Raw genomic sequence first — 57,671 nt, 5'->3', positions numbered from 1 at the left:
TCGGCGTCATCTTCAATCTCGGCGTCTATTATCCGCTGCGTCACCGCACCTATCTGCCTGTGATCATCGCCACCATCGGCGCCTCGATCCTGATGGCCAATGGCGTGCTGGCGCTGTACGGCCCGCAGCCGCAGGTGCTGCCGGGCTGGTTCGATACGCCCGGCATCCAGCTCGGTCCGGTCTATCTCGACAGCCAGTATCTGCTGATCATCGTGGTCACCATCGCGCTGGTGATCTTCAATTACTGGTTCTTCGAACACACGATGATCGGCAAGAAGCTGCAGGCGACCTCGCAGGACAAGGAGATGGCGTCGCTGCTCGGTATTTCCGTCTCGACCATGATCATGGTCACTTTCATCTATTCGGCCGTGCTCGGCGGTCTCGCCGGGCTTCTGGTCGCGCCGATCCTGTTCGTGTCGATCCAGATGGGCTCCACCATCGCGCTGAAGGCGTTTGCAGCTACCATCATCGGCGGCTTCGGCGATGTCACCGGCGCCATCATCGGCGGTCTCGCGCTCGGGATCATCGAGACATTTGGCGCCGCCTATATCTCCGTGCCCTACAAGGACGGCTTCGCCTTCCTCGTGCTGGTGCTGTTCCTGGTGTTCCGTCCGCAGGGCATCTTCGGCGAACGTGTCGCGGAGAAAGCATGAGCACCTCCAGCGACAACATCCCGGCAGTGGTCATCACGCGTCCGAAACCGCTGCTGCTGCGTCACGCGCCGTATTTCATCGGCGCGGCTATCGTGGTCTTCCTCGCCGCGTCGATGCAGTTCGACGGCTACATCCTCAACATCCTGATGCAGGCCACCACTTTCGCCATCGCCGTGTTCGGCCTGTCGGTGGTGCTCGGCCTGTGCGGCCAGATCAATCTGGCGCAGGCGGCGTTCTTCGGCTTCGGCGCCTATGCGGTCGGTATCGGCACCACGGACTATCAGCTCAGCTACTGGCTGTGTCTGGTGGCGGGCTGCGTGATGGCGCTGGTCGCCGGCGCGGTGCTCGGCCTGTCGACGCTGCGACTCGGTGGCCACTATCTCGCGATGGTGACGATCTCGTTCCAGCAGATCGTCACGCTGGTGATGATCAATGCGATCTGGCTCACCAAGGGGCCTGACGGCGTGTCGAAGATCGGACGTCCGTCGCTGTTCCTGTCGTCGCAGTCCTATCTCGCTTTCTGCGTCGCGATGCTTGCTCTGGTCGGTTATATCGTCTGGCATCTTCCGGAGACGCGGCTCGGCCGCGCCATGCGCGCGGTGCGCGACAACGAACTCGCAGCCGGCGTCAACGGCATCGATGTGTTCCGCACCAAGGTCTATGCCTTCGCCATATCGGCTGTGCTCGGCGGTCTCGGTGGCGGCCTGTTCGCCGGCGGCTTCGCCTATATCAGTCCGGATCAGTTCTCCTTTGCTGAGTCCATCGTGTTCCTGACCATGTCGCTGCTCGGCGGTGTGGCGTCGCCGATCGGCTCGGCCATCGGCACGGGCCTTCTGATCCTCATTCCGGAATGGCTGCGCTTCCTCAAGAGTGTGCCCGGCCTCTATCTGGCTATCTACGGCCTGTCGGTGATCCTGATCATTCGCTTCATGCCCGACGGCATCTGGGGCTTTGTCACCGCGGCCTATGATCGCATGCGCAGCAGCAAGAAGGTGGCTGTGACCAGCGCGCCGCTGCAGCTCAAGCCGGCGGCGACCGGCGGCGACATGGTGCTCGAAGTCACCGGCCTGTCGAAACATTTCGGCGGGTTGAAAGCCGTCGATCAGGTCGACATATCCGTGCGCCGCGGCGGCGTGCATGCGCTGATCGGCCCCAACGGCTCCGGCAAGACCACGACGCTCAACGTGCTGTCGGGTCTCTACAACGCGACCTCAGGCAAGGTGGTGCTGGACGGCACCGACGTCACCACGATGCCGCCGCATCTGCGCGCAGCAGCGGGGCTCGGCCGCACCTTCCAGAACATCCGCCTGTTCCGCTCGATGACCGCACTGGAAAACGTCATCATCGGCGCCGAGCGTCCGGGCAATACGCTCACCGGCAAGGGCGATGAAGCCGCGCTGACCGAGCGGGCGCTAGCAGCACTGACCTTCGTTGGCCTCGGCCCGCGCGCCATGGAGCTGATCTCCAGCTTCTCCTACGGCCATCAGCGCCTGATCGAGATCGCGCGCGCACTGGCGGCGAACCCGACGCTGCTGTTGCTGGACGAGCCCGCTGCCGGCCTCAATTCGACCGAGAAGCTCGAACTGCATGAACTGCTCAAGCGCATCGCCGCGCAGGGGCTGACCATCCTGATCATCGATCACGACATGACGCTGGTGTCGGAAGCAGCCCAGCATATCACCGTGCTGAATTTCGGACGGCGTATTGCCGATGGCGAGTCGATGGCGGTGCTCCGCCATCCCGACGTCGTCTCGGCCTATCTCGGAACAGACTGATGCCGCTGCTTGAAATCAACGATCTCAATGTCCGTTACGGCGAAATCGTCGCGCTCCGCGGTGTGTCGTTCAATGTCGAGGAAGGGCAGGTGGTGACGCTGCTCGGTGCCAACGGTGCCGGCAAGTCGACCACGCTGCGTGCGATCTCCGGTCTCGCCAAGCCAGCATCCGGCGACATCCTGTTCGACGGCAAGTCCATTGCAGGTTTGGGCCCGGAAGCCATCGTGCGGATGGGCATCTCCCATGTGCCGGAGGGCAGGCGGGTGTTTCCCGGCCTGACGGTGAAAGAGAACATCATGCTCGGGGGCTCCAACCGCAAAGCGAGCAAGTCCGAATTGTCTGGTGAAGCCGACGCGATGTTCGACCTGTTTCCCGACATACGGAAATTCTCTGGTGCGCTCGGCTGGACGCTGTCCGGTGGTCAGTTACAGATGGTCGCCGTCGCGCGCGGGTTGATGGCCAAGCCGCGGTTGCTACTCCTGGACGAGCCGTCGCTCGGCCTCGCGCCGGTCATCGTGCAAGCGGTGTTCCGCATCATCACGGAAATCCGCCTCTCCACCACGGTCTTGCTTGTGGAGCAAAATGCGCGCATGGGACTATCCGTCGCCGATCAGGGCTACGTGCTGGAAACCGGCCGTATCGTGCTCGGCGGCAAGCCGGAGGATCTCTGGGCCAACGAGGCCATCGCGGCCGCCTATCTCGGCGGTCATGGCAAACCTGCAGCGGGTCTTGCGGCCCATTGAGGGCTTGCACCGACGGCCTCGCTGCCCATCAACAAGGACGAATGTCCCGCCATGGTTACAGTTCAAGTCAACAAGCTCATCGATTTCGTCGCCGACGTGTTCACCCATGCCGACTCTTCTCCGGAAGAAGCCCGGCGCATCGCGACCTATCTCACGACAGCGAACCTCACCGGCCATGACAGCCACGGCGTCATCCGCGTGCCGGTCTATATCCGCTGGCGCAATAACGGGATGATCACCCCGAACCAGACCATCGAGATCCCCGTCGATACGCCGTCGCTCGCCGTCGTCGATGGCCGCTTCGGCTATGGCCAGACGGTCGGCCCGCAGGCGGTCAGGCTCGGCATCGAGAAGTGCAAGGCGGCCGGTCTCTCCGCCATCGCCACCAAGAATTCCGGTCACATCGGCCGCATCGGCGACTGGGCCGAGATGGCCGCGGCCGAGGGCCTGGTCTCGATCCATTTTGTCACCGCGGCAGGCTCCGTGCTGGTCGCGCCCTATGGCGGTGTCGAGCGTCGCCTCTCCACCGCTCCCTATTGCGTCGGCATTCCGCGTCCCGGACAGATGCCGGTGGTGCTGGATTTCGCGACCTCGGTTGTTGCCGAAGGCAAGGTGCTGGTCGCCTCGCGCGGCGGCAAGAAGCTGCCGAAGGGCGCGCTGATTGCGCCCGACGGCACGCTGAGCGAAGATCCGGCGCTGCTTTACGGCCCGCATGAGATGCAAGGTCCGCGCGATCACTCCAAGGGCACCGGCGCGATCCGCGCCTTCGGCGATCACAAGGGCTCGGGCCTCGCGCTGATCTGCGAATTGCTCGGGGGAGCGCTCACCGGCAACGGTGCCACCAAGTATGATCGGCCATTCGCCAATGGCATGTTCTCGATCTATATCGATCCGAAGGTGATCGACCCCGCGAACTTCTTCGATGGCGAAGTCGCGCGCTATGTCGACTTCTTCAAGAGCGCCAAGCCGGCCGCTGGCGTCGATGCGGTTCTGATCCCCGGCGACAACGAAGCGAAGACTCGCGCCGAGCGCACCGCCAATGGCGTGCCATTGCCGGATGAGACCTGGGCTGCCATCGTGCAGACCGCCCGCGACGTCGGCGTGAGCGAAGAAGCCGTGAAGAAGGCGACGTCGTAATTTCTCGAACTCAACTCTGCTGCACTCAAGTCATCACTACCAACCAAAAGAAGGACCATCGACGATGGCAAACAAAGTCAAGGAAATCTGGAAGGCGGGCAAGGTCGCCGTCAACGGCTGGCTCGCGATTCCGTCGGGCTTCTCTGCCGAAGTGATGGCGCAGTGCGGTTTCGACAGCGTCACCGTGGATATTCAGCACGGCGTGCAGGACTACATGTCGATGGTGGAGTGCTTCCAGGCGATGGGTGCGCATCCGGTGACGCCGATGGTCCGCGTGCCATGGAACGAGCCCGGCATCATCGGCAAGGTGCTCGATGGCGGCGCCTATGGCGTGATCTGCCCGATGGTCAACACCAAGGAAGAAGCCGAAAACTTCGTGCAGTATTGCAAGTATCCGCCGCGCGGCACCCGCAGCAACGGCCCGATCCGTTCCGGCATGTATGGCGGTGCTGGCGACTACCAGAAGACGGCGAATGCCGACATCATCTGCCTGCCGATGCTGGAAACCAAGACCGCGGTCGACAACATGGAAGCCATTCTCGATGTCGAAGGCATCGATGGTGTCTATGTCGGGCCGTCCGACCTCGGCTTCTCCTATGGCCTCGTGCCGAAGCTCGATCGCGAGGAGCCGGAGATCCTCAAGATCTACGACAAGCTCATCAAGGAATGCGACAAGCGCGGCCTCAATCCCGGCATCCATTGCTCGGGCCCGGTCGGCGCCGCCAAGAACATCGGCATGGGCTTCAAGCTGGTGACACTGCTCAACGACAGCGGCATTCTCGCCACCGGCGCGAAGAGCTGGGTCAATGACACCCGCAAGGGCTCGGGCGGCAAGGCGTAAAGCGGAAGGCTCTCTTCCCTCTCCCCTTGTGGGAGAGGGTGGATCGCCGCGAAGCGGCGAGACGGGTGAGGGGTAGCCACAAGCTCCGAGCCCGGCCGGACCCCTCATCCGTCACGGCCTTCGGCCGTGCCACCTTCTCCCACAAGGGGAGAAGGAAGGATCACTCCACCACCGGCGCCGTGTCTGTTTTGATCTCGCTCTGCCGGCCGTCGATCACATCCGCAAAACGCATCAGCTCCTGCATCAGCAACTGCTGCCCTTCGAGTCCGAGCGGTGCCAACAACTCCCGCTGCACGTCGAACACCCGCGGAATCGCTTCGTTGATGACGGTCTCGCCCGCGGAGGTGAGCTGAACACGCAGCGTGCGGCGGTCATTCGGCTCCGGTAGCCGCGCCAGGTAGTTCTGCGCTTCCAGCTTGTTGAGCCGGCTGGTCAGGCCTGCGCCACTGAGCAGCAGTGATTGGGCGATCTGCTTCGGCGACAGGCTGTAGGGCGCGCCAGCGCGGCGCAGCGCCGTCAGCACGTCATAGGTGCCGCGCGTCAGTTCGAAGGGCGCGAGCGCCTCGTCGATGAGGGCCGTACATTGCATCTGAATCCGGCCGATCAGACCGTAGATGTGCACCGGGCTGGGGTCGATATCCGGCCGCTCCGTCTGCCACTGCGAGAAAATGGCATCGACCTGTTCGCGCATTGCCGCGCGCGCGCGCGTCGGACGACGCGAGGGTGGTTTCGATCCAGATGTCTCGTCAGTCATGGCGTCACGGCGTCCAGTCGATCACACGTCGTTCGATAAACTCGATGCCGTGAAACAGCGCAATACTTAGCACGGTGAGCAGCGCGATGGCGGCGAAAGCGAGCGGCGTCTGCGACTGCGCGGTGGAGGTCAGGATCAGATAGCCGAGCCCGTCCTGCGCGGCGACGAATTCGCTGATCACAGCGCCGATCACGGCGAAGGTCACCGCCACCTTGCAGCCGGTGAAGAAGTGCGGCAGCGCCACGGGAACGCGCAGCCGGCGGAACACCATATGCGGCGAGGCGCCGAGCGAGCGCATCAGGTCGAGCATGGTCTTTGGCGCAGCCTCGAAACCGGCGACCATGTTGACGAGGATCGGGAAGAAGCAGACCAGCACCACGACCAGGATCTTCGGCCATTCCGAGAGGCCGAACCACAGGATGATCAGCGGCGCCACGGCGACCTTCGGCACCGACTGCAGGCCGAGCAGGATCGGATAGATGATCCGGCGCGCCAGTGGATTGAGGCTGATCAGGATCGCCAGCGGCAGCGACAGCGCGATCGCCAGCACGAAGCCGAGCACCGTTTCACGGAGCGTTACTAGCGTATTGGAGGCAAGCTCCGGCGCCCACTTCACGGCTGAATGATAGATCTCCAAAGGCGCCGGCAGGATCCAGGTCGGAATCTTCAGGGCGTCGCAGATGAGTTCCCAGCCGATCAATAGCGCCAGATAGATCAGCGGCGTGGCGGCGCGGTCGATGAAGCGCGAGAAGGACATGATCAGCCACCCGTCCGGTTGAAGATGACGTCGCGGATCTGGTTCTTGATCTCCTGGAAGCGCGGCAGCTTCACGGTGTCGGCATCGCGCGGACGCGGCAGATCGATGGTGATGTCGGCACGGATGGTGCCGGGGCGTTCCGACATGATCAACACCCGGTCACCGAGCAGGATCGCCTCCTCGATATCGTGGGTGATGAGCAGCGCGGCACGGCCCAGTTCCTGCCAGAGGCGCGAGAGTTCGAGCGACAATTCCTCGCGAGTGAGCGCGTCGAGCGCGCCAAAGGGTTCGTCGAGGAGTAGCAGGCGCGGATCGGAGATCATGGCGCGGCAGAAGGCGGCGCGCTGCTTCATGCCGCCGGACAGTGCCTGCGGGCGCTGATGGGCGAAATCCTTCAGGCCGGTGAGTTCGAGCAGCTTCAGCGCACGCTCGCGCGCGGCGGCTTTCGGCAGCGCCAGCACGTCGGCGGGAAGCAATACGTTGTCGAGCACGCTGGTCCATGGAAACAGCACGTGCTCCTGAAACACGATGCCGACTTCATGCGACGGGCCGTCGAGCGGCGTGCCATAGCGCTGCATGGTGCCGGTGTCCGGCATTTCCAGCCCTGCAACGAGGCGCAGCAGCGTGGACTTGCCGCAGCCTGATGGGCCGACCACCGAGACGAAACTGCCGGGATCGATGCGCAGATCAACCGGGCCGAGTGCATGCGTGGCTTTGCCGTCGCGCCCGGGATAGGTCTTGATGACGCCCTTGAGGTCGATCGCAGGAACCACCGCCGCGGCAGTCCGCGACGGCGCATCATTGTGTGCGGGGATCGCCGTCATCAGTCGATGAAGCCCGGCGCGAACAGGTCTTCCGGTTTCACGGGATTCTTCAGCGTGAAGTTGGCCGACATCACATCGACGGTGCTGGCGATGCTCTTCGGCTCGATATGGCCGAGCGATCCCTTCACCTCCGCGAGTTCCTTCACCAGCCTGGTCTCGCCTTCGATCACGGCAGGTGCGAGCTCCTTCTGATACTTCGCCATGATGGAGGCGGCTTCCGCCGGATTGGCGAAGGCGTCCTTCATGCCCTTGATGGTGGCGCGGACGAAGGCCTTCACCTGATCCGGGCTCTTCGCGATCATCTCCTCGGAGGCGATCAGGCCGTTGCCGTAATAATCGAGATTGGAGTCGGCGTAATTGATGCGGGTGACTTCCTTCGGCGCCACGGCTGCTGCAATCAGCGGCTCGCCGACCGAGAACTGGCAGATCGCATCCGCGCGGCCATTGGCGAGCAGCGACGGCAGCGCCGAGCCTTCGGCGACCACCCACTTCACCTTGCTGGCGTCGATGCCGGCGGCCTTGGCGAAAGCCGGGAACAGCAGGCGCACCGAGCTTGATGCGGTGTCGGCGACGGTCTTGCCTTCGAGATCCTTCGGCGAATTGATGCCGCTGCCCTTGATGGCGAAGATCGCCTGCGGCGGCTTCGCATAGACCACGGAGACCAGCTTCACCGGCACGCCGTCATTGCCGCGCGCCAGCACCAGCGAACCGGCATCGGCGAAGCCGAAGGTCGCGACGCCGGCAGCAACCTTCTTGATGGCGTCGGCCGAGCCCTGGCCGCGCACGAAGGTCACGTCGAAGCCCTCGGCCTTGTAGTAGCCCTTCTCGCGGGCGACGTAGAAATAAGCGTGGCGGCCGTTGAAGCCGAAATCGGTGATGAAATTGATCTCGGCAGCCTGCGCGGTGGAGACGCCGGCCGTAGCCAGGGTCGCGAGCAGGGCGGCGGTGAGGCGAGCGCGGAATTTCATGGTCTGACCTTCAGTGGCGGGTGAGGAGGAGGCCGGCTTTCGGTGCGCAAGCGGCGCGTTCAAATTCATTCGCAATCGAATAAATCCTAAGGGCGGCCTTGATGAAGATCAACGGCGGCGCTGCCCAAAAACTCACCGCGAACAACAAAAAATAGCGAAAAATAAACGCATATCGCTCGTTTCTGAGGCGGCTCAGGCCGTCGCTTGACAGTCGCGATCGGCCCGTTCTATGCGAAATCATTCGCTATAGAATGATGTGCTACCCGGACGCTGTGGCGCCGCTGGAACGAGGTGAGAGATGGATCGCGGAACACGGATCGCCGTTCTCGGCGCGGGTCTCGCCGGATTGACGGTGGCGGGGCTGCTGCAGCGCGCCGGCTTCCCGGTCGCGGTCTATGAGCAGTCGCCGAGTTTTTCGCGCATCGGCGCCGGCATCATTCTCGGCGCCAATGTTTCGAAGGTGCTGCGCCGGCTCGACCTCGAAGACGCCTTCGCCGCCACCGGTATTCGCCCCGATGCGTTTCTCAGCCGCGCATGGGACACGGGCGAGCAGCTCTACAGGCTCGATTTCGACGCGGCATGCGAAGCGCGTTTTGGCGGCCCTTTTGTCAACATCCACCGTGCCGATCTGCATCAGTTGCTGCAGCGACCGCTCGCGCCCGGCACCATCCGTTTCGGCCACAAGCTCACCGGCATCGAGGAGCGCGGCGACGCGCTCATTTTGAGTTTCGAGAACGGCACAAGCGCGGAAGCCGATATCGCCATCGGCGCTGATGGCATTCGCTCCATCACCCGCGAACTCATCCTTGGCGCGGAAGAGCCACGCTTCATCGGGCGTTCTGCACCGCGCGCGGTGTTTCCGGCGAGCCGCATCAAGGGTGACCCTATCGACGACTGTACCAAGTGGTGGGCGCCCGACCGGCATACGCTCGCTTACTATATGACGCCCGACCGCAACGAGGTCTATGTCATGGCGGCGCTGCCGATGGCGCGCTGGGACGGCGACGGTTCACCGGTGAAGGGCGACCGCGACGAATTCATTGCCGCCTTCGACAGTGCGCATCCCGATCTCAGGCGCGCGGCGGAAGCGGCGGAAGATGTCACCGTGTGGCCGATCTTCGACCGACCGCGCAACGACACCTGGCACAAGGGCCGCGTGGTGCTGATGGGCGATGCCTGCCATGCGGTGCGTCCATTCATGGCGGCCGGCGGCTCGGCGGCCATCGAGGACGCCGCGATCCTCAGCCGCTGCATCGCCGAGTTCGGCGATTCCGCCACGGCTTTCGCGCATTACACGATGATCCGAATCCCGCGGGTCGCCGACATCCAGCAGATCTCCATCGCCAATTCATGGATGCATGGCCCGACCGAGACCGACTGGTTCTTCGGTTATGATGCCTGCACCGTGCCACTCGACCGAGCCATTCCGGAGGCCCTATGTCCGAATTTGCAGCGATGAAGCCCGGCGACATCCGTCCTGAACCGATGCAGGCGCGCGATCTCGTCGGTTACGGCGCCACGTCACCCGATCCGCGCTGGCCGAACGGCGCGAAGATTGCGGTCAGCATCAGCCTGAATATCGAAGGTGGCGGCGAGGCTACGCTGGCGAATGGCGATGCAGTCTCCGAAGGCATGCTGAATGACATCGGCGTGCCGACGAAAGAGGGCGTTCGCGTTCCGCTGGTGGAGTCCGTGTTCGAATATGGCAGCCGTCGCGGCGCCTGGCGCATTCTCGATATTCTCGATCGCTTCAAGGCACCGGTCAGCATTCTCGGCGTCGCGCGGGCGATGGAGCAAAATCCGGAACTGGCGAGAGCCTGCGTCGCGCGCGGCCACGAGATGGTGAGTCATGGCTATCGCTGGATCGACTATTGCCATGTGGATGAAGCGACCGAGCGTGCGCATATCCGCAAGGCGATCGAGATACTCACCGAGCTGACCGGTAGCCGCCCGCTCGGCTGGATGACCGGACGTCCCGGTCCCAACACGCGGCGGCTGCTCGCGGAGGAGGGCGGCTTTCTCTATGACCGCGACTCGCTCGCGGATGAGCTGCCCTACTGGGTGAAGACCGAGCACGGCCCGTTTCTCGTCGTGCCGTACTCTTATGAATCCAACGACAATCGCTTCAACGAGAATTCAGGTTTTTCGACCGGCGAGCAGTTCTTCACTTACATGCGCGATGCGTTCGATGTTCTCTACGCGGAAGGCGTCGCCGGCGCGCCGAAACTGCTGTCCATCGGTTTGCATGACCGCTTGATCGGCCGTCCTGGCCGTGTTGGCGGGCTCATCAAGATGCTTGAACATATGAGCGCGCATGATGGCGTATGGTTCTGCCGCGGCATCGATGTCGCGCAGCATTGGCGAACGCATTTTCCACCGAAGCCGTGACGCGCCGCCAACTGCCGGGCAATATTCCGGCTGATGGCATGCAGGCCGGAGGCGGCGTTACTGCATGTGTTCTTAGAACATCTGTGCGTGTCACTCTGCTTTGCCTTCGCAGGCGAAGCCGGTCATACTCGATACACTTATCCGCAGAGATAAGATCAAATCGGGAGGATGATCGTGCGAAACAACTTGCGTCTGCTCAATCGACGCCAATTCGTCACCGCGGGCGCAGGCGCTGCTGCATTGTTGAGTGCGCCGTCACTCGTCCGCGCCAATAGCTGGCCGACCAAGCCGATCAAGATTCTCGCGGGCTCCGCGGCCGGCGGCCAGACCGATCAATTCTCGCGCGTTTACGGCGAGTATCTGTCGCGTGAACTCGGGCAGACCGTTGTGGTCGAGAACAAGGCCGGTGCCGGCGGCGCTGTCGCAGCGATGGAGCTGAAACGCTCCGATCCCGACGGCCACACGCTGATGATCTGCAACACCACCGCCTATATGCTCAATCCCGTTCTCATCAAGGACATCAAATACAGTGTCCCGCAGGACTTCGCCTGGGTCGCGGTGATGCCGGGCGGCAGCCTGCCGCTGATGGTGAGCGAGAAGGTCGGCGCAAAGACGCTGAAGGACTTCATCGACTATGCGCGCAAGGCCGAGAAGGTGAATGTCGGCACATATGCGTCCGGCTCCTTCGCGCATATGGTCATCGTCGAGCTCAACAAGCAGTATGGGCTGAAGATGGAGGCGGTGCATTATCGCGGCGAGGCGCCGATGTGGCAGGATCTCGCCGGTGGGTCGATCGATGCCGGCATCGGCAGCTATGCCGCGGCATTGCCGGTGCTGCAAACCGGGAAAGCGCGCGCCGTTGCGGTGTCGCGCCGCCGCATCAAGGATCTTCCCGACGTCGGCACATTCCTCGAACAGGGCGCAACCTCACGCGCGCACAGCTTACTGACCTTTCAGGGCTGCGTTGCTCCGGCGAAGACGCCGCCGGAGGTGGTCGCAAAACTGTCCGCGCTGTTCGTTGGCGCCGGCAAGAGCGATCGCGTTCGCGAGCTGCTCAAGAGCCAGGGTATCGACGAGGGCCCGATGACGCTGGAGGCGAGCCAGGCGCTCTACAAGGAAGAGGCGCCGGTCTGGGCCGAGCTTGCCGCAAGTCTGGGACCGCAGCCGCAGTAGTTGGGTCTGGAGGCACTCTGGCAGTCCGGCCCGCCACACACTCGTCATTCCGGGGCAGGACGGACCGCAAAGCGGGTCGGACTGAGCCCGGAATCTCGAAGTGTTTTGCGCTGTCGGAGACTCTCATGCTGGGATTCCGGGTTCGCGTCCGGCAAGGGCCGGCCACGCCCCGGAATGACGAGTGGGGGCGGTAAGCTCACCCCTAAACATTTATTCCTACATCCCGTTGACAAGATCTCCATCAGGTTTATATTCCCCGTTGTCCTGCCCCACTGAGAGGGGCGATCGCGATCGTCACGTTCGCGGGGTGGGATGCGGTGGACGCCGGAGATGCGGCGTCACGCGGTTCATGGGGAACGTCTGTCTTCGGGCAGGACGGATCTGCGCCAGCACTGCCACTGGCAAGGACACGGCCGACCTTGGGATGGAAAGACCCCTGGACAGTGTGACGGACGACCAAATCGAAACGCGTTCGGCCAAGTGCTTTGCGGCTACCCTGTCCCTCCGCCCTGGGACATTAATTTTGGTGATGGGACCGTTCGCCATGGCAGATGTGCAAGCAACCGAAAAAACACCGCAGGCGGAACGCCGGGCACTCGCTCGGCGCCTCCGAAAGTCCTGATGCACTCTCAATTGCGGAAGACCGCATTCGCATCAGGCCCAAGGGTGCAACGGGCACCCGGCGTTCCGCACGCCCTCTCACAAGGGGGCGGGAATGCAAAAGACGACGGCGCCCCCGCGCCGCAAACAATGGGGGCGATGACGCATGTCTGGAGATCCCACGCACGTCATTCCGGGGCGCAGACGGCTCTTGCCGGATGCGAACCCGGAATCTCGCCATGGAGGCCATCTCTATCCGCCCGCACGAGAGAGGTGATGAACAGGTCGGGATTCCGGGTTCGGTCCCCCCGCCTGCGGCGACGGTCCCGCCCCGGAATGACGACTACCCCTCGCGGCTTCTTGTCGCTAGACTCGTTCCAAACAACAGAACACCACGCGCGAGGAAATCCCGATGGTTCCGTCTCCCGTCATTCGTCTGCATGACAACGACGCCGTATTGATCGCGCGCATCACGCTGCTGCCCGGTATCGAGGTGACGACAGGCGTCGTGACGTCGGAGCGCATCCCCGCGGGCCATAAGGTCGCGATCCGGCCCATCGCCACCGGCGAGGAAATCCGCCGCTACGGGCAGATCATCGGCTTTGCCACGCAGCCGATCGCGCCCGGCCAGCATGTCCATACGCAGAACATGGGCATGGGCGATTTCGACCGCGACTATGCTTACGGTGTCGACGTCAAGCCGACGCCGAATTTCGATCTGCCCGCCACCTTCATGGGTCTCAAGCGCAGCGATGGCCGCGTCGCCACGCGCAACTATATCGGTATCCTCACCTCGGTGAATTGCAGCGCCCATGTCGCCAGCATGGTTGCCGACGTGTTCAAGAAGAATCCCTTCACCGGGCACAATCCGCTCGCCGACTATCCCAATGTCGATGGCGTCGTCGCGCTCACCCACAAGACCGGCTGCGGCATGACGCAGGACGAGCCGCTGACGCTGCTGCGACGGACGCTCGGCGGCTATGCGCGGCACGTGAACTTCTCGCACGTCGTGGTGCTTGGCCTCGGCTGCGAGATCAACCAGATCGGGGGCTTGATGCAGGAGCAGAAGCTCGCCGGGCGTTTGCGCGAAATGCAGATCCAGGAAATCGGCGGCACGCGCAAGACCACGGAAGCCGGCGTTGCCTTCGTCAATGAAGTGCTGGCCGATGCCAACAACGTCACGCGCGAGGAAGTCTCCGCCAGCGAATTGACCGTCGCTCTGCAATGCGGCGGCTCCGATGGCTATTCCGGTATCTCCGCCAATCCGGCGCTCGGCGCGGCGAGCGATCTCCTCGTGCGTCACGGTGGCACCGTCGTGCTGTCGGAAACGCCGGAGACCTATGGCGCCGAACATCTGCTGACGCGCCGCGCGGTGTCGCGCGAGGTCGGCGAGAAACTGGTCGGGCTGATGCGCTGGTGGGACGCCTATTGCGAACGCGAGGGCGCCGAGATGAACGCCAATCCGAGCCCCGGCAACAAGGCCGGTGGCCTCACCACGATTCTGGAAAAGTCGCTCGGCGCGATGGCCAAGGCCGGCTCGACCAATCTCGTCGATGTGCTGAACTATGCCGAGACGATCACCAAGAAGGGTTTTGTGTTCATGGACACGCCCGGCTACGATCCCGTTGCTGCGACGGGGCAGGTCGCCGGCGGCGCCAATCTCGTCTGCTTCACCACTGGCCGCGGCAGCGTGTTCGGCTGCAAGCCGGCGCCGTCCATCAAGCTCGCTACCAACACGCCGATGTTCAAGCGGATGGAAGAGGACATGGACATCAATTGCGGAACCATCCTCGATGGCGACGAGACGGTGCAGGAATGCGGCCAGCGCATCTTCGAGCTGATGCTCAAGACTGCGTCCGGCGCGCCGACCAAGAGCGAAAGCTTCGATTTCGGCGGCGCGGAATTCGCGCCCTGGGTCTTGGGCGCGACGATGTGAGGGGGACCGCTGCTCCGTCCTCATCCTGAGGAGTGGCGCACTTGCGCCGCGTCTCGAAGGATGGCCCAGCACTCCGATTCATGGTTCGAGACGCGCGCCAAGCGGCGCGCTCCTCACCATGAGGGCTGAGTTAGGTGAAGCGCCCCCAATCGAGGCACATCGTGCCCGTTGTTAGAGCTTGATCCCTGGCACCTCCGGTGTTCTGCTTAAAAAAGCTGCTGGAGTTGCGCCACTGTGTCGATCTTCGTCGCACTGAACCACGTCACCCACTACAAATATGATCGGCCGATCACGCTGGGGCCGCAGACCATCCGGCTGCGACCGGCGCCGCATGCCCGCACGCCGATTCTCAGCTATTCGCTGAAGGTCACGCCGACCAACCACTTCGTGAACTGGCAGCAGGATCCGCAGGGCAACTGGCTGGCGCGCTTCGTTTTCCCGGAACCGGCGAATGAGCTGAAGATCGAGGTCGATTTCACCGCCGAGATGACGGTGATCAATCCGTTCGACTTCTTCGTCGAGCCCTATGCCGAGACATTTCCGTTCGCCTATACCGACGACCTGAAGAGCGAACTCGCACCCTATATGGCGACGACGGAGCCAGGGCCGTGCTTCACGGCCTATATGGCAGAGATCGCCAGGGAAGCACCGAACACGGTGAACTTTCTCGTCGATCTCAATGCGCGCCTGCGCGAGAAGGTCAACTACATCATCCGCATGGAGCCCGGCGTGCAGACGCCGGAAGAGACGCTGCTGTCCGGCGCGGGCTCATGCCGCGACTCTGCGTGGCTCCTGATCGAGACACTGCGCCATCTCGGTCTCGCTGCACGTTTCGTCTCCGGCTATCTCATCCAGTTGCGGCCGGACATCGATCCGATCGAAGGGCCGCCCGAAGTCGAGGCTGATTTCACGGACCTGCACGCCTGGGCCGAAGTCTATATCCCCGGCGCCGGCTGGGTCGGCTTCGATGCGACGTCGGGCATGCTGACAGGCGAGGGGCACGTCCCCGTGGCGGCGACGCCGCATTTCCGCTCAGCCGCGCCGATCTCGGGCATGGCGGGCTTTGCCGAAGTCGAGTTCGCGTTCGCGATGGGCGTCAAACGTATTCGCGAGGCGCCGCGGATCACAAAGCCGTTCTCGGATGAATCTTGGGCCAGGCTCGATGCGCTCGGCGAGAAGGTCGATGCCGATCTTAAAGCCCATGACGTGCGTCTCACCATGGGCGGCGAGCCGACATTCGTGTCGGTCGACGATATGGAATCGCCGGAGTGGAATACGGCTGCCGTCGGTCCCACCAAGCGCGGCCTCGGCGACGATCTGATCCGTCGCCTGCGCACACGTTTCGCGCCGGGCGGCCTGATGCATTACGGGCAGGGCAAATGGTATCCCGGCGAAAGCCTGCCGCGCTGGGCGTTCGGCCTGTATTGGCGCAAGGACGGCGTGCCGATCTGGAAGAACGATGCGCTGATCTCCAGGATCGAAGGCCCGCGCAGTGCCGATATCGGCGGCGCCGAGCGCTTCGCCGAAGGCACGGCGCGGCGGCTTGGCCTACCGAAGGACTATGTCATCCCGGCCTTCGAGGATCCCGTCTATTGGGAGCAGAAGGAATCGAACCTGCCGAACAATGTCGTGCCCGGCGACTCCAAATTGCCCGATCCGGAGGAACGCGCGCGCATGGCGCGGGTCTTCGAACATGGACTCGACAGGCCGAAGGGGTTCGTGCTGCCGATCCAGCGCTGGAATGCGGAGACGGCCGCCGACAGACGCTGGCGGTCCGAGCGGTGGAAGCTCCGCCGCGGCAACCTGTTTCTGACACCCGGCGATTCACCGATGGGCCTGCGCCTGCCGTTGTCGTCGCTGCCGCACCTCACCGAAGAGGAATATCCGTTCGTCGTCGAGCAGGATCCGCTGGAGCCGCGCAGCGACATGCCGGTGTTCGACGAAATCGCGTCGGCGGAAAACCAGCCTGCCGCGCAATACGTCCAGGAGCAGCAGATTCGTTCCGGCGGTGTACGCACGGCGATGTCGATTGAAATTCGCGACGGCATTCTCTGTGCCTTCATGCCGCCGGTCGAGAAGTTTGAAGATTATCTCGAACTGGTGACGGCGCTGGAGGCGACGGCCGAAGAACTGCAGATGCAGGTGCATGTCGAAGGCTATCCGCCGCCGTTCGATCCGCGCGTCGAGGTCATCAAGGTGACGCCCGATCCCGGCGTGCTGGAGATCAACATCCATCCCGCCTCGAGCTGGCGCGAGGCCGTCGATACCACGACGTTTCTCTATGAGGAGGCCGCGAAGACGCGGCTCGGCGCCAACAAGTTTCTGCTTGATGGCCGCCACACCGGCACCGGTGGTGGCAATCACGTGGTGGTCGGCGGCAGCTCACCGGCGGACTCGCCGTTCCTGCGTCGGCCGGATCTTCTGAAGAGTCTCGTGCTGTACTGGCAGCGCCACCCGTCGCTGTCCTATCTGTTCTCCGGCATGTTCATCGGTCCGACCAGTCAGGCGCCGCGCATCGATGAAGCGCGGCATGATGGTCTCTATGAATTGGAGATCGCACTGGCGCAGGTGCCGCCACCCGGTGGAAAGGCGCCGTTGTGGCTGGTCGACAGGCTGTTCCGGCATATCCTCGTCGATATCACCGGCAATACCCATCGTGCAGAGATCTGCATCGATAAACTCTATTCGCCCGATGGCACGACAGGTCGTCTCGGCCTCGTCGAATTCCGTGCGCTCGAAATGCCGCCCGATCCGCGCATGTCGCTGGCGCAGCAGCTCCTGATCCGCGCGCTGATCGCCCGGATGTGGCGCGAGCCGCAGGACGGCAAATTCGTCCGCTGGGGCACGGCGCTGCATGATCGCTTCATGCTGCCGCATTTCCTGTGGGAGGATTTCCAGGACGTGCTGAGTGAACTCGGCCGGTCCGGTTACGAATTCTCCAAGGAGTGGTTCGAGGCGCAGCTCGAATTCCGCTTTCCCGTGTTCGGCCACGTGACCTATGGCGGCGTCACGCTGGAAGTCCGCCAGGCGCTGGAGCCCTGGCATGTGCTGGGCGAGGAGGGCTCGGCCGGCGGCACCGTGCGCTATGTTGATTCCTCGGTGGAGCGGCTGCAATTGAAGGCCAACGGCTTTACGCCGGGGCGGCACATCATTACCTGCAACGGCCGGGCGCTGCCGATGACCGAGACCGGCCGGGCCGGCGAGGTGGTCGCCGGCGTCCGTTTCAAGGCCTGGCAGCCGGCATCCGGCCTGCATCCGACGATCCCGGTCCATGCGCCGCTGGTTTTCGACATTTATGACAGCTGGAATCGGCGGTCGCTCGGCGGCTGCGTCTATCATGTGGCGCATCCCGGCGGCCGCAATTACGAGACAAAACCGGTCAATGCCTACGAGGCGGAAGCTCGCCGGCTGGCCCGTTTCGAGGAGATCGGCCACACGCCCGGCGAAATCGCTCCGCCAAGGGCAGAACGCACACTTGAATTCCCATTGACCCTCGACTTGCGAACGCCTCTCCTGCATTGAGAATGCAGGCAGTTTGGGCTGGAGAGTCGGAATGACGGGACAGGCCGGTCAGGGGAAAAAGCCCCGTCCGGGACATCGTAAAGTCGCGCAATGGACCCGCGACTACGAGCGGCTGCCCGGGATTCCCGACGAATTCATCGCCCAGGACGGCACGCCGCGGGAGGTCTGGACGCGGTTCTTCGAGGCCTTCGGCGCCATGGCGCCCGTCGAGATCGAACGCCGCTTCGGTTCCGCCGACCGTCATCTCCGGGAAGCCGGCGTCACCTACCGCGCGCCCGGCGAAATCGCCGACCGGATCTGGCCGCTCAGCCATGTGCCGCTCCTGATCGACGAATCCGAATGGCTGCAGATCTCGGCGGCCATGACCCAGCGCGCCGAGTTGCTGGAGAAGATTCTCGGCGATCTCTATGGCGATGCCAGCCTCGTCGCGTCCGGCGCGATCCCGGCGGCGGCGATTGCCGGCAGCTCCGAATATCTGCGGGCAATGCGCGGCGTGAAGCCGCCGGGCGGCCGCTATCTCAACGTCTATGCGGCCGATCTCGGCCGCGGTCCCGATGGCCGCTGGTGGGTGCTCGGCGATCGCACACAAGCGCCGTCCGGCATGGGCTATGCGCTGGAAAACCGGCTGGTGTTGTCGCGCGCCTTCACCGACCTCTACAAATCGATGAATGTCGAGCGCGTCGCGCCGTTCTTCGAAGCCTTCCGCGACAGTCTGCGCGCGTCGGCCGATCGTGACGAACCGCGGGTCGGCCTGTTGTCACCGGGGCCGTTCAGCGAAACCTATTTCGAACACGCGACATTGGCGCGCTATCTCGGTTTCCTGCTGGTGGAAGGCGATGACCTCGCAGTCTCAGGCGACCGCGTGCACATCCGCACTGTGGCCGGCTTGAAGCGCCTTGATGTGCTTTTGCGCCGGGTGGATGCCAATTCGCTCGACCCGCTGGAGCTCGATGCCTCGTCGCAACTCGGCGTGCCCGGGCTGATCGACGTTGTCAGAAAGAATGGCGTCGTCGTCGCCAACATGCCGGGCTCCGGCGTGATGGAAGCGCGCGCGCTTTTGGGTTTTCTGCCAAGCTTGAGCCGGAAGCTGCTCGGTGAACCACTCAAGATGCCGCATATCGCGACCTGGTGGTGCGGCCAGAAATCGGCGCGCGAGGAAGTGCTGGCGCGGCTCGACGACTTTGCGATCGAAGGCGCCTATGGCGGAGCGGTGCCCGGTTTCCCTGGCTACTCGCCGGTGCTGCCGTCGCAGCTCTCGCCAAGCGAGCGCGAGCGTCTGAAGGCGGCGATTGCCAATCGCGGTGTCGATTATGTCGGGCAGGAGCTGGTGCAGCTTTCGACCACGCCGGTCTGGGACAATGGCCGGCTCGCGCCGCGTCCGTTCGTGCTGCGCGTCTTCGCGGCGGCGACGCCTGAGGGCTGGACCGTCATGCCCGGCGGCTTCTGCCGTATTGCGGATCAACCGGATGCCCGCGCAGTCTCCATGGGTGCCGGCGCGCGCGCAGCCGACGTCTGGGTGGTGGCCGACAAGGCCGTTGCTGCATCGACGCTGCTGCCGGCCGTCGACAATGTGCGTATCCGCCGCATCGCCGGCTGGGTGCCGAGTCGCGCCGCCGACAATCTGTTCTGGCTCGGGCGCTATCTCGAGCGCGCGGAGTCCACGCTGCGTCTGATCCGTGCACTCAGCGTGCCGCAGCGCGATCCCGGCAAGGGCGGCGCCACCGGGCAGCAATCGATCGAGCGCATCCAGCGTATGCTGATGACCTGGGGCGCGACATCGCTGACATCACGTTCGCAGCCGGCGAAGGTCGCCGCGCAAGCCTTGCAGAGCGAGGAGCAGTTTGGCTCAGCGCTATCGCTGGTGCGCTCGGCATTGCGGACCGCAACCTCGCTGCGCGAACGGCTGTCCCCCGACGCCTGGCAGGTCATCACCGAAATGGCCGAGCGGCTTGCGCATGAAGTCGAAGATGACGATGACGTCGTCAGTGCGGCCGAGCTGACCTTGCAGGAACTGGCGAGCTTCGCCGGTCTCGCGCAGGAAAACATGAACCGTGCCGCCGGCTGGCGATTCCTCGAAATGGGCCGCCGTGCCGAACGCGCCATCAACACCACGCGCTTCGCGCGGCAATTCGCATCCGACGAGGCGACGAGCGACGATCTCGACATCCTGCTGACGCTGGTGGATTGCCAGATCACCTATCGCTCGCGCTATCTGGTCGGTCCGCTATTGGCACCGGTGCGTGATCTCGTGGTGCTCGATCCCTATAACCCGCGCTCGGTGGCGTTCCAGGTCTCGGCACTAAATGATCACATCGCCAGCCTGCCGACGCTGAAGGAGAACGGCCTGATGGAACGGCCGCAGCGGCTGGCGGTGGCGCTGCGTTCGTCGCTGGTCACCGGCGAGGCATCCGAAATCCACACCAAGTCACTGTTTGCGCTGGAGCAGGATCTGCTGACGCTCGCGGATTCGATCGGCCTGCATTACTTCCCGCACGGCGCCAGCGCATCGCGTCCTGAAAAGCTGACGGGGCTGGCGTGATCTACGAAATCCGCCATGTCACGACCTATAGTTATGAAAGCCCTGTGAGCTATGCGCGCTGCTCGCTGCGGCTGCAGCCCAATAGCAGCGCCGGGCAGCAACTGGTCTCGCACAGCGTCGATATCAAGCCGCTGCCGGCGGCCCGCGCCATGCGGACGGATTTCTTCGGCACGCCGACGGAAAGCGTGTTGATCGAAACCCCGCATCGGGTGCTGCGGATCGACAGCCGGTCGCGCGTCTATGTCGAACGTTTTGCGCCGGGGCGCGGCGACGATAGCCCTTCCTGGGAGAGCGTCCGCGAGGCGGCGTTTGATTCCAGCGACCTGAGCGGTGCCTCGCCGATTGGTTATGTCTTCGCCAGTCCGCTGGTGCCGATCATCGATGCCGTCACGGACTATGCGGCGGTGAGCTTTACCGAGGGGGGCGGGATTCTCGCCGGCGCCGTCGACCTGATGCACCGCATCCGCACCGAGTTCAAATACGATCCGAAGGCCACGGTGATTTCGACGCCGTTGCAGGAGGTGCTGGATAAGCGCCACGGTGTCTGTCAGGATTTTGCGCATATCATGATTGCGGGCATGCGCGGCCTCGGCCTCCCGGCGGCTTATGTCAGCGGATATCTGCGCACCATTCCACCGCCGGGCAAGGCACGCCTGCAGGGCGCCGACGCAACTCATGCCTGGGTGTCGGTCTGGTGCGGTGAGGAACTCGGCTGGATTGGCTTCGATCCGACCAACGACATTTTGGTCGAGAACGATCATATCGTGCTGGCGATCGGCCGCGACTTCTCCGACGTGTCGCCGGTCGACGGCGTGATCGTCGGCGCCCGCAAGCAGAAGCTTGCCGTTGCTGTCGATGTGCTGCTGCTGGAATGACCATCGTTCGTCGCGCGCACAACACCAGTGACGTCATCGTCCTCGGCGCCGGTGCGGCCGGCCTGATGTGCGCCGGCATTGCGGGGCAACGCGGTCGCTCGGTGATGGTGCTGGAGCAGGCGAGGTCGCCGGGCGAGAAGATCCGCATCTCCGGCGGCGGGCGCTGTAATTTCACCAACCTGCATACGACGCCGGCGAATTTCCTGTCGCAGAATCCACAATTCTGCAAATCCGCACTGAAGGGCTTTACCCAGCAGGACTTCATCGCGCTGGTCGAAAAATATCGCATCGCCTATCACGAGAAGACGCGCGGACAATTGTTCTGCGATGGTTCGTCCCAGCAGATCATCGACATGCTGCTGGACGAAAACCGCCGCGGCGATGTGCAGATGCGGCTCGGCGTGGGCATTCTCAGCGTGACGAAGAACGACAGCGGCTTTGTCGTCGCCACCGATCAGGGCGAGTATCGCAGTCAGTCGCTGGTCGTCGCGACCGGCGGGCCCTCGATCCCGAAAATGGGCGCCAGTGCCTTCGGCTACAAGCTGGCGCAGCAGTTCGGGCTGAAGATGATCGCGCCGCGCGCCGCATTGGTGCCGCTGACCTTCGATGTCGCAGCGCTCGCGCAATTCAAGGATCTCGCAGGCGTTGCCGTTGATGCCGTCGTCAGCGTCGGCAAGACCAAATTCGACGAGGCGCTGCTGTTCACCCATCGCGGTCTCAGCGGGCCGGCGATCTTGCAGATTTCGTCCTATTGGCGCGACGGGCTCGATGTCGTCATCGACATGGCGCCGACGCGCGATATGCTCGCCGCCTTGAAGGAGGCACGCCGCGAACGTCCGCGGCAGGAACTGGCGACCGTGCTTGGCGACCTCCTGCCCAAGCGACTGGCCCAGATGATCGCCGACAAGATCGCCGGCCCACCGCGGCTGGCGGATTTTTCGGACAAGCTGCTGGCCTCCGTGGCCGCGGCAGTGAAGGAATGGCGCGTGCGTCCGAACGGTACCGAGGGCTATCGCACGGCCGAGGTGACGCTTGGCGGTGTGGACACCACAGAACTGTCATCAAAAACGTTCGAAGCGACATCAGTGCCGGGGCTATATTTCATCGGCGAAGTCATCGATGTCACCGGCCATCTCGGCGGCTTCAACTTCCAGTGGGCGTGGTCTTCCGGCGTTGCCGCGGGGCGGCACGTCTAGACAGCCTCCGGCGAATATCCAACAATCCGGCCATGATCTATCGCCACGCCATCGGTGACCATACGCATGTCTTCGCGGATCTGCGCGACCTCATGGCCAAGGCAACGCCGCCGCGATCCGGTGATCGGTTGGCCGGGATTGCAGCCGAGACCGCCGAGCAGATGATCGCGGCGCGGATGGCGCTCGCCGACGTGCCGCTCAGGCAATTCCTGCAGGAAATGATCGTGCCCTACGAGGACGATGAGGTCACGCGTCTGATCGTCGATACGCATGATGCCGCCGCATTCTCCACGATCTCGTCGCTGACCGTCGGCGGCTTTCGTGACTGGTTGCTGTCAGACGCGGCCACGCCGCAAGTCCTTCAGACCGTCGCCCGTGGCATCACCCCGGAAATGGCCGCCGCGGTCTCGAAGCTGATGCGCAATCAGGATCTGATCCTGGTGGCCAGGAAGTGCGAGGTGATCACGCGCTTTCGCAATACGATCGGGTTGCGCGGGTGCATGAGCGTGCGTTTGCAGCCGAACCATCCGTTCGACGATGTCAGGGGCATCACGGCATCCATTCTCGACGGGCTGATGCTGGGCTCGGGCGATGCCTGTATCGGCATCAATCCGGCAAGCGACGATCCTGCAGTGCTGGGCGGGCTGGTGCGGCTGCTCGACGATGTCATCACCAAGCTGGATATTCCGACCCAGAGCTGCGTGCTCACCCATGTCACGACCAGTCTTGATCTCATCAACCAGGGCGCCCCGGTCGATCTGGTGTTTCAGTCGATCGCCGGGACCGAAGCCGCCAATAAGAGCTTCGGCATCGATCTGGCGATCCTGAAGGAAGCTCATGCCGCCGGGCTTTCGCTGAAACGTGGCACGCTTGGCCAGAACGTTATGTATTTTGAGACCGGGCAGGGCTCGGCTCTGTCGGCCAACGCCCATCACGGCGTCGATCAGCAGACTTTGGAAGCGCGGGCCTATGCAGTTGCGCGGGCGTTCGATCCTCTCCTGGTGAACAGCGTCGTCGGCTTCATCGGCCCCGAATATCTCTATGACGGCAAGGAGATCATCCGTGCCGGGCTGGAGGATCATTTCTGTGGCAAGCTGCTTGGCCTGCCGCTGGGTGTCGACGTCTGTTACACCAACCATGCCGAAGCCGATCAGGACGACATGGACAATCTGCTGACGCTGCTGGCCGCGGCCGGTGTGACTTTCGTGATGGGCGTCCCCGGCGCCGACGATGTGATGCTGAACTACCAGTCGACGTCATTTCACGACGCGCTCTATATCCGCGACCTCTTTGGGCTCAAACGCGCACCGGAATTCGACGACTGGCTGCAACGGGTCGGGCTCTCCGGAGCGGACCTTCGCATTCGCGACCGCGAAGGCCTGCTGCCCGATCTGGCCGCACGTCTGATCGCCTGACGTCAATAAACCGTCATAAGGCTTGGCGCTTTGTGCGCACTTGCGCGGAGCTGGTCACGACCTTGTCACCGCCTGCCACAATCTTGAAGAAATTCTGGCCCAGATTCGGACGTCGTGATTAGATCGCTCAAAGTATTCGGCAGGAGTGGAACGGTTTTAGCTCGGCGACGTTATTGAAGGTTCAGCGCTTATGGGGACCGCTGATGCATTCACAGAGGAATTTTGATGAGAGCTGAGGGCAGGCAGACGGTCCGGCGCATCCTGTGCGTCTTTCCGCGATACACGTCTTCATTTGGTACGTTTGAATATTCATATCCTCTGACCGACGGCGTTCAGGCCTTCATGCCTCCCCAGGGCTTGCTGCTGATTGCCGCATATATGCCCGAGAACTGGGAAGTCCGTTTCATCGACGAGAACATCCGCGCCGCCACGCCCAATGATTTCCTGTGGGCCGAAGTTGTGCTGGTGTCAGGCATGCACATCCAGCGCACGCAGATGAACGACATCTGCTATCGCGCGCATTCCTACGATCTTCCGGTGGCGATCGGAGGGCCGTCGGTCTCGTCATGCCCCGATTACTACCCGGCTTTCGACTATCTCCATATAGGCGAACTCGGTGATGCCACCGATCAACTGATCGATATCCTGGAAAAGGATACGTCGCGCCCGGACCAGCAGGTCGTGCTGAAGACCACCGACCGTCTGGACATGACCAGGTTTCCGATTCCGGCCTATGAACTGGCCGATATTCCGCGCTACTTCCTGGGCAGCATCCAGTATTCCTCGGGCTGCCCGTATCAGTGCGAATTCTGCGATATCCCCGGCCTCTATGGTCGCAATCCGCGCCTGAAGTCGCCTGAGCAGATCACCGCCGAACTCGACAAGCTGCTCGAATGCGGCATCATGGGCTCAGTGTATTTCGTCGATGACAACTTCATCGGCAACCGCAAGGCCGCACTCGATCTGCTGCCGCATCTCGTCGAGTGGCAGAAGAGGACCGGTTTTGTCTTGCGCCTGTCCTGCGAAGCGACGCTGAACATCGCCAAGCGGCCGGAAATCCTTTCGCTGATGCGCGAAGCCTGGTTCGGCACGATCTTCTGCGGCATCGAGACGCCCGATCCCGTCGCCCTTAAGGCGATGAAGAAGGATCACAACATGATGGTCCCCATCATGGAGGCGATCGAGACGCTGAACAGTTTTGGCATGGAAGTCGTGTCCGGCATCATCCTCGGCCTCGATACCGACAAGCCCGAGACCGGCCAGCATTTGCTCGAGTTCGTGGAAACGTCACAGATTCCGCTTCTGACCATCAACCTGCTTCAGGCACTGCCGCAGACGCCGCTATGGGACAGGTTGAAGAAGGAAGGCCGCCTGAACGAGGACGAGGGCCGCGATTCCAACGTCGACTTCCTGTTGCCGTATGAGGACGTGGTGAAAAGCTGGCGGCGCGCCATGGGCAGTGCCTATGTGCCGGAGAAGCTGCTCGAGCGCTTCGAGTACCAGATCCGCCATACCTATCCCAACCGGATCAAGCCGCCGATCGGCGCCATGCTCACCTGGAAAAGCATCCGGCTCGGGCTGGTGATGCTGCGCAACATCTTCTGGAAGGTCGGTGTGCTCGGCGATTACAAGCGGGCGTTCTGGAAATTCGCATTCCGGCGACTGGCGCGCGGCGAGATCGAGTATCTCATCAGCGGGATCATGGTGGCGCACCACCTGATCAACTTTGCCCGCGATGCGTCCGGTGGTCAGACCAACGCGTCCTATTATTCGTTGAAGCTGCAGGACGCTGCCGTTCCGGCCGAATGAGCGATAGGCTGGCGTCATGACAGATCGGAATGATGTGACGCCGCCGGTGCCGGAGCGCTCTCTCGCAGAGCTGCGGGCGCTGACCCCGGCGCGTGTCGGGCTCGGCCGGACCGGAGCCAGTCTGACCACGCAGGCCCTGCTTGATTTCACGCTCGATCATGCCCGCGCCCGTGACGCGGTCCATGCGCCCTTCGAGGCTGAAGCCATCGCGGCCGTATTGGCCGGGCAGGGGACGAACGCGTTGGTCGTGATGAGCCAGGTCGCGGATCGGGCCGACTATCTCAAGCGCCCCGATCTCGGCCGCCGACTGTCTCGCGAGTCACAGGAGATGCTTGAAGGTCGCGACAGCGCCGCGTGCGATCTGGTGATCGTGATTGCGGACGGCCTGTCTCCGGCTGCGGTCAATGCGCATGCGCTTGGCCTACTGGGCGCGTTAATGCCCAAATTGGCGGGGGTCGGGATCGGCGCTGTTGTGGTTGCCGGCGGGGCCAGAGTCGCGCTCGGCGACGAGATCGGTGCGTTATTGAGGGCCCGGATGACGATCATGCTGATCGGCGAACGTCCGGGTCTCTCGGCGCCGCAGAGTCTCGGTGCCTACCTGACCTTCGCACCGCAGCCGGGTCTGACGGACGCTGCGCGCAACTGCGTGTCGAACATCCAGGTGGCCGGTCTGTCCTTCGAGGAGGCAGCGAGCAAGATTGCCTGGCTGGCGCGCGAAGGGCTGAATCGCAACATCACCGGTGTGGCTCTGAAAGACGAAAGCGGTCTGCAACTGGTAGCACCGCTCGTTGCACCAGCATGAAACAACAGCCTCTGCGCTCCATTTTGTGACCTGAAACGCAACCTCGGCGCGCGCGCCGCCTTGCGATATGTCATACAGACCTGCTACATCTGCCCGCGGCAAATTTACCGCATGTTTTCAAGGGCTAGCGCTGTTCGGTCTCGCCGATTCCAGCCTTACTACTGCCCGCGACGCTTGCTAGGCAGACGCCGCTGACGACAGGACTGGATAGGGTATGCACGATACGGTTCCCCCCCACGACGCGGATATGAATAAATTGCGCAAGGGGCCGATCAGCATCGCCTTCGGGCTCGAGCGCATCGGTCTGATCGCGGTGAAGGCACCGGTGCTGTCTTGCGTGATCCTGCTCGCGCTGGTGATCGGTGCGATCTTTGGCATCCAGCGCATCAAGATCGACGATTCGCTGAGCCAGCTATTTCGTTCTGACAGCAAGGAATACAAGCAATACGAGGAAGTGACGAAGCGCTTCCCGTCCACCGAGTTCGACGTGCTCGTGGTGCTCGAAGGCAAGACGCTGCTTGCGCGCGACAATCTTGGAAAGATGCGCGACCTCGTCACCGACCTGCAATTGGTCGATGGCGTGCGGGGGCTGATCTCGATCTTCTCGGCGCGCCAGACGCCGGCCCCCGGCAAGTTGCCGGCAGCGCTGTTTCCCAACGATCTTCCTGAAGGCGCCGACTACGACAAGTTCATCGAGACGGTGAAGCAGAACGAGCTGATCCGCGGCAAGCTTTTGTCCGACGATGGAACTCTGGCGCTGGTGGTGCTGTCGCTCGACCCGGCCGTGGTCAGCAACAGCAAGCTCAGCACCGTGGTTGCCGATATCCGCAAGACCATGAATGAGGACCTGGCCAATAGCGGTCTGACCAAGGAATTGTCGGGCGTGCCGGTGATGCAGCTCGAAATCCGCAATGCGGTCGAGCGCGACGGCCTGATCTATAACATCGCCGGTATTCTCGCCGGCTGCGTCATTGCGATCATCTTCTTCCGCAAGATCTCGTTCATGATCATCGCGGCGTTTCCGCCGCTGCTGGCGATCCTGTTGTCGCTCGGCGCGCTCGGCTGGGCCGGCTTCAGCCTTAACATGTTCCTCAATGTGATGACGCCGCTGATCATGGTGATCAGTTTTGCCGACTCGATGCAGCTCACTTTCGCGGCGCGTGACCGGTTGATTGCAGGCGAGGACAAGTATTCAGCATTTACGAATGCCGTTCGTGTCGTGGGTCCGGCCTGCGTCCTCACCCATGGCACCGCCGGCATTTCGTTCCTGGCGTTGCAGTTCTCCGACTCGGACCTGATCCGCGCCTTCGGCGAGGCCGGTCTCACCGCGACCATCATCGCGCTGGTCGCGGTGCTGTCGCTGGTGCCGGTGTTCGGCGTGCTGCTGGTGCGTAACGAGAAGATTTTTGCTGCCAAGTTCCAGACCGCCGATGCCGGCGTGCAGGCGCTGCGCGCCTTCTGCTACTGGATTGCGGTGCGCATGGTCGGCCGTCCTGGCCTGTTCAGCCTGATCTCGCTCGTCGTCGTCGTTGGTCTCGGGATCGTTTACGCCAATCTCGAGCCGCGCTATCGGCTGGCCGATCAGGTGCCGGACAAGGAGCAGGCGGTTGCGGCCAGTGGACGGCTCGACGCCAAGCTGACCGGCGCCAATCCGATCGACGTGCTGATCGAATTTCCGAAGGGCGCGGATCTTTATTCGCCGGACACGTTGGCAACCATCGCCGAAGTCCACGCCATGGTCGAGAAGCAGGCGGGTGTCGGCAATGTCTGGTCGTTGGAAACGCTGCGGCGCTGGCTGGCGGAAAAGGCCGGTTCGTCGGATGTCGCGACGCTGAAGGAATATGTCAGCGTGATACCCGAACATCTGGTGCGCCGCTTCATCTCGGCGGATCAGACGGCGGTGGTGGTGTCCGGCCGTGTGCCCGACAGCGATTCGAGCAAGATCCTGCCGGTGGTCGACAAGCTCGACAATGCGCTGAACGCCGTTCGCACCAAGCATCCCGGCTATGAGATCGCGGTGACTGGTCTCTCGGCCATCGCGGCGCGCAACAGCGCCGGGATGATCGAGAAGCTCAATCACGGCCTGACCATTGAGTTCGGATTGGTCGCCGTCTTCATCGGCCTCGCGTTCCGCTCGTGGGTGGTGATGCTGGCCTGTATCCTGCCGGGCATCTTCCCTGTGGTGCTGGCCGGTTTTGTGTTGTGGCTGCTCGGGGAGGGGCTGCAATTCGCCAGTGTGGTGGCACTCACGGTGTCATTCGGCCTCGGCCTCAGCGCGACGATTCACTTCCTCAACCGCTTGCGTCTGGAAGACACGCCGGGCACCGATCCCGCGATCGCCGTCGAGCGTGCGACTGTGCTCGTTGGTCCCGCGCTGATCCTGACGACGGTGGTGCTGGCCTGCGGCCTCGTGGTGACGGTATTCTCAGATCTGCCGTCGCTGCGGCTGTTCGGCTGGCTCAGTGCCTTCTCGATGGTCGCGGCACTGGTGGCCGATCTGTTCATCCTGCGCCCGACCGCGATGTGGCTGATCAATCTGCAGCAGCGCCTTACGGGCAGTTCGGTTCTGGCGAAGCAAGAGAAGTAGTCAGCCGGCGCTGCATCCGCCGCTCAGCTACGTCTGACGGCGGAAAACATGTCGCGATTGCGCGCTATGAACTTGACCAGGAAGTCGGCAACCGCACGCGACCTGGCCAGCTTGCTCTGGGTCGGATGGGTGATCAGGTAGATGCCCTCGCGGGGCGCCGCAGGACCCATCTCGATACGCGTGACGCCAGGCAGGGCATCGCCCACGTAGCAGGGAAGCACTCCGACGCCCAGGCCAGAGGCCACCGCCGCGCGCAGCGAAACGGTCGAGCTGGCTTCCACCGCCGGTGCACGCCCCTTGGCGAGACTGACCATCCACTTCCGCTCCGGCATCTCGCGGCTTGCGTTGGAGAGAAGGATAAAAGGCATCTCCGCCAACGTGGCACCCTCACGCAGGCGGAGCGCCAGATCATCACGGGCGTAAAGGGCGAAGCGGTAGTCGCAGAGCCGGCGGATTCCGAGTTCGTTGGGAACCGCAAGACTGATCCGCAGTGCGACGTCGGCGTGGCCGCGCCGGAATTCGTCGAACTGCATGTCGGCGCATAGTGCGATCCGGATCGAAGGGTGCGTGTTGCGGAAATCGGCGAAGGCATCGGTCAGCGCGTGACAGATCAATGCGTGGGGCGCGGCAACGCGAACGACCCCTTCCAGCTCTGAATGAGGGCCATCGATCAGTTGCGGAAGCGCGTCGAGGGCTTCCGCAATTGATCGTGCCTTCGCGATCAGCGCGGCCGCGGGCGGGCTCACAATCAGGCGGCCCTCACTGCGCCGGAACAGTTTGGTGTCCAGCGCGAGCTCGAGCGTTGCCAGCCGGCGCAGGACCGTGCTGTGGCTGACATCCAGCTGCTTGGCAGCGCCAAGCGCCGTGCCGCTGGACTCGATGGCCAGCACCACGCGCAGGTCGTCCGATGTAAACGCGGCCATCTTTGCTGCCCCGCCACTGTCTATAATTGAAAATCATACTTTCATTTTTGGACAATGCCAGCCGGTATCTCGGCATCAGTGTTGCTTGGGAATGGAGGAGAACGGCGGCAGCCGGACTGCAACATTCACGAGGTTGTTCATGAGCATGAAGCGTTTACTGCTGGCGGTTGTATTGGCCGCAGGCCTGTCGCAAGGCGCATACGCCGAGGACAAGGCCATATTGCAGCTCGACTGGATCCCGACAGGGGAGCACGCGGCGTATTTTGCGGGCCAGCAGCGCGGATTTTTCAAGGACGCTGGTATCGATCTCACCATCGTCAGGGGTTATGGATCGGGCGACACGGTGAACAAGGTGGCGGCAGGCGCGGCCAAGTTCGGCGTTGCCGACGTCGGCGCGGTGCTCGCGGGACGCGCGCAACAGTCAGTACCGGTCAAATCGATTGTGGCGGTCTATACCTATTCGCCGCACTCGCTGTTCATTCTGAAATCGTCAGCAATCAAGGGCTTCAAGGATCTTGCCGGCAAGAAAATCGCCGTGAGCCCGGGCAACAGTCACCGGATCTATTTTCCGGAAGTCGCACGCCGGGTCGGAATCGACCCGGAGAGCGTAACCTGGGTCACGACGGACGCATCGGCAATGGCGGCGATGTTGATTGCCAAGCGCGTCGATGCGGCACCATTCTACTCCATCCATCAATACTATCAGAACAAGGCAGCCACGCAGGCCGGCGAGGAAATCGTAGCGCTGCCCTTCGTCTCCGCGGGCTTTGCGATCTATGCGTCATCGTTGATCGCCACCGATGAGACGATCAAGACCAATCCGGATCTCGTGAGGCGTTTCGTCGGTGCCGCTGTGAAGAGTTACGCGTGGGCGCGCGACAATCCGGTCGAGACCTGCAAGCTCCATGTGCAGAAAAATCCGGAAGTCCTGCAAGACGAATGCGAAGCGTCGCAGAAGGCCACCATGGGCTTCATCTTCAACGATCACCAGCGTGCAACAGGGCAGGGGCACTTCGCAAAAGATCGCCTGGCAGATACGTGGAAGGCCGTGGCCGAGAGCCTCAAACTCGATGCGTCGTGGAATCCGGCCCAGGCCATCGACGACAGTTTCGTCCCGTGATCTCGCTTGCCCGGGTCGGCAAGACCTTCAAGACCCGCCGCGGCGGCCATGTGCAGGCGCTGGACGACGTCACGATCTCCATAGGGCCGGGGGAGTTCGTTGCCATCGTCGGTGCCTCCGGCTGCGGCAAGTCGACGTTGCTGCGCATGGTGGCCGGATTGGTGCTGCCCGATATCGGGCATCTCACGCTCGACGGCAAACTGGTCACAGGGGCGACGAAAGGCACGGCGATGGTGTTCCAATCGCCGACCCTGCTGCCGTGGATGAATGTGGAGCGCAACGTTGCATTTCCATTGAGTCTGTCTGGCGGTGATGGGCCCGAAGCGCGCGAGCGCGCTCGCGTGCTGCTGCATTCGGCGGGTCTCGCGGGCTTCGAGCATCGGATGCCGCGAGAACTCTCTGGCGGTATGCAGCAACGCGTCGCGATCTGCCGCGGCCTTGTGCAACAGCCGCGCATCCTGCTCATGGATGAACCATTCGGCGCACTCGATGCTCTGACGCGCGAGGAGATGAGTCTGTCCCTGCTCGCGTTGTGGCAGGCAAATCCGATGGCGGTGCTGTTCGTGACTCATTCGATTTCCGAAGCCGTGCTGCTTGCGGATCGGGTCGTGGTGATGTCGCCGCGGCCGGGCCGTGTCGCGGAGATCGTGGAGGTCAATCTGCCTCGCCCGCGATCGTTCGACCAGGAAGCCAGCGCGGAATTCCACCGCTGCTCGAAACTGATCCGCGACCGGATCTATGGCGGAGCGGCCCATGCTCACTAATGCTGCAGACTGGGGCCGCCGCAACCTGCCGGTCATCGTGTCGACCCTGACATTCCTGCTCGGCTGGGAACTGCTCTGCCGAGGGTTTGGCATCAGGCCGTTCCTGTTGCCGTCGCCGAGCGCGATCTGGACAGCGATAGTACCGGTCTGGCCCAACATCGCCATGCATACGGTGACTACGCTGCGGACCGTTCTGCTCGGGCTCGCGGCTTCCATTGCGATCAGCCTGCCGCTTGCCATGCTGATTGCGAGCTCGCGCACGATGTCGGCGGCAATCTATCCACTGCTGGTGCTCACCCAGTCGGTGCCCAAGGTGGCACTGGCGCCGATTCTTCTGGTGGCACTCGGGGCCAACGAGTTTTCAAGGGTGATCATTGCCTTCCTCGTCGCGTTCTTCCCGCTCGTGGTGAGTTCTGTCGCGGGACTCTTGGCCGCGCCGCCCGAACTGATCGAACTCGGACGTTCGTGCCGCGCTACCCGTGTCCAGGAATTGCTGCGCATCCGTCTGCCATACGCTTTGCCTTTCGTGTTCGGCGGATTGCGCGTCGCGGCTGCCCTTTGCGTAGTGGGTGCCGTGGTGGCCGAATTCGTCGGCGCGGATTCCGGCCTCGGCTATCTGATCCAGACCTCGATGGCGTTCTTCCGCACACCGGTCGCGTTCGGCGCGGTGGTGATTCTCGCCATCATGGGCATCGCGCTGTTCCAACTGGTCGAGGTCATCGAGCGCCTGCTCGTGCCGTGGTCGAGCAATCTGGACAGCAACTCCAACGACAACAACTAGGTCAGGTGCAATGGCAAAGAACTATCCGGGATATGTACTGATCCGTGACGCTTTGATCTCCGACGCGGGGTCCCGCCGCGGCGTGAAGGGCGATATTCTGATCAAAGACGGGATCATTGCGGAAATGGGGCTTGATCTTGCCGCGCCAGACGGCGCGAACATCGTGGATGCCTCCGGCATGCTGGTTCATGCCGGCCTCGTCAACGCCCATACCCATGGCCATGGTGGCCTCGGCCGCGGGCAGGGCGATCGCTGGACGCTGGAGGTACTGCTGGCTGCCGCCCCGTGGATTAGCGGTAGCCGCTCGCTGCAGGACAAGAAGCTCACGACCCAGATCTGCGCTGCCGAAATGGTGCTGAAAGGCTGCACCGCGGCCTATGATCTGTACTACGAATATCCGGCACCGAGCATCGACGGCATGGATGCCGTCGCTGAGGCCTATGCGGAAGTCGGCATGCGTGCCGTCATCGCGCCGATGGTCGCGGATCACAGTTTCTACGAAGCCATTCCCGGACTGCGCGATGCGCTTCCGGAAGATCTTCAGCACCAGGTCGATCGGCTACGGCTGGGGCCGGGCGATCGGACTATTTCGGCCATCGGATCGATTCTCGAACGCTGGAAATGGTCTTCACATGACATCCGACCTGCGGTGGCGCCGACCATTCCGATCCATTGCAGCGACAGTTTCATGTGCGGCTGCGCCAAGCTGGCACGCGACCATGGCATTCCCCTGCAGAGCCATGTCGGCGAGAGCAAGGTGCAGGCGGTGGTCGGCAAGGAACGTTACGGTAAGACGCTGATTGCGCATCTCGACGAACTAGGCCTGATCAACGAACAATTCTCCGCGGCTCATGCGGTCTGGCTCGATGATGATGATTTTCGGCTGATGGCCGACCGTGGCGCCTCGCTGGCGCATAACGCTGGCAGCAACATGCGGCTGGGCAACGGCCTGTTCAGGATGCGCCGTGCGCTCGACCTCGGCGTCAATGTCGGCATCGGGACAGACGGTGCGAACTGCTCCGACAATCAAAACATGTATGAGGCGATGCGCTACGCATCGATGGCCTCCAAGGTACAAGGGCCCGACCCACGCAAATGGGCTGCGGTCGAGGAGATTTATTATGCTGCCACGGCCGGCTCGGCGCGGGCGCTCGGGCTGTCGCATACCGGCGTATTGGCGCCGGGCTACAAGGCCGACATCGTGTTCCTGGATCTCGGGGCGATCAACTGGATCCCGCACAACTGGAGCGTCAACCAACTGGTTCATACCGAAGATGCGACCTCGGTGCGCCACGTGATGATCGGCGGCAGCTTTGTGGTTCGCGACGGCCGCTTGCTGACGCTGGACATGGCCAGACTGGCACGGGAAGCGGAGGCCGCGCGAGATCGGCTCGAGATACTCAATGCGGAATGGCGTGGTCTGTTCGAGCGCCTGGAGCCTGTGGTGGCATCGTTCTGTCCGGGACTGGCAGCGCGTCCCTACCAGATCAATCGCTATCTATGCGACGAGGTCGAATGAATTTCTGCGGCGCGAAGCCTGTGGCTTCGCACCTGATGCACGGGTCACGTCTCAGCTCTTGACCATATTGATCGAAACGCCGCGAATTTCGCCCTTGGAGCTGATCGATACCGACTGCTTGTTGCCGCGGGTCGTCAGCGTGATGTTGGCGGCAAAACCCGCAGCCTCGACGAAGACGTCGATCTGGCCGCCGCCGGCCTTGCCGACCAGATTGCCGTAGACGTTGCGGCTGGCTTCGCTCCAGCTGCCCGAGACGTTGCTGCCCTGGCTGGTGACATTGCTGGAGAGGTCGAACTTGTAGCTGTCGCTGGCGCAGCGCAGCGTCTGCGCCAGGGCGCTGCCGCCGCCATCCACCTTGTACGTCGCCCGGCAGCGAATCCGCTCCGAGGAGCCGTCCGACATGGAGACCGTTCCGGTACCGCTCCAGGCCCCGTCGAAGCCGGCGAACGGTCCGGACTGGGCATGGCCTGCGGATACCGACAGCAGCAGGATCGCGCCAGCGCCAGCGGCCTTGAGGGCGTGCCCGAACCGCGTTGCAGAATGGAATGTCATGTAAGTTTTCCCAAAATAGCGCTGTGTAACCGAGTTATGCCGCGCCTCATCGAAGCTTAAGTGTCGCTGCACATCTTTAGGTTCAATAGAGCGATCATAATTGGACGATTGTAAAAGTAACATGTCACCGCCCACAAGCGCGAAGGTTCCCGGAGCGGAACGGGTGGAGGTCATGCGCGTCTGAACAATTGTCCTAAAACCTTATCTTGTCCTGGGGGGCATCGGCCGGCCCTGCAGCCAGTGCGGCCATGTGCGCAAGTTTTCGCCGCATTTATTCGTGTCTGTGGGGCGGGAATGTTCTGTGTCCTGATTGCATCCATCGCCGCGAATTCGCCGATGTGCCTGAAGATAAAGCCTTCCCGGCGATGCGAATGTTTCAGTTTATGCTATGCACCACACGGGCTGTGAATCTCGCCACCATACTGAAGGAAGACAATGCGTAAATTTCTCCTGGTACTGTCCGTGCTTTCCGCATCTGCCTCGACCGGTGCATTGGCCCAGCAAAACCAGCCCCGCAGCGGCACCGACGCGGAGCAGAAGGCCTGTACCCGCGACGTGCAGAAGCTCTGCCGCGCCGTCATGGATCAGGGCGACCTCGTTGTTCTGTCCTGCCTGAAGGAAAACCGCCCCAAGATCAGCAAGGCCTGCAACGACGTGCTGGTCAGCCACGGCCAATAACCCCGCCCTAATGCGAGATTCCGGGCTCGTGGCGCCGTTTTGGTCTCGCCGCGAGCCCGCCAAGACGTGATCCGGCCCGGCACTGGCTGCGGCCGAAAGTGGCATATTGGCATTGGTCTCACGGGCCAATTTGCCCTATATGGGGGCTCGCGGCCGACCCCGCCTGCCGGTATTACCGGACCTTGGCGGCCCCCGAGCCACCCTGTTCAAATCCAACGTAGCCAGTTCTGGATGACCCCTGCGAGCGAACTGCGATCCGGCAAGACCGATCGTGACGAGAATTTTCCTGTCGCGTCGTGGATTATCCATCCGCGCCACCGGGCGCTGATTCTTGCCTTCTATAATTTCGTCCGGACCGCAGACGACATTGCCGATCACGCCCTGCTCGATGCGCCGGCGAAACTGGCCCTGCTCGACGAGCTGGAGGCCGACCTGCTCTGTCAGGGTGACGGCCAGGCCGAAGCCGTCGTTCTGCGCGAGGCGCTCCAGATGCGCGAGATGCCCCCGCGTCATGCGCTCGACGTCCTGACAGCTTTTCGGATGGACGTGACCAAGCTGCGCTACGCCGACTGGGATGAGCTCATTCATTATTGTTCGTTCTCGGCGATGCCGGTTGGACGTTTCATGCTCGACGTGCACGGCGAAAGCAAAGCCACCTGGCCGGCGTCGGATGCGCTGTGCGCGGCCTTGCAGATCAACAATCACCTGCAGGATTGCGGCAACGACTATCGCGATCTCGATCGGGTCTACATTCCGCAGGACACGCTGGACCGGCACGGGGCCTCGGTGGAAGATCTCAAGCAGGCGAAGGCGTCGCCGGCGCTGCTGGCCTGTATTCGCGAGCTGGTCGCCAAGACCGAGACCCTGATGCATGAGAGCGAGACACTGACGGTCCATATCGCCGACGTCCGGCTGGGTTGTGATGTGGCCATCATCGAGACTTTTGCCTGGCAGATCCTGAAGATGCTGAAGACGCGCGATCCGCTCAGCGAGAAGGTTCACCTCTCCAAGGCCAGCATGGCTGGCTACGCGCTGGCCGGCATTGCCGGCGGGCTGTGGCGCCGCGCGACCACCAGCGCGCCGATGCCTCGTTCGACGACGCCGGGCGCATGAACCAGATGACAAGCCAGGTGAATAATAGCGAATCTCAGAGCGAGGTTCAGGGCGTTGCTGCCGGTAGCTCGTTCTATGCCGCGATGCGCATTCTGCCGCGTGCCCAGCGCGATGCGATGTTCCAGATCTACAGCTTCTGCCGTCAGGTCGACGATATCGCGGATTCCGATGGTCCGCGCGACGTCAGGCTCGCTGACATGCAGCAGTGGCGCGCAGATATCGATGCGCTCTATGCAGGCAATCCGCCAGCGCGTGTGCGCGACTATGCCGGGCCAATCAAGCAATTCGGCATGCGCAAGGAGGATTTCATCGCCGTCATCGACGGCATGGAGATGGATATCCCCGCAGATATTCGCGCGCCCGATGACGCAACGCTCGATCTGTATTGCGATCGTGTTGCCAGTGCCGTCGGCCGCCTGTCGGTGAAGGTGTTCGGCATGCCGGACGAAGATGGCATTCTGCTTGCGCATCATCTCGGCCGTGCGCTGCAGATCACCAATATCCTGCGCGATATCGACGAAGACGCCGGTATCGGTCGTCTCTATCTGCCGCGTGAGCTGCTCTATCACGCCGGCATCACGTCGAGCGATCCCGACGTGGTGCGCGCCAGCCCGGCATTGCCGAAGGTCTGTGTGCCGCTGGTGAAGCGGGCGCAGGCGCATTTCGAAAAATCCGACGAGATCATGGCGCGTAACAAGCGCCGCGTGGTGCGCGCGCCGCGGATCATGTCGAAATATTATCACGCCATCCTGGAATTGCTGGTGGCGCGCGGCTTTGCTTTGCCGCGCGACCCCGTTCGTCTCGGCAAGGCCTCCAAGATAGCGATCCTGCTGCGATACGCGATCATCTGATGCAAAAGACCGCTCATATCATTGGTGCCGGCGTTTCCGGCCTGTCGGCCGCCGTGCGTCTCGTCAATGCCGGCTTCAAGGTCCACGTCCATGAGGCGACGCAGCAGGCCGGCGGCCGCTGCCGGTCGTATTTCGACGCGCAGACACAGCTCCAGATCGACAACGGCAACCATCTGGTTCTGTCGGGCAATAGCCATGTCGTCGCTTATGCAAAGTCGATCGGCACTGAAGCAGGGCTGGTTGGTCCGCAGCGGGCGCAATTTGCATTTGCCGATGCCAAGACTGGCAAGCGCTGGCAGCTCGATCTCGGCGACGGCAAGATCCCGACATGGTTGTTCGACAAGACGCGCCGCGTCCCGGACACATCAGTCGCCGATTATCTCGCGCTGTCGCCGCTGATCTGGTCATCGAATAGTCGCCTGGTCGGCGATGCCATTCGCTGTGAAGGCGTCCTCTACGATCGTCTGGTACAGCCACTGTTGCTGGCCGCGCTCAATGTCGATCCGCCGGAAGGTTCGGCTGGTCTGGCCGGCGCCATCGTGCGCGAAACGCTGCTGGCAGGCGGCCAGGCGTGCCGCCCGCTGATCGCGCGCGCTGGTCTTAGCGATGTTCTGGTCGAGCCTGCGATCGAATTGCTGCGTGCCAAGGGCGCCGGCGTTCATTTTGGCCATGAGCTGCGCGGTTACACCATGAGTGGTGATCGCGTCACCGAGCTGAAGTTTGGCGCTGAAGACGTCATCAGGCTTAGCGCGGACGACGTCGTGGTGATGGCTGTTCCGCCATGGGCCGCGAAGTCGCTATTGCCAGGTGTGAAGACGCCGACCGAATTCCGCGCGATCGTGAATGCGCATTTCAATTATGTTCCGCCAGCAGGCCACGCGCCGCTGATTGGCGTTGTCGGCGGTGTGGTGGAATGGCTGTTTGCTTTCCACAATCGCCTGTCGATCACGATCAGCAATGGCGATCGTTTCGTGAACACACCGCGCGAACAGTTTGCGCAACAGATCTGGGACGAGATCTGCAAGATTTCGAATATCCAGGCGCCGCTGCCGGCGTGGCAGATCGTGCGCGAGCGCCGTGCTACTTTTGCGGCTACGCCTGCCCAAGATGCCCTGCGTCCGGGCACGCGCACCGATTTCAAGAACCTGTTTCTTGCAGGCGATTGGACCGATACCGGTCTGCCGGCGACTATTGAGGGATCGGTGCGGTCGGGTGACCGCGCGGCCGATCTCGTTCTGGCGATGCGCTGACCGTTGCGCAGCCAGACGATCATTTACGACGAGTACGGAGATATGGCGAGCGAGATGCATTCGGTCAGTCCAGAGATCACAATTCAGAACGCGGCGCTCGAGACGAGCATCGCTTCGGCGAAGCAGGGCCTGCTGAAGTTCCGGCAGCCTGACGGCCATTGGGTATTTGAGCTCGAAGCCGACGGCACGATCCCGTCAGAATACGTGTTGTTGCGGCACTACCTCGGCGAGCCCGTCGATGCCGAGCTTGAAGGCAAGATCGCCAACTATCTGCGCCGCACCCAGGGCAAGCATGGCGGCTGGGCGCTGGTGCAGGACGGCGACTTCGACATGAGCGCCAGCGTGAAAGTGTATTTCGCGCTGAAGATGATCGGCGATTCGATCGACGCGCCGCATATGGTCCGCGCCCGCGAAGCGATCCGCTCGCGCGGCGGCGCCGTCAACGTCAACGTCTTCACACGCTTCCTGCTGGCGATGTTCGGCATCCTCTCGTGGCGCGCCACTCCGGTGCTGCCGGTTGAGATCATGCTGCTGCCGATGTGGTTTCCGTTCCACCTCAACAAGATGTCCTACTGGGCGCGCACCACGATCGTGCCGCTCATGGTGCTCGCAGCGCTGAAGCCGCGCGCGCAGAACAAGAAGGGCGTCGGTATCGACGAGCTGTTCCTGGAAGATCCATCCAGGATCGGTGGCATTAAACGCGCGCCGCATCAGAGCCGCGCGATGTTCGCCTTCTTCACCGGTATCGATATTCTGCTCCGCGCCGCCGAACCGTATTTCCCAAAGAAACTCCGCGCCCATTCGATCGCGAAAGCCGTCGAGTTCTGCGAGGAGCGCCTGAACGGCGAAGACGGTCTCGGCGCGATCTATCCGCCGATGGCCAATATGGTCATGATGTATGAAGTGCTCGGCTTCCCCGCCGACTATCCGCCCCGCGCCATCCAGCGGCGCGGTATCGACAAGCTTCTGATTGTCGGTGAGGTCGAAGCCTATTGCCAGCCTTGCGTATCGCCAGTGTGGGACACCGCGCTGACCGCGCATGCGATGCTGGAGACCGGCGGCGATGAAGCGTTCGGTCCGGCGAAAGAAGGGCTCGACTGGCTGGCGACGAAGCAGGTGCTCGACGTGAAGGGCGACTGGGCGGTGAAGCGGCCGGACCTGCGTCCGGGCGGCTGGGCGTTCCAGTACAACAACGCCTATTACCCGGATCTCGACGACACAGCTGTGGTGATGATGGCGATGGACCGCGCACGCCGTCAGACCGGTGGCAAGGAATACGACGTTGCGCTCGATCGCGGCCGGGAGTGGATCCTGGGCATGCAGAGCAGCGACGGCGGCTTCGCGGCGTTCGAGGTCGACAATCTCGAATATTACCTCAACAACATCCCGTTTTCGGACCATGGCGCACTGCTCGATCCGCCGACGGAGGACGTCACCGCGCGCTGCGTCTCGATGCTGGCGCAGCTTGGTGACACCGTCGAAACCTCAAAGCCGCTGGCAGACGGTGTGGAATATCTGCGCCGTACCCAGCTCGCGGAGGGCTCCTGGTATGGCCGCTGGGGCCTGAACTACATCTACGGCACCTGGTCGGTGCTGTGCGCTCTCAATGCTGTTGGCATCGACCACCAGGATCCGGCGTTCCGCAAGGCGGTGGGCTGGCTGCTCTCGATCCAGAACGAGGACGGCGGCTGGGGCGAAGATGCGGTCAGCTACCGACTCGACTACAAGGGATTCGAGGCGGCCCCGAGTACGTCGTCGCAAACGGCATGGGCTTTGCTTGCCCTGATGGCGGCAGGCGAGGTCGATCATCCGGCTGTCGCCCGTGGAACGCGGTACCTGATGGACACACAGACGGAAAAAGGACTCTGGGACGAGGCCCGTTACACGGCTACCGGCTTCCCCCGCGTGTTTTATCTGCGTTATCATGGCTACTCGAAATTCTTCCCGCTCTGGGCGTTGGCGCGGTTCCGGAATTTGAAGAGCACCAACAGCAAGACGGTAGGGGTTGGGATGTGATTTTGGGCGATGGGGGCATTTCGACCGCGGGCGATACAACCGACCCGCGGCCGGTATTGATCGTCACGGGGCTGGTCCAGGAAGCGAAGATCGCTGCCGGGCCGGGAATGACCGTGATTTGCAGTTCAAGTGACCCTGTCCAGCTCCGCAGCCTGCTGGCTGACTTCGACCCCGCCACCATCCGCGGCGTCATCAGCTTCGGCGTCGCCGGCGGTCTCGATCCCGATCTCAAATCAGGCGCTGTCGTTGTGGCCACGGAAGTGGTGGCCGGCAACAGCCGTTGGTCAGCGTCTGAAGTCCTTAGCGACGAACTGATCGCCGGTGCCGGCGTCGGCCGCCAGAAGGTGTTTCGTGGTGGTCTGGTTGGTGTCGAGAAGGTCGTGACGGGGCAGGCCGGCAAGGCCGCGCTGCGCTCGGAATTCGGCGCCGCTGCCGTCGATATGGAAAGCCACATCGCCGCGGAATTTGCCGCCATGGCCGGACTGCCGTTCGCCGCACTGCGCGTCGTCAGCGATCCCGCCCATCGCGCCCTGCCGGAAATCGCCACCACTGCGATCAAACCCAATGGTGATGTCGATCTGCGCAAGGTGCTGCGCGGCATCGCCCGCAATCCGCTGGTGATTCGGGCGCTGGTTTCGACCGGGCGCGACTTCAATCGCGCGCTACGCAGCCTGCGCGACTGCCGCAGCTATTTGCTCGGGCACACGAACCTCGTTTCCGCGGACGTCTGAGCGCTGCTCTGGCGGTGTTTGCTGGGCGTCTCGCGAATTCAATCTTTCAAAGAAAAAGGGCGCGATCTGCATCGCGCCCTTTTTTATATTCAGCTTGGAATCGCTCAGGCGGCGGTCGAAGCCTTCTGGGCCTTTTCCTCGGCCTTTGCGGCAGCGGCGACAGCTTCTTCCTTGCGAATGTCCGACAGGCGCTTCTGCACTTCCGACGAGAACACGTACTGTGCCGGACGCTGCTTGGTAAGGTCGATTTCCGGCGCCATCGGGCCCGACGTTTTCACGCCGCGCATCGCCACCCACATGGCCTTGAATGGGTTGCTGATCGCTGCATCCGCGGCAGTCGGCTCGTAGCCGCAATGGGCCATACAGTCGGCGCACTTTTCGTACTTGCCGGTGCCGTAGGTGTCCCAATCGGTGGTGTCCATCAGTTCCTTGAAGGTCTTGGTGTAGCCTTCACCGAGCAGGTAGCAGGGCTTCTGCCAGCCGAAGATGTTGCGCGCGGGCATGCCCCACGGCTTGCACTCGTATTCCTGGTTGCCGGCGAGGAAGTCCAGGAACAGGCCAGAATGCATGATGTTCCACTTCTTGCCCTTGCCGAGCGCAAAGACGTCGCGGAACAGCTTCTTGGTCTTGGTGCGGTTCAGGAAGTGCTCCTGATCCGGTGCACGCTCATAGGCATAGCCGGGCGACATCGAGACGCCGACGCCGAGCTCCACGGTGAAGTCGAGGAACTTGGCAATGTCCTCGGCCGCATGGCCGTCGAAGATGGTCGCGTTGACGTTGACGGCGAAGCCGCGCGCCTTGGCAGCCTTGATCGCGGACACGGCGCGGTCGAACACGCCTTCCTGCGACACGGCCTTGTCGTGATGATCCTTGAGGCCGTCGAGATGCACCGAGAAGAACAGGTAGGGCGACGGCGTGAACAGGTCGAGCTTCTTCTCAAGCAGCAGCGCGTTGGTGCAGAGCGAGACGAACTTCTTGCGCTCGACCAGGCCACGCACGATCTCACCGATTTCCTTGTGGATCAGCGGCTCGCCGCCCGGGATCGCAACCATCGGCGCGCCGCACTCGTCCGCAGCGTCCCAGCATTCCTGCGCCGACATGCGGCGATTGAGGATAGCGTTCGGATAGTCGATCTTGCCACAGCCGACACAGGCCAGGTTGCAGCGGAAAAGTGGCTCCAGCATCAGCACCAGCGGATAGCGCTTCTGGCCAGTCAGCTTCTTCTTCAACAGATAGGAGCCGATCTTCATTTCTTTAAAAAACGGAATGGCCATTTCGAATTTTCTCTCTGCGCATCACATCGTGACGAAGGTGGATCGAACCGCGGTCAGTTCGGCGGGTAGCTTGAATTCGATATTCTCTTCACGTCCGGGCAACACCGACACCGCAACCGGTCCGATCCGCCGTAAGGTCTCGATCACGTCATCTACAAGCACTTCTGGCGCGGATGCGCCAGCCGTGATGCCTACGGCACGCGCATCCTTCAACCAGGCGGGGTTGAGTTCGCTGCCATCGGCAATGAGGTAACTTGCGACACCGACTTCAGTGCCGATTTCGCGCAACCGGTTCGAGTTGGAACTGTTGGTCGCCCCGACGACCAGGATGACGTCTACAAGTTTACTGAGGTCTCTTACCGCAGATTGGCGATTTTGTGTTGCATAGCAGATATCGCGGGTATCGGGGCCCTCAATGTCACTGAAACGCTGTTCCAGGGCCAAAATGATGTCCTTGGTGTCATCCACGCTGAGGGTCGTCTGGGTGATATAGGCGACCGGTTCCTGCGGTGGCAGTGTCAGTGCCTTGACGTCCTCAACGCTCTGAACAAGGTAAACCGGGCCGGGTACCTGTCCCATGGTACCGTCGACCTCCGGATGGCCTGCGTGGCCGATCAGGATGACCTTACGGCCCTTGGACATGTACCGCTTGCCCTGGTTGTGGACCTTAGTGACAAGCGGGCAAGTTGCATCCAAAACAGGCAGGCCACGGGTAGCCGCTTCTTCCTCGACGCTCCGGGCGACGCCATGGGCGCTGAAGACGGTCATGGCATTCGGAGGCACTTCGGAGAGTTCTTCCACGAAAATGGCGCCCTTGGCCTTCAGACTCTCGACCACGTATTTGTTATGGACGATCTCATGGCGGACATAGACCGGCGCCCCGTAGCGCTCGAGAGCACGCTCTACGATCTCGATGGCACGCACGACGCCCGCGCAGAAGCCGCGCGGCTGAGCCAGAAAGATTTCAAGGGGACGACGATCAAGCACGTGGTACAAAGTCCATAATCGATTCCGGTATAATCCTTAATTCTGTACCACAATCAGGCACATATCCAGCCCAGCTGGATATTTGAGCCGTTCTGTGTGACAAAAATCACTCAGTATGCAATCACGAACCGAAAACGTGGTTTGCGACGACTGGTCGGGTTGCGGTAATATCTTGCGGTTGCGCCACAAGAACCTGAAAACTCTCACTTGTTCGTCACTTTACGGCGCGACGAGGCGTCGCTAACACGGCCGTTGCTACGGTGATCAGCACGTTTTATGCCATCCCATCACATTGCTGAAAGCAAAGCGCATCCAATGCGAAAGTAATGGTTTGCGGAACCCTCCCTCGTGAACCGCATTCTTTGCGAGCCTCGCCCAAATAGAAAGAAAAAGCGTGCTGACAAGAGTTGTCGTCTCGATCGTGAACTTCTGCACCCGGTTTGCCCTGCCGGTGGTGCTCGTTTGTGTGCTTCTTTCGATTGGCGCGAGCTATTACACGGCGAAGAATTTCTCGATCAATACAGACATCAACAAGCTGATCTCGCCCAATCTCGATTGGCGTCAGCGCGACATCGCCTTCGACAAGGCCTTCGACCAGGAGCGCCTGATCATCGCGGTGGTTGAGGCGCCCACGCCTGAATTCGCCAATGCCGCAGCTAATGCGATGGAAGCGAAGCTGGTCACCAACAAGACGGATTTCGACTCGGTTCGCCGATTGGATGGCGGAGCGTTCTTCGAGAAAAACGGCTTGCTGTTCCTGCCGACCAAGGAAGTTGCGCAACTGACGGGCCAGTTCCAGCAAGCTGCTCCGCTGATCGAAATCATGGCCGGCGATCCAAGCCTGCGCGGTCTCACCGGCGCGCTGGAGACCGGCCTCACCGGCATTCGTCGGGGGCAGCTTCAGCTCGACGCCGCAGCGCCGACCTTCAACGCCGTCTCGCAGACAATCGAAGACGTGCTGAAAAACGGCAAGGGCACCTTCTCATGGCGCGGGCTGGTCAGCGACAAGCCTCTGACGGATGGCGACAAGCGCGGTTTCATCGAAATCAAGCCTATCCTCGACTTCAACGCGCTTGAGCCCGGCAAGACCGCGACAGATGCGATCCGGCAGGCTGCCATCGACCTGAACATCGCTGGCGAATACGGCGCACGCGTGCGGTTGACCGGCCCGGTCCCCATCGCAAACGAGGAATTCTCCACTGTGCAGGATGGAGCCATCGTCAACGGGATCGGTACGGTTTTGATCGTGCTGGTCATCCTCTGGATGGCGCTGCACTCGGCCAAGATCATCGTTTCCGTGTTCGCAACTCTGTTCGTCGGCCTCGTCACAACGACCGCCGTCGGTCTTATGATGGTTGGCTCGCTGAATCTGCTGTCGATTGCATTTGCCGTGTTGTTCGTCGGCCTCGGCGTCGACTTCGGCATTCAGTTCAGCGTGCGTTACCGCTCCGAGCGCTACAAGAATGACAACCTGCCGCTGGCTTTGACGAAGGCCGCCGAATATTGCGCCGTGCCCCTGTCGCTCGCCGCTTTCGCAACGGCTGCCGGTTTTCTGTCGTTCCTTCCGACCGATTACAAAGGCGTGTCCGAACTCGGCAAGATCGCCGGCGCCGGCATGATGATCGCGTTCCTGACCAGCATCACCGTTCTGCCGGCATTGCTCGACCTCTTGAATCCCGCGGGCGAAAAGGAGCCCGTCGGTTATGCGTTCCTGGCGCCTGTCGACCGTTTCCTGGAAGAGAAGCGTTTCTGGATTATAGGCATCACACTGGCGCTCACGATCGCCGGTCTGCCGTTGCTCTACTTCCTGAAGTTCGACTTCAATCCGATCAACCTGCGCAATCCGAACGTCGAGTCGATCGCGACCTTCCTCGATCTGCGCAAGGATCCGAACACCGGCGCCAATGCCGTCAATATCATGGCGCCGAACGAGGCCGCTGCGAAGCAGGTCGAAGAACGTCTCTCGAAGGTCCCGGAAGTCGCTCGTACGATTTCGCTGGATAGCTTCGTGCCGGAGGATCAGCCCGCCAAGCTGAAGGCGATCCAGGAGGGCGCGAAGATACTCGAGCCGGCTTTGAATCCCGAGTCGATCGACAAGGCGCCGACCGATGCGGAAAACGTCACGTCTCTGAAGGATTCGGCGGCGAGCCTGCGCAAACTTGCGGGAACGCAGACCAGTCCCGGCGCCGTCGCCGCCAAGCGTCTGGCGGATGCATTGGCCAAGACCGCTGATGCCAGCCAGCCTGTGCGCGATCAGGTGCAGGCGACCTTTGTGGTGCCGCTCAAGCTCGCGCTGGGGCAATTGCGTAATCTGATGCAGGCGAGCCCGATCAGTTTGCAGACCTTGCCGCCCGAACTGGTGAATTCGTGGAAGACCAAGGATGGCCAGATCCGCGTCGAGGCGCAGCCCAACGGCGATCCGAATGATAACGACACGTTGCGCAAGTTCGCCGACGCCGTGCTGAAGTCCGAGCCGCTTGCCGTCGGTGGTCCAATCTCGATCCTGAAGTCGGGCGACACCATTGTGACCGCCTTCATTCATGCGGGCATCTGGGCGCTGCTTTCGATCTCGTTGTTGCTGTGGCTGGCTTTGCGGCGCATCAGCGACGTGCTGCTGACTATCGTTCCCTTGCTAGTGGCGGGAACGGTCACGCTGGAGATCTGTGTGTTGATCGGCTTGCCGCTGAACTTCGCCAACATCATCGCGCTGCCGCTGCTGCTCGGCGTCGGCGTGGCGTTCAAGATCTACTATGTGACGGCCTGGCGGGCAGGCTACAGGAACTTGCTGCAGTCATCGCTGACACGCGCGATTTTCTTCAGCGCGCTGACGACTGCCACGGCGTTCGGCAGCCTGTGGCTGTCGAACCATCCGGGCACCGCGAGCATGGGTAAACTGCTCGCGATGTCCTTTGTCGTGACGCTGGCGGCCGTGCTGCTCTTCCAGCCGGCTCTTATGGGTAAGCCGCGCGAGACTAGTGAGTGACCTTGTTGATTTCGGGCAGCAGGCAGATATCGCCGATATCGGCCGGCTGTCCCGGCACCGGCGCTGCAGCGGTTTTCTGACCTGCAGGAGCAGCGGCCTTGGGAGCGCCGGCAGCGGGAGCCGGTGCAGCCTTGGGTGCAGCAGCAGCTGTCGGAGTAGCCGCTGGGGCCATCTTGCCGCCGGTGGCGGCGCCTGCCTTGGGCAGGGCGCCCTTGGCGGTGAGATTCGAGGGGCTCGATGGAATCGACGGGCCTACGCGCGTCCAGGTCTGACCGCCGCACAGGAAACCAAGGACGCATCCTTCGATTTCAAGTTCGTCAGCAGTATCACCAAGCTTGATCGTCGATTTATAGAATTTTCCGTCCTTGGCATTGTAGACCTGACCCGCCCATTTGTCGTTTGCGGCATTCTTTTTCATGTCCAGCAATGTCACGATGCCCAGAGTGGGGCGCGCCTTCTTGGTGGCATCGGGATTGTTCTTGTCGATCCCGCCGGGGGTCTTTTCCCAGGCTACGGCCCCCCACATGCTGCCACCGCATTCAGCAACACGAATATGCGCGACGCCGTCCTCGACCTTCCAATCGCCGGTCGGATCAGCTGCAAATGCGGGAGCCAGCCCTGCCGAAAACAAGCCTGCCGAAAAAAGGATTCCGCAATATGTAAGAGTACGCGTAGTAATGCGTGGGCGCTGCAACATGTTTAGACCTATGCTTAAGTAGCGGTTCTCGGCGAAGTCAAATCGCCGCATTTACGGTTTTCAGTTGACGAAGCGACCATCAACCGACGTATGTAACTCATGGTATATCCGAATCTAGACGTTTCCGAGATGTTTGTTGAACGGGAGGCGCAGCGTAGCTCGATGCATACGCGCCATCTTAATGAACAGCTCGTTCGAGTCCTCAAGACCATCGGATATGACGTTGGCTTTCAGCGAGGCATCGGCCAGTATTTGTTCGACCGGGACGGCGCCCGTTATCTCGATCTACTGAGCGGATTTGGCGTTTTTGCGATTGGCCGGAACCATCCGGTGATGCGGAATGCGCTCAAAAGCGTGCTCGACGCCGACATGCCCAATTTGGTGCAAATGGATGTTTCCACACTCGCAGGTATCCTCTCAGAGAAGCTGCTAGAAAACGTCCCCTATATGGACAAGGTGTTTTTCGCGAACTCGGGCGCGGAAACCGTCGAGGCGGCGATCAAATTTGCTCGCAATGCGACCGGCCGCGATGGGATCGTATATTGCGATCACGCCTATCACGGACTGACCTATGGCGCGCTGTCGCTGACCGACGACACCAATTTCCGCACCGGCTTCGGCCCGCTGCTCTCGGGCTGCACCACGGTGCCATTCAACGACCTCGAAGCGCTGGAGAAGGCGCTGTCGTCCAAGCAGGTTGCCGGCTTCATCGTCGAACCGATCCAGGGCAAAGGCGTCAACCTGCCCACCGACGAATTCCTGTCGGGCGCCGCTGCGCTGTGCCGCAAATACGGCACGCTATTCATCGCCGATGAAATCCAGACCGGCCTCGGACGCACCGGAAAATTTCTGGCGATCGAGCACTGGAATGTCGAACCCGACATGATCCTTCTCGCAAAGGCCTTGTCGGGAGGTCATGTTCCTGTTGGCGCGCTGCTGACGCGAAAAAGCATCTTCGACAAGATATTCAACCGGATGGATCGCTCGCTGGTCCATGGTTCGACCTTCGGCAAGAACGATCTGGCGATGGCCGCCGGCATTGCCACGCTGGAGATCATGAAGCACGAGAAGCTGGTCGAGAACGCGGCCAAGCGCGGTGCCGAATTGCGGCTCGCTCTGCAGAATATGATTCCCGAATTCGAGCTTCTGAAAGAAGTACGCGGTAAGGGCCTGATGATCGGTGTCGAATTCGGCCCGCCGAAGTCGCTGCGCCTCAAGGCATCGTGGAACATCCTGGAGTCGGCCAGCAAAGGCCTGTTCTGCCAGTTGATCACCGTGCCGCTGTTCAAGGAGCAGAAGATCCTGACCCAGGTCTCCGGCCACGGCAGTCACACGATCAAGCTACTGCCGCCGCTGGTGGTCACCGAGGACGACGGAAAGTGGATCGAGAACTCGTTCCGTACGGTGATCGCCGACAGCCATAAGGTTCCTGGTGCGATCTGGTCGCTCGGCAAGACGCTGGTCGACAACGCCGTGCGGAAGTCAGCCTAGGTTTCAGCTCGCTCCCGTTGCAAGTTCGACCTTGCTGCCGAAATCAGCAAGTTCATCGGCGTTCAAATCGCTGACTGCCCAGTAGGTCAGGCCGCGCTCGCTCCAGTGGCGAATGTTGAAGCCCTGAACGGTTTCGATCCTGGCTACGCGTGATTCCGCATTTGTCGTCTGTGCAACGAACAGATTGATCACATGGGTGCGCCGCCGGTAGACGATGGCACCGATCGTTCGTCCATTGACATAATCAAGCCGCCCGCCGATGAGCGTGAAACCTTGCGCGGTGAGATCGACAACCGGCGGCGCCACGTCAAGCCGACCGTTGAACCAGGGCTTCACCGTGTGCTGATCGGTGGAGAGCACATCGGTGAGGTGCCCGGCCTGCAGCGCGCGCAGATGCGCCGACACCACCTCCGAAAGAATGCGCTGCTCGTCTTCATGGCGAAGTACGACGACGACGAGGCCGGTCGCAGCTACAGCGGACAACACCGATCCCATCGCGAAGCCTTTCAGCACGGCGCGACGATTTGGCGTGTGAGCCTTGGGGAGCGCCGCCTCGATGCGCTGGCGTAGCTGTGGAGGCGCCGTAAAATGCAGATCGCTGGCGGCCATTGCGGATCGCATGTCGCGATAGGTGTTCAGTTGAGCAGCGCAGCGTTGGCACGTGGCAATGTGCGCCTCGACCTCACGGACATGCCCGGCGTCGAGCTCGTCATCGAGCAATGCGTGAAGAAGAATCTCGGCCTCGTCGCAGGTCATTTGTGTGGCTCCTCTTCAGCCATCCATGCGATCCGGAGCATCGCGCGTGCGCGGGCGAGGCGTGACATCACGGTGCCGATGGGCGCGCCGACGATGTCGGAAATCTCCCGGTAAGATAGGTTTTGCATTTCTCGCAGCACGAGGATTTCCCTGAATGGTTCGGCAAGCGCGCTTACGAGACGCTGGATCGTCGTGGCATCGCGATGTCGGAGCAATTCCGCCTCCGGTGAAGCTTGTGCCTCATGCCAGAGCGGCGCGGCTTCCTGCGACTCTGCCTCGGCGATCGCGGTTGGTGAGGTCATGCGACGGGCGAACTCCGCATGGCAGATATTGCGCAGGATGGCGAACAGCCATGGTTTGATTGCAGGGCCACGATAGCTGTTGAAATGTTTCAGTGCGCGCAGATAGCATTCCTGGACGGCGTCTTCGGCGGCGTCAGCATCGCGCAGCAGATAGCGGGCCAGCGTATAGACGTCGTCGAGGCATGGCAGCGCGGCGTCGCGAAAACGGCGCGTCCTTTCGCCATCGTCGTCAGCTCTGTGCGCTGGCATCGACTTGTCCTTGCCGGCCGATGCCCGGCTGCCGGGTTTCCAGAGGCCGGGCATCGTTGTGATGCCTTGGTTTTGGCGGTTACTCAACCTTGATCATCCCCGTCATATGCGGATGCAGTGAGCAAAAATACGCGTAGTCACCTGGTGACGTGAACGTGAAGGAATAGCTGTCGTCAGTGTCGAGTGTTTTCGACCTGAATTTGCCGGCTGAGACCACGGCGTGCGGGATGTCGTCTCGGTTCTTCCAGGTGACGGTCGTGCCGATTTTGATGGTGAGCTGCGCCGGCTCGAAGGTGAAGTTGTCGATCATCACCGCGAGGTCTTCGCAGCGCGCCGCTGTCATGCAAGCGGTCATGACGGCAAGAACGGCGACACGCATGCAGATGTTGCGTAAGGCGACGGATATCATGTTGCGATGCCCTCAGCCTTGCAACGGGGTATCGATGATGGCGAGGCGTTCATCGCCCGGTTTGAAGATGATGCTGGCGATGCCCAGCAGGCCGCGTAATTTGTCGTCGGCCACCCTCATGGGGCCGGGTGAGGGCGCTGTCCCCGGTGCCGGTTGTGGAAACGCAGTAGAGCGTGCGGTGTGGAACGTGACGTTGCCTTCCACTTTCTGCATCACCTGATGGATATGGCCGTTCAGCACCGTGACCGAGCCGAAGCCCTTGAGGTAGTCCAGCGCGCGCGCGCCGTCTTCGGTGCCCCATCCCCAGGTCGGATAGACCGTCCAGAGCGGAATGTGCGCAAACACCACGATAGGTGTCGATTTAGATCGGCCGCGAAGATCGTCTTCCAGCCACGCGAGTTGTTGGGCGCCGAGGTTTCCAAGTCCGCCGGCTTTGAGATCGACGACGTTCACGAGCCCGATGAAGTGCACGCCGCTCGCATCGAAGGAATACCAGCCGGAGCCCTTGGTCCCGCGTCCGTAGCGCTCGCGGTAGAGCTTGACCTCTTCGTCGATGAAATCATGCTCGCCGGGGACGTAATGCACATCGAGCCGCGCCTGCGAGATGATGCGGTCGGCATCGTCGAATTCGGAGGCCTTGGAGAGGTGGCTGATATCGCCGGTATGGATCATGAACGACGGCTTCACCGGCATGGCTTTGATCCGGCCGATGGCTTCCTCGAGCGTGCCGATGGCATTGGGATTGGCGGGCTTGTCGAAGCCGATATGGCTGTCACTGATCTGCAGGAACGTCAGGCCGGTGGGCTCTGCCGCTTGTGCCGAATCAATCAGCCCGAGGGCGTGCGGAACGCCGCCGGCGATGCTCCAGAGCACACCGGTGCCGGCCCACGTCATGCATTCCAATACCTTTCGACGGCTCAGTCTCGGGTCGTCCTGGGAATGATCGTGATCGAATGCACTCATCGCCAATCTCCATCGCCCTGGATTGGGCTATGGGGACTGGATCGGAGATGGCGGATGTTTATTCCCGCGAAATGAGGTTATCGCGAATCCGTGATGATCATCGACGCGCCTTTTTCCGCGATCATTGCGGTTGGCGTGTTGGTATTGCCCGATGTAATCGTCGGCATCACCGAGGCGTCCACGACGCGCAATCCGGAGATCCCGTAAAAGCGCAGCCGCTCGTCCACCACGGCCATCGGGTCCGAGGCTGTGCCCATCTTCGCGGTCCCGACAGGATGGAAGATGGTGGTGCCGATATCGCCGGCGGCCTTGGCCAGGGACGCCGCATCGTCGCCAACCGATGGCCCCGGCAGATATTCTTCGGGATGATAGGCGGCGAGCGCCTGCTGCTTCATCAACCTGCGTGTCACGCGGATCGCATCGGCAGCAACCTGACGGTCGTCGTCTGTCGAGAGGTAGTGGGGAGCAATTGCCGGGGCGTCATCGGGCTTCGCCGAGCGCAGTTTGATTTCGCCGCGCGATGTGGGCTGCAGATTGCAGGCAGCAATGGTGATCGCCGGAAAGCGATGCAGCGGATCGCCGAATTTGTCGAGCGAGAGCGGCTGCACGTGAAACTGGATGTTGGCGCGTTCGCGATGGGCATCGGAGCGCGTGAAGATGCCAAGCTGCGATGGCGCCATGGTGAGCGGCCCGCGCCGGCGTAGCGCGTAATCGACGCCCATCCAGCCACGGCGGAACAGATTGTAGTAGGTCTCGTTCAGCGTGCGCACGCCGGAGACCTTGTAAATCGCGCGCTGCTGCAGGTGGTCCTGCAGGTTACGACCGACGCCCTGACGATCGAGTGTGATGTCGACACCGGCGGCGGACAGCCACTCCGCGGGCCCGATGCCGGAGCGCTGCAACAGATGCGGTGAGCCAACCGCGCCAGCACACAGGACGACTTCACCCCTGGCGCGTGCCTCGATCTCTTGGCCGTTCTGGGTGAAGCGTACGCCGACGGCGCGGCCGTTTTCGACGATCAGGCGATCGACCATCACTTTGGTTTCAAGCCGCAGGTTCGGGCGGCTCAATGCCGGTTTGAGAAAGCCACGGGCCGACGACCAGCGGCGGCCGCGCTTCTGGTTGACGTGAAAATAGCCGATGCCTTCATTGTCGCCGGTGTTGAAATCGGCGGTCTTGCGGATGCCCATTTCGGCCGCTGCATCGCCGACGGCGTCGAGTACTTTCCAGGACAGCCGCGGCTCTTCGATACGCCAACCGCCACCCGCGCCGTGATGTTCACTAGCGCCGAGGAAATGATCTTCCAATTTCTTGAACGCCGGGAGCACATCGTCATAGCCCCAGCCATTGAGGCCGAGCTGTCGCCAGTGGTCGTAGTCGGCGGCCTGACCACGCATCGAGATCATGGCATTGATCGCGGAGGAGCCGCCGATCACCTTGCCGCGCGGATAGGCCAGTGCGCGGCCATTGAGGCCGGGCTCGGGCTCGGTGCGGAACATCCAGTCGGAGCGGGGGTTGCCGATGGCGAAAAGGTAGCCGACCGGGATGTGAAACCAGATCCAGTTGTCGTTGCCGCCGGCCTCCAGGACGAGGACGCGCTTGCCGGGATCTGCCGAAAGGCGATTGGCGACGATGCAACCGGCGGTACCCGCACCAACCACGATATAATCGAAATCACCCTCGAGCCGTGTCGTCATCGTTTCCCTGCCGCATCCGTTTCACGGTCTCACCTGCCGTGCCGAAAGGGATTAACGAGGCCGCAGGCGTCTGTACAGCGTGTGATGGGACCGGTGGGGTGGGCCGTTGGCACGCGACATGCTAGACAAGGATATCGCCGTTCCACTGCATCGAGACCCTGACCCATGCCCATCATCAATCGTGTCGCCGATCTGCAACCGGAAATCATGGCTTGGCGCCGTGACCTGCATGCCCATCCCGAGCTGATGTATGACGTGCACCGGACCGCGGGTTTCGTGGCGGAGCGGTTGAAGGAGTTCGGTTGCGACGAAGTTGTGACGGGCTTGGGACGGACCGGTGTCGTCGGCGTCATCAGGGGCCGCAAGCCGGCCTCGGGCGAGCACAAGGTCATCGGGCTGCGCGCCGACATGGACGCGCTGCCGATCGAGGAAGAGACCAATCTGCCTTACGCCTCGAAGACCCCCGGCAAGATGCATGCCTGCGGTCACGATGGCCACACGTCCATGCTCCTGGGAGCGGCGCAATATCTTGCCGAAACACGCAATTTCGCGGGCGATGCCGTCGTCATCTTCCAGCCGGCCGAAGAGGGCGGTGCGGGCGCGGCGGCGATGATCAAGGACGGCCTGATGGACCGTTTCAAGATCGATCAGGTCTATGGCATGCACAACAATCCCGGCATGCCGGTCGGCTCCTTCGCGCTGCGTCCGGGTCCGATCATGGCGGCGATGGACCGCATCTCAATCCAGATCGAGGGCAAGGGCGGCCATGCCGCCTATCCACACAAGACCGTCGATTCCGTGCTGGTCGGCTCGCAGCTCGTGATGGCGCTGCAGACGATCGTTTCCCGTACCGTCAATCCCCTGGAATCCGCGGTGCTGTCGATCTGCGAATTCCATGCCGGGCATGCCAGCAACGTCATCCCGGCGACCGCCGAACTGCGCGGCACCGTGCGAACGTTGAACGCCGAGGTGCGTGATCTCATGGAGAAGCGCATGAACGAGGTGGTCAACGGCGTCGCGCTGCAGACCGGCGCGAAGATCGTGCTCGACTATGATCGCGGCTATCCCGTGGTGGTCAACCATCGCGCAGAGACCGACATGGCGGTGCGGGTCGCCAGCGAAATCTCCGGGGCTGAGAAGGTCAATATCGACATGCCGCCAGTGATGGGCGCCGAAGACTTCGCCTATATGCTGGAAGCGCGCCCCGGCGCCTTCATCTTCTGCGGAAACGGCGACAGCGCCGGGCTGCACCACCCCGCCTATAATTTCAACGACGACGCCATCGTCTACGGCACGTCCTATTGGGTGAAGCTGGTGGAGACCACGCTGGCGGCCTGACAGCGGGCGTCCACGCAATGATTTTTAATAGTTGCGTCACAACCTCAGGAACAAGACACAACAGGTGACGTTGAGCCGCGGGAAACAACCCCTGGCTTAACGGAGTGCGCGTCATGGCGACTAAGGACAAAGACCTCAACGACCTCTTTCTCGATACGCTCAAGGATATCTATTTCGCGGAAAAGCAGATCCTGAAGGCCCTGCCGAAGATGGCCAAGGCCGCAACCTCGGACAAATTGCGCGCCGCTTTCGAAAAGCATCACGACGAAACCGAAGGCCAGGTCGAGCGCCTGGAACAGATATTCGAGCTGCTCGACAAACCCGCCCGCGGCAAGACCTGCGACGCCATCCTGGGTATCCTCGACGAAGGCAAGGAGATCATGGACGAGTACAAGGGGACAAGTTCGCTCGATGCCGGCCTGCTTGCTGCGGCGCAGGCTGTCGAACACTATGAGATCTCGCGCTATGGCACCTTGAAGGCCTGGGCCACGGAACTCGGCATGAAGGACGCAGTGCGGCTGCTCGACGAGACGCTCAATCAGGAAAAGAAGACCGATGAGTCACTGTCGGTGCTGGCGAAATCAGCGGTCAATCTGGCTGCGGCGGCGTAGACTAATTTGCATCGGTGGCGCTTGCTTAACCTCTCCCCGCTCTGCGCGGGGAGAGGTCGCCGCGTCTTCGCGGCGGGTGAGGGGCATGGCAAGGTGCTCACCTCGACTACACAATTTGCGGATCGCAAGAGCCCCTCACCCCAGCCCTCTCCCCGCAAGAGCGGGGCGAGGGTGCTCGAGGCCGTCGCTTGGCGTTGAACTTTACTCTGCGGCCTGTGCGTAGTCTTCCATCGGCGGACACGAGCACACCAGATTGCGGTCGCCATAGACGTTGTCGACGCGGCCGACCGGGCACCAGTATTTGTCGGTGCGCGAGGTGCCGGCCGGGAAACAGCCTTCCGCGCGGGTGTAAGCGCGCTTCCAGTCGTCATCCGCGATATCGTGCACCGTATGCGGCGCATGACGCAGCGGCGAGGCTTCGACAGTCCAGCGGCCGCTCTCGATATCCGTGATCTCCTTGCGGATCGCGATCATCGCCTCACAGAACCGATCGAGTTCGAGTTTCGATTCCGATTCCGTCGGCTCGATCATCAGCGTCCCCACGACGGGAAAGCTCATGGTCGGCGCGTGGAAACCGTAGTCGATCAGGCGCTTGGCGATGTCGTCGACGGTGACACCGGCGGACGTCTTGAATGCGCGCGGATCGATGATGCATTCATGCGCCACGCGTCCTTTTTCGTTGCGATACAACACCGGGAAATGCGGATGCAGTCGCGTGGCGATGTAGTTCGCGTTGAGGATCGCGAGTTCGGTGGCCGAGGTGAGGCCCGCGCCGCCCATCATCAGGATGTAGATATAGGAGATCGTCAGGATCGATGCCGAGCCATAGGGTGCGGCCGACACCGGACCCACCGGCACATCGCCGTTGGCCGAGGGATGACCGGGCAAATAGGGCGCCAGATGCGCCTTGACGCCGATCGGGCCCATGCCGGGGCCGCCGCCGCCATGCGGGATGCAGAACGTCTTGTGCAGGTTGAGATGACTGACGTCCGCGCCGTAATCACCCGGACGCGACAGGCCGACCTGCGCATTCATGTTGGCGCCGTCGAGATAGACCTGACCGCCATTGGCGTGGACGATCTCGCAGATCTCGCGGATATGCTCCTCGAACACGCCATGGGTCGACGGATAGGTGATCATAATTGCCGCGAGATTGGCCGCATGTTTCTCGGCCTTGATGCGCAGGTCGTTGACGTCCACGTCACCGCGCTTGTCGCAGGCGACGACAACCACATCCATATTGACCATACTGGCCGAGGCTGGATTGGTGCCGTGTGCCGATGACGGGATCAGGCAGATATTGCGATGGTTGTCGCCGCGCGCCGCGTGATAGGCGCGGATCGCGAGCAGGCCGGCATATTCGCCCTGCGCGCCGGAATTGGGCTGCAGCGATACAGCGTCGTAGCCGGTGATGTCGCATAGCCACTTTTCCAGTGTCGCGAAAAGCTGGTGATAGCCGGCGGCCTGTTCACGGGGCACGAATGGATGCAGTGAGCCCCAGGCGGGCCAGGTCAACGGCATCATCTCGGTGGTGGCGTTCAGCTTCATGGTGCAGGAGCCGAGCGGGATCATCGCGCGGTCGAGCGCGAGATCGCGGTCCGAGAGCTTCCGCATGTAACGGAGGAGTTCGGTCTCGGAGCGATGGCTGTGGAAGACGGGATGCGTGAGGAAGGCCGAGCTGCGCTTCAGCGAGGCGGGCAGAGCGTCGCTTACGCCATGCTCGACGTCTGAATAGCCAAGTTTGCCACCGAAGGCGCGCCAGATGGCTTCCACAGTCTCCGGCGTCGTGGTCTCGTCGAGCGCGATGCCGATGGTGCCGTCACCGATGCGCAGGTTGATCTTCTCGTCCTGGGCAGCGGCAATGATGCCGTCGCGCTTGTCGCCGACGGTCACGGTCAGCGTGTCGAAGAAGGCTTCGCTCTCAGGCGCGAAGCCAAGCTTCTTGAGGCCGGCGGCCAGCACCAGTGTGCGACGATGGACCGTGCGGGCGATGTGTTTGAGGCCTTCGGGGCCGTGATAGACCGCATACATCGACGCGATGACGGCGAGCAGCACCTGCGCGGTGCAGATATTCGACGTCGCCTTCTCGCGGCGGATATGTTGTTCGCGGGTCTGCAGCGCCAGACGATAGGCGGGCTCGCCGCGAGAATCGATGGAGAGGCCGACGAGGCGGCCCGGGATCGAGCGCTTGATCGCGTCGCGCACCGACATGTAGCCGGCATGCGGACCGCCATAGCCCATCGGCACGCCGAAGCGCTGCGCCGAGCCGATCGCGATGTCCGCGCCGAGTTCGCCTGGCGAGGCCAAAAGCGTCAGCGCCAG

General features: G+C 62.3%; 46 protein-coding genes (2 of these 46 only partly in view). 31 read left to right on the top strand and 15 right to left on the bottom strand.

The features are described from left to right. The 5 genes from AB7783_RS13740 to AB7783_RS13720 all read left to right on the top strand — a co-directional run. Positions 1-653: the 3' portion of a branched-chain amino acid ABC transporter permease gene (locus tag AB7783_RS13740; protein WP_439077774.1), read on the top strand. It extends 223 nt beyond the left edge of the window; only the last 653 of its 876 coding nucleotides appear in the window; its start codon lies beyond the left edge, outside the window; the stop codon is at positions 651-653. Next, on the top strand, positions 650-2,428 hold the full coding sequence (locus AB7783_RS13735) for a branched-chain amino acid ABC transporter ATP-binding protein/permease (RefSeq protein WP_089265091.1): 1,779 nt from the start codon (positions 650-652) through the stop codon (positions 2,426-2,428). The genes AB7783_RS13740 and AB7783_RS13735 overlap by 4 nt, the downstream gene beginning before the upstream one ends. Continuing rightward, positions 2,428-3,171, top strand: a complete 744-nt coding sequence (locus tag AB7783_RS13730; protein ID WP_441277938.1) for an ABC transporter ATP-binding protein — start codon at positions 2,428-2,430, stop codon at positions 3,169-3,171. Before AB7783_RS13735 ends, AB7783_RS13730 begins: the two co-directional genes overlap by 1 nt. 51 nt (positions 3,172-3,222) lie before the next feature. Next, positions 3,223-4,308 (top strand): malate/lactate/ureidoglycolate dehydrogenase, encoded by a 1,086-nt coding sequence (locus AB7783_RS13725; RefSeq protein ID WP_441277937.1) that lies wholly within the window; start codon positions 3,223-3,225, stop codon positions 4,306-4,308. A gap of 64 nt (positions 4,309-4,372) precedes the next feature. Beyond that, on the top strand, positions 4,373-5,149 hold the full coding sequence (locus tag AB7783_RS13720; RefSeq protein WP_068735824.1) for an HpcH/HpaI aldolase family protein: 777 nt from the start codon (positions 4,373-4,375) through the stop codon (positions 5,147-5,149). A 160-nt stretch (positions 5,150-5,309) separates the two neighbouring features. Here AB7783_RS13720 and AB7783_RS13715 read toward each other — a convergent pair whose 3' ends face one another. The 4 genes from AB7783_RS13715 to AB7783_RS13700 form a co-directional block, all read right to left on the bottom strand. After that, on the bottom strand, positions 5,310-5,840 hold the full coding sequence (locus AB7783_RS13715; RefSeq protein WP_441277936.1) for a MarR family winged helix-turn-helix transcriptional regulator: 531 nt from the start codon (positions 5,838-5,840) through the stop codon (positions 5,310-5,312). A gap of 67 nt (positions 5,841-5,907) precedes the next feature. After that, complete coding sequence (locus AB7783_RS13710; protein WP_441277935.1) at positions 5,908-6,660, bottom strand: ABC transporter permease; 753 nt, start codon at positions 6,658-6,660, stop codon at positions 5,908-5,910. Between the two features lie 2 nt (positions 6,661-6,662). Next, positions 6,663-7,484: an ABC transporter ATP-binding protein gene (locus tag AB7783_RS13705; protein ID WP_441277934.1), complete on the bottom strand. Its 822-nt coding sequence runs from the start codon at positions 7,482-7,484 to the stop codon at positions 6,663-6,665. Beyond that, positions 7,484-8,452 (bottom strand): ABC transporter substrate-binding protein, encoded by a 969-nt coding sequence (locus AB7783_RS13700; RefSeq protein WP_441277933.1) that lies wholly within the window; start codon positions 8,450-8,452, stop codon positions 7,484-7,486. The genes AB7783_RS13705 and AB7783_RS13700 overlap by 1 nt, the downstream gene beginning before the upstream one ends. 298 nt (positions 8,453-8,750) lie before the next feature. Here AB7783_RS13700 and AB7783_RS13695 point away from each other — a divergent pair, with 298 nt between their 5' ends. The 12 genes from AB7783_RS13695 to AB7783_RS13640 all read left to right on the top strand — a co-directional run bounded on the left by AB7783_RS13695 (position 8,751) and on the right by AB7783_RS13640 (position 29,294). Further along, positions 8,751-9,911 (top strand): FAD-dependent oxidoreductase, encoded by a 1,161-nt coding sequence (locus AB7783_RS13695; RefSeq protein WP_441277932.1) that lies wholly within the window; start codon positions 8,751-8,753, stop codon positions 9,909-9,911. Then, positions 9,890-10,840 (top strand): polysaccharide deacetylase family protein, encoded by a 951-nt coding sequence (locus AB7783_RS13690; RefSeq protein ID WP_441277931.1) that lies wholly within the window; start codon positions 9,890-9,892, stop codon positions 10,838-10,840. Before AB7783_RS13695 ends, AB7783_RS13690 begins: the two co-directional genes overlap by 22 nt. 174 nt (positions 10,841-11,014) lie before the next feature. Then, on the top strand, positions 11,015-12,013 hold the full coding sequence (locus AB7783_RS13685) for a Bug family tripartite tricarboxylate transporter substrate binding protein (RefSeq protein ID WP_231079988.1): 999 nt from the start codon (positions 11,015-11,017) through the stop codon (positions 12,011-12,013). A 1,012-nt stretch (positions 12,014-13,025) separates the two neighbouring features. Next, a complete protein-coding gene (locus AB7783_RS13680) occupies positions 13,026-14,549 on the top strand; it encodes a UxaA family hydrolase (RefSeq protein WP_441277930.1) in 1,524 nt (507 codons plus the stop codon). Between the two features lie 234 nt (positions 14,550-14,783). Next, positions 14,784-18,071, top strand: coding sequence for a DUF2126 domain-containing protein (locus AB7783_RS13675; RefSeq protein ID WP_441277929.1), 3,288 nt, complete (start codon positions 14,784-14,786; stop codon positions 18,069-18,071). A gap of 31 nt (positions 18,072-18,102) precedes the next feature. Then, complete coding sequence (locus tag AB7783_RS13670; protein WP_439059191.1) at positions 18,103-20,610, top strand: circularly permuted type 2 ATP-grasp protein; 2,508 nt, start codon at positions 18,103-18,105, stop codon at positions 20,608-20,610. Further along, positions 20,607-21,485 (top strand): transglutaminase family protein, encoded by an 879-nt coding sequence (locus AB7783_RS13665; RefSeq protein WP_441277928.1) that lies wholly within the window; start codon positions 20,607-20,609, stop codon positions 21,483-21,485. Before AB7783_RS13670 ends, AB7783_RS13665 begins: the two co-directional genes overlap by 4 nt. Then, the gene (locus AB7783_RS13660; protein WP_441277927.1) at positions 21,482-22,681 is read left to right on the top strand and encodes an NAD(P)/FAD-dependent oxidoreductase; all 1,200 of its coding nucleotides are present in this window, start codon (positions 21,482-21,484) and stop codon (positions 22,679-22,681) included. The genes AB7783_RS13665 and AB7783_RS13660 overlap by 4 nt, the downstream gene beginning before the upstream one ends. Before the next feature lie 32 nt (positions 22,682-22,713). Beyond that, positions 22,714-24,096 carry an ethanolamine ammonia-lyase subunit EutB gene (locus tag AB7783_RS13655; protein ID WP_441277926.1) on the top strand — a complete coding sequence of 461 codons (1,383 nt, stop codon included), beginning with the start codon at positions 22,714-22,716 and terminating at the stop codon, positions 24,094-24,096. Positions 24,097-24,321: 225 nt separating this feature from the next. Next, complete coding sequence (locus tag AB7783_RS13650) at positions 24,322-25,905, top strand: B12-binding domain-containing radical SAM protein (protein WP_093756536.1); 1,584 nt, start codon at positions 24,322-24,324, stop codon at positions 25,903-25,905. 16 nt (positions 25,906-25,921) lie between these two features. After that, a complete protein-coding gene (gene eutC, locus AB7783_RS13645; protein WP_093756535.1) occupies positions 25,922-26,707 on the top strand; it encodes an ethanolamine ammonia-lyase subunit EutC in 786 nt (261 codons plus the stop codon). Positions 26,708-26,954: 247 nt separating this feature from the next. Then, on the top strand, positions 26,955-29,294 hold the full coding sequence (locus AB7783_RS13640) for an efflux RND transporter permease subunit (protein ID WP_231079997.1): 2,340 nt from the start codon (positions 26,955-26,957) through the stop codon (positions 29,292-29,294). Positions 29,295-29,317: 23 nt separating this feature from the next. Here the strand turns inward: AB7783_RS13640 and AB7783_RS13635 are convergent, their stop codons facing one another. Beyond that, on the bottom strand, positions 29,318-30,217 hold the full coding sequence (locus tag AB7783_RS13635; protein ID WP_441277925.1) for a LysR family transcriptional regulator: 900 nt from the start codon (positions 30,215-30,217) through the stop codon (positions 29,318-29,320). 139 nt (positions 30,218-30,356) lie between these two features. On the opposite strand from AB7783_RS13635, the gene AB7783_RS13630 reads away from it, so the two are divergent. The 4 genes from AB7783_RS13630 to AB7783_RS13615 are packed head-to-tail and all read left to right on the top strand — an operon-like array spanning position 30,357 to position 34,401. Then, complete coding sequence (locus tag AB7783_RS13630) at positions 30,357-31,337, top strand: ABC transporter substrate-binding protein (RefSeq protein WP_439072398.1); 981 nt, start codon at positions 30,357-30,359, stop codon at positions 31,335-31,337. Further along, positions 31,334-32,101, top strand: coding sequence for an ABC transporter ATP-binding protein (locus tag AB7783_RS13625; RefSeq protein WP_309948884.1), 768 nt, complete (start codon positions 31,334-31,336; stop codon positions 32,099-32,101). The genes AB7783_RS13630 and AB7783_RS13625 overlap by 4 nt, the downstream gene beginning before the upstream one ends. Then, the gene (locus tag AB7783_RS13620; protein WP_441277924.1) at positions 32,091-32,882 is read left to right on the top strand and encodes an ABC transporter permease; all 792 of its coding nucleotides are present in this window, start codon (positions 32,091-32,093) and stop codon (positions 32,880-32,882) included. The genes AB7783_RS13625 and AB7783_RS13620 overlap by 11 nt, the downstream gene beginning before the upstream one ends. Positions 32,883-32,892: 10 nt before the next feature. Next, a complete protein-coding gene (locus AB7783_RS13615) occupies positions 32,893-34,401 on the top strand; it encodes an amidohydrolase family protein (RefSeq protein ID WP_439072395.1) in 1,509 nt (502 codons plus the stop codon). 51 nt (positions 34,402-34,452) lie between these two features. On the opposite strand, the gene AB7783_RS13610 is transcribed toward AB7783_RS13615, so the two are convergent. Further along, a complete protein-coding gene (locus AB7783_RS13610) occupies positions 34,453-34,953 on the bottom strand; it encodes a hypothetical protein (RefSeq protein WP_441277923.1) in 501 nt (166 codons plus the stop codon). Positions 34,954-35,388: 435 nt separating this feature from the next. Between AB7783_RS13610 and AB7783_RS13605 the strand changes: the two genes are divergently transcribed. The 6 genes from AB7783_RS13605 (at position 35,389) to AB7783_RS13580 (ending at position 41,592) form a co-directional block, all read left to right on the top strand. Beyond that, positions 35,389-35,631: a cysteine rich repeat-containing protein gene (locus tag AB7783_RS13605; protein WP_068735855.1), complete on the top strand. Its 243-nt coding sequence runs from the start codon at positions 35,389-35,391 to the stop codon at positions 35,629-35,631. Between the two features lie 231 nt (positions 35,632-35,862). Further along, positions 35,863-36,744, top strand: coding sequence for a squalene synthase HpnC (gene hpnC, locus AB7783_RS13600; RefSeq protein WP_441277922.1), 882 nt, complete (start codon positions 35,863-35,865; stop codon positions 36,742-36,744). Beyond that, positions 36,741-37,595, top strand: a complete 855-nt coding sequence (hpnD, locus tag AB7783_RS13595) for a presqualene diphosphate synthase HpnD (protein WP_374725736.1) — start codon at positions 36,741-36,743, stop codon at positions 37,593-37,595. Before hpnC ends, hpnD begins: the two co-directional genes overlap by 4 nt. After that, positions 37,595-38,845, top strand: a complete 1,251-nt coding sequence (hpnE, locus tag AB7783_RS13590) for a hydroxysqualene dehydroxylase HpnE (protein WP_441277921.1) — start codon at positions 37,595-37,597, stop codon at positions 38,843-38,845. Before hpnD ends, hpnE begins: the two co-directional genes overlap by 1 nt. A 42-nt stretch (positions 38,846-38,887) precedes the next feature. Further along, complete coding sequence (gene shc, locus AB7783_RS13585) at positions 38,888-40,861, top strand: squalene--hopene cyclase (protein WP_441277920.1); 1,974 nt, start codon at positions 38,888-38,890, stop codon at positions 40,859-40,861. Next, positions 40,858-41,592, top strand: coding sequence for a phosphorylase (locus tag AB7783_RS13580; protein ID WP_120292863.1), 735 nt, complete (start codon positions 40,858-40,860; stop codon positions 41,590-41,592). The genes shc and AB7783_RS13580 overlap by 4 nt, the downstream gene beginning before the upstream one ends. A 104-nt stretch (positions 41,593-41,696) precedes the next feature. Here AB7783_RS13580 and hpnH read toward each other — a convergent pair whose 3' ends face one another. Together hpnH and ispH are read right to left on the bottom strand one after the other, a co-directional pair. After that, the gene (hpnH, locus tag AB7783_RS13575; protein WP_441277919.1) at positions 41,697-42,866 is read right to left on the bottom strand and encodes an adenosyl-hopene transferase HpnH; all 1,170 of its coding nucleotides are present in this window, start codon (positions 42,864-42,866) and stop codon (positions 41,697-41,699) included. 21 nt (positions 42,867-42,887) lie between these two features. Beyond that, the gene (gene ispH / locus AB7783_RS13570; RefSeq protein ID WP_441277918.1) at positions 42,888-43,853 is read right to left on the bottom strand and encodes a 4-hydroxy-3-methylbut-2-enyl diphosphate reductase; all 966 of its coding nucleotides are present in this window, start codon (positions 43,851-43,853) and stop codon (positions 42,888-42,890) included. Positions 43,854-44,247: 394 nt separating this feature from the next. Here ispH and AB7783_RS13565 point away from each other — a divergent pair, with 394 nt between their 5' ends. After that, entirely contained in the window at positions 44,248-46,836 is a 2,589-nt protein-coding gene (locus tag AB7783_RS13565; RefSeq protein ID WP_441277917.1) for an MMPL family transporter, read from the top strand. Here AB7783_RS13565 and AB7783_RS13560 read toward each other — a convergent pair. Then, positions 46,826-47,533, bottom strand: a complete 708-nt coding sequence (locus tag AB7783_RS13560; RefSeq protein WP_231080001.1) for a DUF2147 domain-containing protein — start codon at positions 47,531-47,533, stop codon at positions 46,826-46,828. The genes AB7783_RS13565 and AB7783_RS13560 overlap by 11 nt on opposite strands. 99 nt (positions 47,534-47,632) lie before the next feature. Here AB7783_RS13560 and hpnO point away from each other — a divergent pair, with 99 nt between their 5' ends. Next, positions 47,633-49,024 (top strand): aminobacteriohopanetriol synthase HpnO, encoded by a 1,392-nt coding sequence (gene hpnO / locus AB7783_RS13555; RefSeq protein WP_089265067.1) that lies wholly within the window; start codon positions 47,633-47,635, stop codon positions 49,022-49,024. A gap of 3 nt (positions 49,025-49,027) precedes the next feature. Here the strand turns inward: hpnO and AB7783_RS13550 are convergent, their stop codons facing one another. The 5 genes from AB7783_RS13550 to AB7783_RS13530 form a co-directional block, all read right to left on the bottom strand. Beyond that, the gene (locus AB7783_RS13550; RefSeq protein WP_441277916.1) at positions 49,028-49,780 is read right to left on the bottom strand and encodes an anti-sigma factor family protein; all 753 of its coding nucleotides are present in this window, start codon (positions 49,778-49,780) and stop codon (positions 49,028-49,030) included. Then, positions 49,777-50,331 (bottom strand): sigma-70 family RNA polymerase sigma factor, encoded by a 555-nt coding sequence (locus AB7783_RS13545; protein WP_441277915.1) that lies wholly within the window; start codon positions 50,329-50,331, stop codon positions 49,777-49,779. Before AB7783_RS13545 ends, AB7783_RS13550 begins: the two co-directional genes overlap by 4 nt. A 79-nt stretch (positions 50,332-50,410) precedes the next feature. After that, positions 50,411-50,710, bottom strand: coding sequence for a cupredoxin domain-containing protein (locus tag AB7783_RS13540; protein WP_441279697.1), 300 nt, complete (start codon positions 50,708-50,710; stop codon positions 50,411-50,413). Between the two features lie 42 nt (positions 50,711-50,752). Further along, positions 50,753-51,703, bottom strand: a complete 951-nt coding sequence (locus tag AB7783_RS13535) for a metallophosphoesterase family protein (RefSeq protein WP_441277914.1) — start codon at positions 51,701-51,703, stop codon at positions 50,753-50,755. 77 nt (positions 51,704-51,780) lie between these two features. Beyond that, positions 51,781-53,400, bottom strand: a complete 1,620-nt coding sequence (locus AB7783_RS13530) for a GMC family oxidoreductase (RefSeq protein WP_441277913.1) — start codon at positions 53,398-53,400, stop codon at positions 51,781-51,783. Positions 53,401-53,565: 165 nt separating this feature from the next. On the opposite strand from AB7783_RS13530, the gene AB7783_RS13525 reads away from it, so the two are divergent. Further along, a complete protein-coding gene (locus AB7783_RS13525; protein ID WP_441277912.1) occupies positions 53,566-54,738 on the top strand; it encodes a M20 aminoacylase family protein in 1,173 nt (390 codons plus the stop codon). A 113-nt stretch (positions 54,739-54,851) separates the two neighbouring features. Beyond that, positions 54,852-55,349, top strand: a complete 498-nt coding sequence (locus AB7783_RS13520; protein WP_089265675.1) for a YciE/YciF ferroxidase family protein — start codon at positions 54,852-54,854, stop codon at positions 55,347-55,349. Positions 55,350-55,550: 201 nt separating this feature from the next. Here the strand turns inward: AB7783_RS13520 and gcvP are convergent, their stop codons facing one another. Continuing rightward, positions 55,551-57,671, bottom strand: the 3' portion of a protein-coding gene (gcvP, locus tag AB7783_RS13515; protein WP_441277911.1) for an aminomethyl-transferring glycine dehydrogenase. Its footprint extends 744 nt past the window's final position; the window shows 2,121 of its 2,865 coding nt (coding positions 745-2,865); its start codon lies off the right edge, out of view — the gene reads right to left on this strand; its stop codon occupies positions 55,551-55,553.

It is taken from the genome of Tardiphaga sp. 172_B4_N1_3, from assembly GCF_052076035.1.
GTDB lineage: Bacteria > Pseudomonadota > Alphaproteobacteria > Rhizobiales > Xanthobacteraceae > Tardiphaga > Tardiphaga robiniae.
Note: the sequence above shows the minus strand (reverse complement) of the source record. Positions and strands in the feature narration are given on the sequence as shown.

Bases quoted from the DNA above. Each gene is read 5' to 3' on its own strand.
- AB7783_RS13660 (WP_441277927.1), top strand. From the start codon at position 21,482: ATGACCATCGTTCGTCGCGCGCACAACACCAGTGACGTCATCGTCCTC.
- AB7783_RS13560 (WP_231080001.1), bottom strand. From the start codon at position 47,533: ATGTTGCAGCGCCCACGCATTACTACGCGTACTCTTACATATTGCGGA.
- hpnD (WP_374725736.1), top strand. From the start codon at position 36,741: ATGAACCAGATGACAAGCCAGGTGAATAATAGCGAATCTCAGAGCGAG.
- AB7783_RS13640 (WP_231079997.1), top strand. From the start codon at position 26,955: ATGAATAAATTGCGCAAGGGGCCGATCAGCATCGCCTTCGGGCTCGAG.
- AB7783_RS13710 (WP_441277935.1), bottom strand. From the start codon at position 6,660: ATGTCCTTCTCGCGCTTCATCGACCGCGCCGCCACGCCGCTGATCTAT.
- AB7783_RS13670 (WP_439059191.1), top strand. From the start codon at position 18,103: ATGACGGGACAGGCCGGTCAGGGGAAAAAGCCCCGTCCGGGACATCGT.
- AB7783_RS13610 (WP_441277923.1), bottom strand. From the start codon at position 34,953: ATGACATTCCATTCTGCAACGCGGTTCGGGCACGCCCTCAAGGCCGCT.
- AB7783_RS13550 (WP_441277916.1), bottom strand. From the start codon at position 49,780: ATGACCTGCGACGAGGCCGAGATTCTTCTTCACGCATTGCTCGATGAC.
- AB7783_RS13720 (WP_068735824.1), top strand. From the start codon at position 4,373: ATGGCAAACAAAGTCAAGGAAATCTGGAAGGCGGGCAAGGTCGCCGTC.
- AB7783_RS13630 (WP_439072398.1), top strand. From the start codon at position 30,357: ATGAGCATGAAGCGTTTACTGCTGGCGGTTGTATTGGCCGCAGGCCTG.
- AB7783_RS13655 (WP_441277926.1), top strand. From the start codon at position 22,714: ATGATCTATCGCCACGCCATCGGTGACCATACGCATGTCTTCGCGGAT.
- AB7783_RS13690 (WP_441277931.1), top strand. From the start codon at position 9,890: ATGTCCGAATTTGCAGCGATGAAGCCCGGCGACATCCGTCCTGAACCG.
- AB7783_RS13530 (WP_441277913.1), bottom strand. From the start codon at position 53,400: ATGACGACACGGCTCGAGGGTGATTTCGATTATATCGTGGTTGGTGCG.
- hpnE (WP_441277921.1), top strand. From the start codon at position 37,595: ATGCAAAAGACCGCTCATATCATTGGTGCCGGCGTTTCCGGCCTGTCG.
- AB7783_RS13695 (WP_441277932.1), top strand. From the start codon at position 8,751: ATGGATCGCGGAACACGGATCGCCGTTCTCGGCGCGGGTCTCGCCGGA.
- AB7783_RS13605 (WP_068735855.1), top strand. From the start codon at position 35,389: ATGCGTAAATTTCTCCTGGTACTGTCCGTGCTTTCCGCATCTGCCTCG.
- AB7783_RS13730 (WP_441277938.1), top strand. From the start codon at position 2,428: ATGCCGCTGCTTGAAATCAACGATCTCAATGTCCGTTACGGCGAAATC.
- shc (WP_441277920.1), top strand. From the start codon at position 38,888: ATGGCGAGCGAGATGCATTCGGTCAGTCCAGAGATCACAATTCAGAAC.
- AB7783_RS13525 (WP_441277912.1), top strand. From the start codon at position 53,566: ATGCCCATCATCAATCGTGTCGCCGATCTGCAACCGGAAATCATGGCT.
- hpnC (WP_441277922.1), top strand. From the start codon at position 35,863: ATGACCCCTGCGAGCGAACTGCGATCCGGCAAGACCGATCGTGACGAG.
- AB7783_RS13715 (WP_441277936.1), bottom strand. From the start codon at position 5,840: ATGCGCGAACAGGTCGATGCCATTTTCTCGCAGTGGCAGACGGAGCGG.
- AB7783_RS13535 (WP_441277914.1), bottom strand. From the start codon at position 51,703: ATGAGTGCATTCGATCACGATCATTCCCAGGACGACCCGAGACTGAGC.
- AB7783_RS13620 (WP_441277924.1), top strand. From the start codon at position 32,091: ATGCTCACTAATGCTGCAGACTGGGGCCGCCGCAACCTGCCGGTCATC.
- eutC (WP_093756535.1), top strand. From the start codon at position 25,922: ATGACAGATCGGAATGATGTGACGCCGCCGGTGCCGGAGCGCTCTCTC.
- AB7783_RS13680 (WP_441277930.1), top strand. From the start codon at position 13,026: ATGGTTCCGTCTCCCGTCATTCGTCTGCATGACAACGACGCCGTATTG.
- AB7783_RS13545 (WP_441277915.1), bottom strand. From the start codon at position 50,331: ATGCCAGCGCACAGAGCTGACGACGATGGCGAAAGGACGCGCCGTTTT.
- AB7783_RS13520 (WP_089265675.1), top strand. From the start codon at position 54,852: ATGGCGACTAAGGACAAAGACCTCAACGACCTCTTTCTCGATACGCTC.
- AB7783_RS13615 (WP_439072395.1), top strand. From the start codon at position 32,893: ATGGCAAAGAACTATCCGGGATATGTACTGATCCGTGACGCTTTGATC.
- AB7783_RS13705 (WP_441277934.1), bottom strand. From the start codon at position 7,484: ATGACGGCGATCCCCGCACACAATGATGCGCCGTCGCGGACTGCCGCG.
- AB7783_RS13735 (WP_089265091.1), top strand. From the start codon at position 650: ATGAGCACCTCCAGCGACAACATCCCGGCAGTGGTCATCACGCGTCCG.
- AB7783_RS13700 (WP_441277933.1), bottom strand. From the start codon at position 8,452: ATGAAATTCCGCGCTCGCCTCACCGCCGCCCTGCTCGCGACCCTGGCT.
- AB7783_RS13635 (WP_441277925.1), bottom strand. From the start codon at position 30,217: ATGGCCGCGTTTACATCGGACGACCTGCGCGTGGTGCTGGCCATCGAG.
- AB7783_RS13650 (WP_093756536.1), top strand. From the start codon at position 24,322: ATGAGAGCTGAGGGCAGGCAGACGGTCCGGCGCATCCTGTGCGTCTTT.
- hpnH (WP_441277919.1), bottom strand. From the start codon at position 42,866: ATGGCCATTCCGTTTTTTAAAGAAATGAAGATCGGCTCCTATCTGTTG.
- AB7783_RS13540 (WP_441279697.1), bottom strand. From the start codon at position 50,710: ATGCGTGTCGCCGTTCTTGCCGTCATGACCGCTTGCATGACAGCGGCG.
- hpnO (WP_089265067.1), top strand. From the start codon at position 47,633: ATGGTATATCCGAATCTAGACGTTTCCGAGATGTTTGTTGAACGGGAG.
- AB7783_RS13725 (WP_441277937.1), top strand. From the start codon at position 3,223: ATGGTTACAGTTCAAGTCAACAAGCTCATCGATTTCGTCGCCGACGTG.